The following is a 57,671-nucleotide window of genomic DNA, read 5'->3' as shown; positions in this document are numbered from 1 at the left end:
ACGCCCGGGCTTCTGCAAAGTTCGTGAGGCTTGCCGAGAGCTATGACGCGACCGTCACCGTTTCTCGGGACGGCCAGACCGTAGGCGGTACGTCGATCATGGGGCTCATGATGCTGGCGGCTGGCCCCGGATCCACCCTCTATATTACATCGGAAGGCTCCGAAGGCCCGGAGGCCCTGGAGGCGCTGGTCAACCTGGTCGAGACCGGCTTTGGAGAGGAGCTGGCCGAGGAAGACTGAGCTCCTTCTCAGCCCGAAGCCCATCCTCCGCCAAGACATAAGGACTTGTTTATATCTTATTGCGGTCCGCCCCGGGCGCGGCTATACGAGGGCGGACTCCGCCCCGATGAGCCGCGAGTTTCTCGGGAAACGCTCGAAAAAGGGATCTGCATGACCGCCGCAAACGACTACATCGTCAAAGACATTTCGCTCGCTGCGTTCGGCCGCAAAGAGATTGACCTCGCCGAAACGGAAATGCCGGGCCTCATGGCCATCCGGGCCGAATACGGTCCCAAGCAGCCGCTCAAGGGCGCCCGGATCGCCGGTTCGCTCCACATGACGATCCAGACCGCCGTGCTGATCGAGACGCTGAAGGCGCTCGGCGCCGATGTACGCTGGGTCTCCTGCAACATCTTTTCGACCCAGGACCACGCCGCGGCCGCCATCGCCGCCGCCGGCACGCCGGTCTTCGCCTACAAGGGCGAGACGCTGGTCGAGTACTGGGACTACACCGCGCGCCTGTTCGACTGGCACGGCGGCGGATTCCCGAACATGATCCTCGACGATGGTGGCGACGCCACCATGCTGATCCACCATGGCCTGCGTGCCGAGCAGGGCGACACGGCTTTCCTGGACAAGCCGGGCTCCGAGGAAGAAGAAATCTTCTTCGCGCTCATTAAGCGCCTCTTGAAGGAAAAGCCGAAGGGCTGGTTCGCCGAGGCCGCCAAGTCGATCCGCGGCGTCTCGGAGGAGACCACGACGGGTGTGCACCGCCTCTACAAGCTGGCGGAGCAGGGCAAGCTGCTGTTCCCGGCCATCAACGTCAACGACAGCGTCACCAAGTCGAAGTTCGACAACCTCTACGGCTGCCGTGAATCGCTCGTCGACGCCATCCGTCGCGGCACCGACGTGATGCTAGCCGGCAAGGTCGCGTTCGTTGCCGGCTTCGGAGACGTGGGCAAGGGCTCGGCCGCTTCGCTCCGTCAGGCCGGCGCCCGCGTCATCGTTTCGGAAATCGATCCGATCTGCGCCCTCCAGGCTTCGATGGAAGGCTACGAGGTGGCGACGATCGAAGATGCCTTCAGCCGCGCCGATATCTACGTCACGGCGACGGGCAACAAGGACATCATCACGGTCGACCATATGCGCCAGATGAAGGATCGCGCCATCGTCTGCAACATCGGCCACTTCGACAACGAGATCCAGGTCGCCGGTCTCAAGAACTTCAAGTGGAACAACATCAAGCCGCAGGTCGACGAGATCGAGTTCCCGTCCGGCAACCGCATCATCCTGCTGTCGGAAGGCCGCCTGGTGAACCTCGGCAACGCCATGGGTCATCCGTCGTTCGTCATGTCGTCGTCGTTCTCGAACCAGACGCTGGCGCAGATCGATCTGTGGGCGAACCCGGGCAAGTACGAGAAGAAGGTCTATACGCTGCCGAAGGTGCTCGACGAAAAGGTTGCCGCGCTGCACCTCGAAAAGCTCGGCGTCAAGCTCACCAAGCTCCGCCCCGACCAGGCCGACTACATCGGCGTGACGGTCGAAGGCCCCTACAAGCCGGACCACTACCGCTACTGAGCCTGTTTCAGTAGGCTGTCGAATAACCCGCGCGTGGCAATCCTGCCGCGCGCGGGTTTTCTTTTTCAGGCGCAGGAAGAATACCGCGCTGCCAGGGGTGTGCGTGTGCTCCGCTTGGACTGGCATAGCTCTCCGAAGCTGCCCATAATTCGATACGATTCGCCGTGTCTGCACGGGGTGCAGCTGCGCCCCGGACTGCCCCTGAAATCCCGAGATCGATGCCAACGAAAAGCCCCACACCTGAGCGGCAGAACACCCGGGTCGAGCTGATCATGCTCGTGTTGGCGAGCCTTGCCTGCGTCACGGTTCTGACCGCGACGCTCGCGTCTGGCCGCAGATACTTGGAAGAGGGTGGGCTTCCGGGCGGTACTTGGATATTGGCCGCACTCGTCGCAGTCGGCGGCATTGGGACCATTTATCTGCTGTACGAGACCATCACGACCATGCGCCGGCAGGCGCGCCGCGCACAGGACGAGGCGCGCGAGCTGCGCCGGGCTCTGGCGGCCGCGGAAGCGCTGATGAAGGCCGAGCCGCAGGTGCTGATGCATTGGGAGCAGGGGCGAGGGACCTCGCTCGTCACCAACACTCTGACCGGCGTGCCGGGACTTCCGACGAACAATGCCGAAATCATGCGTTTCAACTTCTGGCTCGACCAGAAGAGCACGGCGGCATTGAAGTCTGCGCTTGATAGCCTCCTCTCCGAAGGCCGCGCGTTCAATCTCATACTGAAGACGGCCGCCGGCGGCCATGTCGAAGCTGACGGCCGGGCCGCAGGCGCCCGCGCCGTGCTGCGCTTCAAGGATGTGGCAGGTTATAAGCGCGACCTGTCCGTCATCCTTGATCAGCATATGCGTCTTGCCCGCGATGTCCGCTCCGGGCGAGCCCTTTTGAGCGCGCTGCCGCATCCGGCATGGTTGCACGACGCGTCCGGACGCCTGACTTGGGTCAACAGCGCCTACGTCAAGGCTGTCGATGCCGAGACCGAAACCGAGGTCGTCGAGGGGCAGATCGAGCTGCTCGAATCGCGCCAGCGTAAAGCGGTCGCGCGCGTTTTGAAAACCGGCCAGACGTTCAAGGAGCGCATTCCGCTCGTCATCGGCTCAGAGCGCAAGACCCACGAGGTGACGGTGCTGCCGCTCGGCGATGCAACGGCTGGCGCCGCCATCGACGTAGGCGCGATAGAAACCGCCAAAGGCGAGCTGGACCGCCAAGTCGCCGCCTACGACCGTACGCTCGACAAGGTCGCGACTGCCGTCGCGATCTTCAATGCCGAACAGAAGCTGACCTTCTTCAACGCCGCCTATCTGAAACTCTGGCGGCTGGACGCTGACTGGCTGAACACATCGCCCGGCGACGGCGCTCTACTTGACCGACTCCGCGAGCTTGGCCGTCTGCCGGAGGTCGTGAACTATCGCGAATGGAAGTCGAAAGTCCTCAAGGTCTACAAGGAAGAGGCCGAGCACGAGGACTGGTGGCATCTGCCGGATGGTCGTGTCGTCCACATCATGGCCGCACAGCGCCCCGACGGCGGCGTGACCTATCTCTACAAAGACGAGACGGAACGTCTCGCGCTTGAAAGCAACTATAACGCCCTCATCAACGTCCAGACCGAGACGCTCAACAGCCTCAAGGAAGGCGTGGCGGTGTTCGGGACCGACGGACGGCTGCGCCTTCACAATTCCGCGTTCGCTTCGATTTGGAAGCTCTCCCCGCAGCAGCTCAATGAAAGTCCGCATATCGACGAGCTGATCAAGTTTACGCACGTGCTCTACGGCGAGACGTCCACCTGGACCGAGATCAGCCGCGCCGTCACGTCTTTCGAAGAGCGCGAGCCGCTCGAGGGGCAGATGGTGCGACCCGACAGCAGCGTGATCGACTATGCCGTCACGCCCCTGCCGGACGGCGGTACGCTTCTCACCTTTGTCGACGTCACGGACTCGAAACGGTATGAGCGCGCCCTCATCGAACGCAACGAAGCGCTCGTCACGGCCGACAAGCTCAAGAACCAGTTCATCGGCCACATTTCCTATGAGCTGCGCACACCGCTGACCAACATCATCGGCTTCAGCGAGTTGCTCGCCAACCCGATCTTTGGCGCCTTGACGCCACGCCAGCGCGAATACTTGGATGACATTGCGTTCTCGTCGAAAACGTTGCTGGCCATCATCGACGACATCCTCGATCTTGCCACGATCGATGCCGGCGGCCTCGAGCTCAAACTCGAAGCGGTCGATGTCCGCGCCGTGATCGATCAAGCCATCAATGGCGTTCGCGAACGCGCCGCCCGGGCCCGCCTTACGCTTGACATCGCCATCGGTGACGATGCGTTGACTTTCACAGCCGACGAGTATCGCGTGCGCCAGGTCCTGTACAACCTCCTGTCCAACGCCGTGGGCTTCTCGAAGCCCGAGGGTGTGATCCACCTGTCCTGCTGGCGGGAGGACAACGGCATGGTGTTCGCGGTCGAGGACCAGGGGGTTGGTATTCCCAAGGAACAGCAACGCCGGATTTTCGAGCGTTTTGAAAGCCGTAGCCAGGGTTCCAAGCACCGCGGCGCGGGCCTGGGGCTGTCCATCGTCAAGAGCCTTGTGGACTTGCACGGGGGCGACATGATGCTCGACAGTGAGCCTGGAAGAGGGACCAAGGTCACGGTACGGTTCCCCGACCGCGGCGCCCAGCAGGACCAGAATGCCCCCCCAAGCACCGATGCAGTACGAGTGGCGCGTAACTGACGCCGACGAGCCCAGCCTCGTGCGGCTCGCGCAGCGTCTGGCCCTGAAGATCGCCGTGGGCGATGTGGTTGCCCTGTACGGCGACCTCGGAGCGGGCAAGACCACGTTTGCCCGCGCCTTGATCCGGGCCGTCCTCGGCGATCCGCAAGCGGAAATACCGAGCCCAACGTTTTCGCTGGTGCAGACGTATGTCGCGGAGCGCCTCGAGCTGGCCCACCTCGATCTCTATCGCCTCTCCGGAGAGGACGAGCTGATCGAGCTGGGACTCGACGAGCAGCTCTCGATCGGCGCCGCCATCATCGAATGGCCGGAGCGCGCGCCGGGTCTCCGCGTCCCCAATCGTCTCGATATCCATCTGTCCCAGGGGGCTGAGCCGGACCAACGCACTCTGATCCTGAGCGGCACGGGAACCTGGACTGCCCGCCTCGCGCGCCTTGCGGCGATGTCGGACTTTCTCGCTCAGAGCCCGCCATGGAACTGTGCCGAGACCTCGTATCTTCAGGGCGACGCGTCGGCGCGCGCTTATGCGCGCCTGGCGCGCGATGGAAAAACCGCGATTTTGATGGATCAGCCGCGCCAGCCCGATGGCGCACCGATCCGCGGTGGGCTTCCCTACAGCCGCATTGCCCAATTGGCCGAAGACGTGCGCGCGTTCGTGGCCGTCGCATCTGCTCTCAAGGAAACGGGGCTCAGCGCGCCGGAGATCTACAGCATCGATCTCGGGCGCGGCTTCCTCGCGCTGGAAGATTTCGGTGATCGCGTTTTCGGCCGCGAAGTCGCGAGTGGAACGTCGCAAGAAGAGCTATGGCGCGCCGCAACGGACGCGCTGCTCGTCCTCAGCACGCTCCCCGTGCCCGAGGCCATCGCCTTACCAGACGGCACAGTGCACCGCATACCGGCGCAGGACGGCACGGTGCTCGGCATCGAGGTCGAACTGCTGCCGGATTGGTACTGGCGCGCCATTCATGGCGCCCCCATTCCTGCCGAGCCACGTCAGGAGTTCATGGCCGTTTGGGAGGGCGTTTTTGCGCGTCTTGCTTCCGAACCCAAAGGCTGGGTGCTTCGCGACTTCCACTCTCCCAATCTCGTGTGGCTCCCGCACCGGGACAGCTACCGCCGCGCGGGACTGCTCGACTTCCAGGATGCGCTCGTGGGCTCGTCGGCCTACGATCTCGTCTCTTTGTTGCAAGATGCCCGGGTCGATGTGCCCGCCGCACTCGAGGACAAGCTGTTGACCTATTATATCCGCATGCGGAAGGCGGCTGATTCTACCTTCGATAGGGAAGCCTTCCGCTTCGCCTACGCGGCGCTGGGCGTTCAGCGCAACACCAAGATTCTCGGCATCTTCGCTCGCCTCGCCATGCGCGACGGCAAGCATACGTATTTGCGTCACATCCCGCGCATATGGAGCTACGTGGCGCGCGGATTGGCTCACCCTGAGTTGGCCGGTCTCGCGCGCTGGTTCGATCGATATCTTCCCGCCGAGGTTCGGCTCACCCCGCCTGACCTGTCCCGCCTTGAGGCCACACCTTCATGACACAACCGGTGACGACCGCGATGGTGCTGGCTGCGGGCCTTGGCACGAGGATGCGTCCGCTGACGGACGCAGTGCCGAAGCCGCTCGTAGAGCTCAAGGGCAAGCCGCTGATCGATCACGTGCTCGACAGGCTGGCCGCGGGCGGCATCACGCGCGCTGTCGTAAATGTCCATCACAGGGCCGATCAGATCGAGGCCCATCTGGCCGGTCGCAACCACCCCGCCATCACGATTTCCGACGAACGCGATGCCTTGCTCGATACCGGCGGCGGTGTCGTCCGCGCGCTGCCACTCCTGGGCGACAAGCCGTTTCTGATCCACAACTCGGATTCCGTCTGGATCGAAGGCGTCGGCTCCAACATTGCGCGCCTGGCAGCGGCTTTCGATCCGGAGCGCATGGATAGCCTGATGCTGCTCGCCCTTGGCGCCACCAGCCTCGGATACGACGGTCACGGCGATTTCGTCATGGCGCCCGACGGGCAGCTCGCGCGCCGAGGCGAACGGAAAGAGGCGCCGTTCGTGTTCGCCGGCGCGTCGATTGCGCATCCGCGCATGTTCGAGGGCGTGCCGGAAGGCCGCTTTTCCCTCAACATGTTGTGGGATCGCGCCATTGCGAACAGCCGTTTTTACGGCCTTCGCCTCGACGGCACCTGGATGCACGTCGGCACGCCGCAGGCGGTCGACGAAGCGGAACAGTGGATAGCGCGCGCGGAAAGCGCCTGACCACCCTCCTGAGCGGCTATACCCAAGAGGAACTTCGGCTCGGACTGTCTCCGATTCGGAGCGCTGTTGCTTGCCCGTTAGACCATGATCGCTTCGGACCCATCAGTCCGAAGCGTGAATCATCGGTCTCATCAAAGACTTGGAGCGTGATTTCAATTCAATCAAAAACAATCACGCTCTAGGGAACCCTTGGAGCCAAACCCTCGAAGATGACGCAACGCGGTCGCGCCAACATCTACACGGTCGAAGCAGGCCGCTCGTTTCTTGATTGCCTCGCCGCCGCCATCCTCGATGGTAGCCTGCCGGGCAACGGCTCGCGCGCGCCTGGGCTCATGGACCTCCCGCGCGTCACGCTCTACCTGCCAACCCGCCGCGCTACGCGCGCGTTGCAGGAGGCGTTCCTGCGGGCATCGGGCGGCCGTGCACTTCTGCTGCCGAAAATCGTCCCGATCTCGGAAGGCGAGGAGGATCTCTCGCTGATCTCAGCCGCCGCTGAGGCGGATGCCGCCGAAGACCTCGGCGCAATTCCGCCTGCGATTGGAGAACTGGAACGTCGCCTCGTGCTTACCAACCTTATCCAGAGGTGGACCGAGGTCATGCATAGCGCGCGAAGTGGCGTCGAACCTCTGGCTGTGGCCGGTGCGAGCACACCCGCTCAAACCGCGGTTCTCGCCAAGGAGCTCGCGACGCTCATGGACATGGTCGAGACCGAGGATGTGAATCTCGACGGTCTCGCGACGCTCGTGCCCGAGAATTTCTCCGAGCATTGGAAGAAGACGCTCGAATTCCTCGAGATCGTCACCAAGTTCTGGCCCGCCTACCTCGTCGAGAGTGGAATGCTCTCGCCCGCAAGCCGGCGCAACGCCGTGATCCGCGCCGAAGCGCAGCGCCTCTCCAAGACACCGCCTGCGGCTCCGGTCATCGTGGCGGGCGTCACCGGCTCGATCCCCGCGACCGTCGAGCTGATGCGCGCCGTCGCGGGGATGCCCAACGGCGCGATCGTGCTGCCGGCGCTCGACACGCATCTGGACAACGCAAGCTGGCAGACCATCGGCTCCGACGATCCCAAGCACCAGCATCCGGAGCATCCGCAGTTCGGGCTGAAGAAGCTGCTCGATGCGCTGGGATGTACGCGAGACGCGGTTGCCGTTCTCGGCGAACGCCCCTCGTCCGCTGCACAGGCGCGGAGCCGCCTCATTGCGGAAGCCATGCGCCCCGCCGGCACGACGCAGCGCTGGGAAAGCTTCGCCGCTGCCGCCCGCAAGGATCCGGCCGCCGCCGCGCCTCAAGGCTTGAGCCTCATCGAGGCGCCGACCGCTCAGGACGAAGCGGAAGCCGTGGCGCTGATCTTGCGCGAAGCCGCTGAAACGCCCGGCAAGACGGCGGCGCTCGTTTCGCCTGATCGTTTCCTCGCGCGCCGCGTGGCGATCCGCCTCGAAGCCTGGGGCATCAAGGTCGACGACTCCGCGGGCCGCCCTCTTGGCAAAACGCCGCCAGGTGCCTTCCTCGATCTCGTCATCAACGCTGCGGCCACGCGCTTCGCTCCAGCCGAGACCGTCGCCCTCTTGAAGCATCCGCTTGCGCGGCTGGGGCTCGATCCTTTTGCCGCCCGCCGTGCTGCGCGTGCCATCGAGATCGCAACCTTTCGCGCGCCCTACCTCGGTGATGGGCTCGCAGGCGTCGAAGCCGCGTTCGAGAAGGCCGCCGACGACCGCGCGCAAGGCGTCCGCGCGCATCCGGCCGTCAAACGCCTCTGGACCGAAGACTGGCAAGGCGCACGCGATCTTCTTGCGCGCCTGCGGGCCGCATTCGCACCTTTGCTCGAACTCTATGAGCGCGATGCTCCCGTTTCGCTCCGCGATCTCGTCAGCGCGCACTGCAAGGCCGCCGAGGCGGTCGCCGCGCTTCCGGACGAGGAGGGTGCCCAAGGCACGGATGAAAGCTCGCTCTGGCGCGACGAGGCGGGCGACACCGCCGCGCGCTTCTTTGCCAGTCTGCTCGACGAACGCCTGCCGGATCTCTCGCTGCCCGCGTCGGACTATGCCGATCTCTATCGCAGTTTGGCATCCGCAGAGACGGTGCGTCCGCGTGGCCCAGTGCACCCGCGTCTCTTCATCTGGGGCCCGTTCGAGGCGCGCCTGCAGCAGACCGATGTCGTCATTCTGGGCTCCCTCAATGATGGCACATGGCCGAAATCTTCCGATCCCGGTGCGTGGCTGAACCGCCCGATGCGCGAAGCGCTCGGCCTGCCGTCGCCAGAGGAGAAGATCGGCCAGTCCGCGCACGACTTCGCCACACTGCTCGCCGCGCCCGAGGTCATCTTGACCCGCGCCGAGAAGAAGGATGGCGTGCCGACTGTACCCTCCCGCTGGCTCCTGCGCCTCAAGGCGCTGCTCGACGGCATGGGTGTCGCGTCCGCGCTCGAGCCGAAACAGCCCTGGCTCGCCTGGGCTCGCCAGCGCGACAACGTCCGTCCTGTACCGCGCCTCGGCGTGCCGGAGCCGCGCCCTGCAGTCCACCAGCGCCCGCGCAAACTCTCGGTGTCCGCGGTCGAGACCTGGATCGGCAACCCATACGCGATCTTCGCGCGCAACATTCTGAAGGTCGAACCGCTCGCGCCGCTCGGCCAGCCGCCGGGACCATCCCTGCGCGGCAGCATCATTCACGACGCGTTGTCGGAATTCGCGAAGGCCTATCCCGACAGGCTGCCCGACAACATCGAAATCGAGCTAGTGCGCTTTGCGCGGGCTGCCCTCGACACATACGCAGCGCATCCCCGTATCGCGGCGTTCTGGGTCCCCCGCTTTGAGCGCTTTGCTGCTTGGTTCGCGGCGACGGAGCCAGCGCGGCGCGCGGGCATGTCGGAGATCAAGACGGAAGTTTCGGGTGCGCTCGTGTTCGCTGCGCCGGCGGGTCCCTTCACCCTCACGGCGCGCGCCGACCGTATCGACGTCGCTGAGGATGGGCTCGTCATCTCGGACTACAAGACCGGCAAGCCGCCCTCGGCGAAAGCGGTGCTCGCCTGCGTGCGGCCTCAGTTGCCGCTCGAAGCCGCCATCGCGCTCGATACCGCCTTGGGTTTCGAGACGGTCGCGAAAGCGCGCGTTGTGGGCCTGCGCTACATCCAGGCCTCCGGTGGCGAGCCGCCAGGCGCAGAGGAAAACGTCAAGGCGCCTGACATCGCGGCGCTCGCCGACCAGGCGCTCGACGGCTTGATGCGTCACGTCGCACGCTTCGATGATGAGACAACGCCCTATCGGCCGCTGCGCCGTGCGCGCTTCAGCTACGACTACGACGACTACGCCCATCTCGCGCGCGTTGCCGAATGGTCGTCCGGCGCGATGGCCGAGGAGGACGCATGAGCGTGAACGACGTCGCGGCAATCAAGAAAGAGCTGGAGAGAACGACGCGTCTTCAGGCAGACGCGGCCGATCCGGCCGCCTCGGTTTGGGTCAGCGCCAACGCCGGTACCGGTAAGACGCACGTCTTGACGATGCGCGTGCTGCGCCTGCTGCTGGCCGATACGCCGCCCGAGCGCATCCTGTGCCTCACCTATACGAAGGCCGCCGCAGCCGAGATGTCGAAGCGCGTCTTCGAAAGCCTCTCCAAGTGGGTGATGCTGGAGGAGGCCGATCTCGAACATGCGCTCCTCGAATTCCTCGGTCGCGAGCCGGACGCGACGGAAATCGCGCGCGCCCGTACGCTCTTCACCCGCGCGACGGAAACGCCAGGTGGTCTCAGCGTTCAGACCATCCATGCCTTTGCCGAGCGATTGTTGCAGCGCTTCCCTCTCGAAGCTGGCGTCACGCCGGGGTTCTCGATCCTCGACGACGAAACCTCGCGCAAGCTGATGCGGGAGGCCATAGACCGCGTGATCGGCGCTGCAGCCGGCAATCGCGCGAGCCCGCTCGGCCGCGCGCTTGAGACGGCTATTGCATACGCAGCGGACGATCGCTTCGACGAAATCCTAGCCGACGCCCTCCGCGAACGCGAATGGCTCGAAGCCGCCGTGCGCTGGCCCGCCGCGCAAGACGGCGCGCCCGAAGGGCTTGATGCGGTCGAGGATCTGTTGCGCGAGCATTTCGCCGTCCGCCAAGGAATTTCGCGCGCCGCGATCGAAGCCGAAGGCGCCGTGCTCCTCGCGCCGCGCGAGCTGATGCATGTGCGCGATGTGCTGCGCGGCGGCGGCAGCACAGACAACAGGATGGCTGACAAGGTGTCCGACGCGCTGGCGACGGGAACGGACCGCGCGCGTATGGACGCGTTGAGCGACGTGTTCCTCAAGAGCGACGGGACCCCGCGTGACAAGTTCCTCACCAACGGGCTCAAGGCAAAGAATCCGGAGATCGAGCCGCTGCTCTCGCGCGCCCAAAGCCGCTTTCTCTCCCTTTGGGCCGAGCAGCAGGGCGCCGCCGTCGTCGAGGCGACAATGGCGTTGGTGCGCCTCGCGGATGCGGTCCAGCAGCGATACACGGACGCCAAGGTCCGCCGCGCCGCGCTCGACTTCGAGGATCTGATCGCGCGTACGAAGAACTTGCTGTCCACGCGCGAGTCCGCCGAATGGGTGCTCTACAAGCTCGACAACGGGCTGGATCACATTCTTGTCGACGAAAGCCAGGATACGAGCCCCTCGCAGTGGCGCGTGGTCGAAGCCATGGCCAACGAGTTCTTCTCCGGTGACAACGCGCGGGCCGAAACCGTTCGCACGCTGTTTGCCGTGGGTGACGAGAAGCAGTCGATCTACTCCTTCCAGGGCGCCGCACCCGAGATGTTCTCGGCGATGGGCGATCGCTTCGCCGACATCGGCAAGAACGCCAACGTCACGTGGCGACAGATCCCGCTCACGCTGTCGTTCCGCACCGTTGCGCCGGTGCTCCAGGCTGTGGATCGCGTCTTCGCCGACACACAGCGCACGCCGGGCGTCACGCCTGCGCCCCATGCTGCGAAACGCGCCGGGCAAGGCGGGGTGGTCGAGATCTGGCCAACCGAGAAGCACGAGGACATAGTTCCCGCCGACGCGTGGTCTCCACTTGAGGAGCAATCGGCCGAGCCGCCGGTCGTGCGTCTCGCCAATCGCATCGCGGACACCATCAAGGGCTGGCTCGAGAGTGGCGAGAAGCTGGCCTCGACCGGCCGCGCCATCGAGCCGGGCGACGTGCTGATCCTTGTGCGCAAGCGTCAGCCCTTCGCAGGCCCGATGGTCCAGGCGTTGAAAGCGCGCGGCATTCCTGTGGCTGGCGCCGATCGCATGCGCCTGACCGAGCAGATCGCCGTGCAGGACATGCTCTCGCTCGGTGACTTCCTCACATTGCCCGAAGACGATCTCGCGCTGGCAGAGGTCTTGAAAAGCCCCATCTTCGCGCTCGACGACGCCGATCTCACGGATCTCGCCTACGAGCGCAAAGGCACGCTCTGGAAAGCGCTCCTGGACAAGAGCGAGGAAAATCCGCGTTACGTCGAGGCGGCGGCCACGCTGAAGCGCTGGCGCAAGGCCGCCGACTTCCGGCCGCCGTTCGAGTTCTTCGCCGATCTTCTGGACCGCGATCGCGTGCGCGCCAAACTCATCGCGCGGCTGGGGCCCGACGCCGCCGATCCCTTGGACGAGTTCTTGAATCTCGCACTGACCTACGACGACTCCGCGCCGCCCTCGCTCGCAGGCTTTCTCGCCTTCATGCGTGACGGCTCGCGCGACATCAAACGGGATATGGAGCACGGCCGCAATGAAGTGCGCGTCATGACCGTGCACGGTGCCAAGGGTCTCGAAGCGCCGATCGTGTTCCTGCCGGACACATGCAGCGCCGGTTCCGCAGCGAGCCAGGCAGGCCGTCCGATGAAAATCGAAGCGATGAACCGCCCGGTGGGCGTGCCGGCGCCGTTCGTTTGGCCGGTCAAAGGAACGAGCGGTCTCGATCAGATCCGCGAGGCACGCGAGGCCTTGAAGCAGCGGGATCGCGAGGAGCGCAATCGCCTCCTCTATGTCGCCATGACGCGCGCCCGCGACCGCCTCTATATCGCGGGTTTCGAGAACAAGAGCGGGCTCGATGCAGGCTGCTGGTACGAGCTGATCCGCGACGGCCTCGAAGGCGCGCTGGAGCGGACGCGCGATGCGGACGGCCGCGACGTCCTGCGTCTCGCCGCTCCGCAGATCGCGCCGCAAGAAAAACCGAAGGTCGAGTTGGCGGCCCATCGCCGCGCGGCTGCGCTTCCGGCGTGGAGCGCGCTCTCCGTTCCGCGCGAGCCACAACTGACGATCCCGCTCGCGCCGTCACGGCTCGCCCCGTACGACACGGATGATGAGGGCGAACCGCTCGCGACGCCGCCGCCGAAGGATCGGCAGGCGGAACCCGCCGCCGCGAGCCCGGCGGCAATGTCGAATCAGAGCCGCTTCCTGCGCGGCACACTCACGCACGCGCTGCTTCAGCATCTTCCGTCGCTCGAACCGAAAGCCCGTGCGAAGGCGGCGAAAGCCTTCCTCGCCGAGCGCGGTCGGCCGCTTCCGGCGCGGACGCTTGCATCCATCGCCAACGAAGCCATCGCGGTTTTGTCGGATGCCACCTTTGCCCCTGTGTTCGGCGCTGGCAGCCAGGCGGAGGTGCCGATCGTGGCCATCATTCCACGTCCGGACGGAGACGGCCCACCGCTCAAGATCGCGGGTCAGATCGACCGTCTCGCCATCCGCGACGAGGGCGCCCTGATTGTCGACTTCAAGACGAACCGCGTTGCGCCGGAAACCTTGGAGGCGGTCGCACCGGTCTACCTTTATCAGCTGGCCGCCTACCGCTTGGCGGTGCGCGAAATCGTCTCCGGCAAACCGGTCCGGGCTGCCCTGCTTTGGACGCATGGTCCCTATCTTATGGAAATTCCTCAGGAAATTTTGGAATCTTACGCACAGGACCTATGGCGCCTCGATACCGCCCGGCTTGACGCCTGAGAGGCTCATTCCTACGTTCACGGTCCGGTTTGGCCCCGGGTACGTATACGCCCGGAGATGCCGCAAAAGGAGAAACACCAAGATGACCGCACTCGTATCCGATAAGACGTTTGACGAAGAAGTCCTGAAGTCGAGTGAGCCCGTACTCGTCGATTTCTTCGCCGAGTGGTGCGGTCCCTGTAAAGCCATGGCACCCGCCCTGGAGCAGGTGGCCGCCGAACAGAAGGGCAAGGTCAAGATCGTGAAGATCGACGTCGACCAGAGCCCGGCGATCACGACGAAGTACGGCATCCGCGCGATGCCGACCCTGATCGTGTTCAAGAACGGGCAGGTCGCCGGCCAGCACGTCGGCGCGCTCGTTCAGAAGCGCAAGCTCGAGGAATGGCTGGGCGCCCAGATCGGCGAGACTCTTGTCGCCAAGGCGTAAGCCGTCGCATATTGCGGAACGAAAAAGGGCTCCGGATCGGAGCCCTTTTTTATTAGTTCGCCTGCGGCTCGACGCCTTCCTGCAGGGCGAGAACGTGGCCGGCGAGATAGAGCGAGCCGGTGATCAGCACGCGCTTGGGTCCGGGTTCGAGGATGTCGATGCGCTTCAACGCGGCTTCGACCGATTGGCCGGCTTCGGCGCTGAGCGAGACGGCACGCGCGGCTTCGGCGAGCGCTTCCGGCGTGAACGGCGCTTCATGCGAGCCGGGGATCGGCACGCAGACCACATGACGCGCGAGGCCGCGGAACGACGACAGGAATCCGGCTGCGTCCTTGAGGCCGAGCATGCCGACGATAAGATAGAGCGGCTTCGGCGCGCGTTCTTCGAGGTCCGCGAGCGACTGCGCGAGGAATTGGCCGGCCGCAGGATTGTGCCCGCCATCGAGCCACAACTCTGACCCGGAACGCAGCAGTGACGGCAGCGGCCCGCTGTCGATGCGCTGCATACGGGCGGGCCAGCGCGCGGTCAGGAGCCCGCGCTCGATCGCCGCTTCGTCGATCGGAACCGCCTTGAATTCCATCGCTGCAGCAACTGCCGTGCCTGCATTGATGATCTGGTGGCGGCCGACGAGCGACGGCAGCGGCAGGTCCAGAAGCTGGTCCGCCTTCTGCACGATGAGCCGTCCGCGCTGCTCATAGGCGTCGAAATCCTGTCCCCACACGAACGGCCGCGCGCGCGCGCGTGCAGCTTCGCGCGTGATGACGTCGAGCACCGCGTCCTCTTGCTGCGAGATGATGCACTTCACGCCGCGCTTCAGGATGCCGGCCTTCTCCGCCGCGATCAGCTCGATGGTATTTCCGAGCTTTTCGGCATGATCGAGCGAGATCGGCGTCAGGATGGTGAGGGCCGGCGCATCGATGACGTTGGTTGCGTCCAGGCGCCCGCCGAGACCGACTTCCAGGAGAACGACATCGGCCGGATGCTCGGCGAAAGCGAGAAAGGCCGCCGCAGTGGTAATCTCGAATTGGGTGATGTCGTCGCCGCTGTTCACCGCCTGCGTCCGCGACAGCACGTCGACGAGGTCCGCTTCTCCGATCGGTCGCGTGATGCCGTCGGCATGTGCGAGCTCGATGCGTTCATGAAAGCGGACAAGGTGCGGCGACGTATAGGCATGCACGCGCTTGCCCGCGGCCGTTAGCATCGCCTTGAGATAGGCGGTGACCGAGCCTTTGCCGTTCGTGCCTGCGATATGGATGACAGGCGGCAGCGACTTTTGCGGACTGCCGAGCTTGGTCAGCAGCCGTTCTACCCGGCCCAGCGAAAGATCGATGAGCTTGGGATGCAAAAGCTTAAGGTCCGCGAGGAGCTGGTCGCTGGTCGGAATGTTACGCCCCTCCTTCTGCGAGCGCCGGGCAAAAACCTAGAAAGCCCTGAAGCCGTACAAGGGTCAACTCAACTTAGAGACTGTCGGGAAAAACTCGCTGGTCGTGTGCCCCAAAGCCCGATCACAATGTCCAATGAGACACGCTCGACGCGTTGTCAGTTTCTCGGCTGATCGCGCCGCTCTTTGCCGCTCGCCTCATCGTCATCCGGAGCAGTGAAGCGGTCGGCATCTTCCACTGGCTCAAGCTCGATGGCCGTGGTTTCGATCAGCTTGCCGTCGAGCGAGCCGTTGGGCTGAGCCTTGCCATTGCCGCGGCGTGCCTTGCTCTTTTCCACGGACGCTCCGTGCATGAGGAGGCTGCACAAGCGGCTCAGCGTCTCGCGCATCTTGTGGCGATGCACAACCATATCGATCATGCCGTGGCTGAGCAGATATTCGGCACGCTGGAAACCATCCGGGAGCTGCTCACGGATCGTCTGCTGAATGACGCGCGGACCGGCGAAGCAGATGAGGGCGCCGGGTTCGGCGATGTGGATGTCACCAAGCATGGCGTACGAAGCGGTGACGCCACCCGTCGTCGGGTCGGTCAACACAACGATGTAGGGAAGCTTTGCTTCGCGCAAGCGCTGCACGGCGATGGTCGTGCGCGGCATCTGCATCAGCGACAGGATACCTTCCTGCATGCGCGCACCGCCGGAAGCCGCGAAGAGAATGAAAGGCGCCTTGAGTGCGACCGCGCGCAGCATGCCGGTGACGACCGCTTCGCCGGCGGCCATGCCGAGCGAGCCGCCCATGAATTCGAAGTCTTGCGCTGCGGCCACCACAGTACGGCCGTCGAGCGTTCCCTCGCCGACGAGCACCGCATCGTCGAGCGACGTCTTAGTCCGCGCATCCTTCAAGCGGTCCGTGTAGCGGCGTCCGTCGCGGAACCGCAGCGGGTCCTGAGCGACGGCCGGAACCGTCACCTGCTCGAACGCGCCTCCGTCGAAGAGATTGGTCAGGCGGGCGCGCGAGCCCATTTTCATGTGGTAGTTGGAACCGGGAACCACGAACTGGTTGGCTTCGAGGTCCTTGTAGAAGACCATCTGTCCGGTCTCCGGGCACTTCACCCAGAGATTTTCCGGAACCTCGCGCTTCGTCGTGAGGAAGCTGCGGATCTTGGGACGGACGACGTTGTTGATCCAGTTCACGCTTGACCGCTCCTAAAGTGCTTGCAGCAAGACAACACGAAGGTTCTGTTCATTGCAACTCAGGCTGCCTCCCGGCAGCGCTGATTGCCTAGTTCCGCTTTGAAGTTTGCCTCGCGTCGGCAGCTGTCGCCCGTCGATCACGATGTCTTAAGGGCCGTGCTCAGGCCTTTGACCAAACTTAGGACGGAGCCAACCGTATTTCCAGTCGCACGCCCGTCCTCGGTTAAGCTCTCCTCGATGGCACGAACCAGGGCGGAGCCGACCACGACGCCGTCCGATCCATCGGCCATGGCGCGCGCCTGTTCGGGCGTTCTTACGCCAAATCCTACCGCCACGGGAAGGGTTGTTGCGCGTTTAATCCGCGCCACCTGCAGTTGAACGTCGTCAGGATTGGCCGCTCCCGCACCCGTGATCCCGGTGATGGAGACATAGTAAAGAAAACCTGACGTGTTTTTCAGTACCGTCTTCAGGCGCTTATCATCCGTCGTCGGCGTCGCGAGCCGGATGAAGTTGAGACCCCGTGCGACCGCGGGCAGGCAGAGCTCGTCGTCGGCCTCCGGAGGAACATCCACAACGATGAGTCCATCGACGCCAGCCTCCACGGCCGCGTCGAGGAAGGCATCGGCCGGAAACACGAAGATCGGATTGTAATAGCCCATGAGAACGATGGGCGTGTCTGGATCCGTTTTCCGGAACTCACGCACCATTTCGAGCGTGTCGCGCATCTTCTGCCCGGCCTTGAGCGCTCGAAGTGACGACGCCTGAATAGCAGGGCCGTCGGCCATCGGATCGGAAAACGGCATGCCGAGCTCGATGATATCCGCGCCGGCCTTTGGCAGGCCTGCGAGGATGGCTTTCGAGGTCACGAGATCAGGATCACCTGCCGTGACGAAGGTGACGAGTGCCGCACGGCCTTCCGCCTTCAGCGCCGCGAAGCGCCGATCGATGCGCGTTTCTTTTTTGTTGGTCAAAGCTTGATCCCCAGATAACCAGCAACCGCGAACACGTCCTTGTCACCGCGTCCGCACATGTTCATGACCAAGAGGTTGTCCTGGGGCAGCGTCGGCGCGAGCTTCGTCACCCAGCCGAGCGCGTGAGACGGCTCGAGCGCCGGGATGATGCCTTCGAGCTTCGCCGAGAGCTGGAACGCCTCCAGCGCTTCCTTGTCGGTGATCGACACGTATTCGACGCGGCCGGAGTCCTTGAGCCAGGAGTGCTCGGGGCCGACACCCGGATAGTCGAGACCGGCCGAGATCGAATGGCCTTCGAGAATCTGTCCTTCCGAGTCCTGCAGTAGATAGGTGCGGTTGCCGTGCAGCACGCCCGGTGCGCCACCGTTCATCGACGCCGCATGTCCGTTCTCCACGTCGAGACCGTGGCCGCCCGCTTCAACGCCGTAAATTTTCACGCCCGCGTCGTCGAGGAAGGGATGGAAGAGTCCGATGGCGTTGGACCCGCCGCCGATGCAGGCGACGAGCGTATCCGGCAACCGGCCCTCGCGTTCCAGCATCTGCTCGCGCGTCTCGTTGCCGATTACGGCCTGGAAGTCGCGCACCATGGCTGGATACGGATGCGGACCTGCCGCGGTGCCGATGAGATAGTAGGTGTCGCGCACGTTGGTGACCCAATCGCGCAGCGCTTCGTTCATGGCATCCTTGAGTGTTCCAGCACCCGCAGTAACCGGGTTCACCTTGGCGCCGAGCATATGCATGCGCGCGACGTTCGGAGACTGGCGCGCAACGTCGGTGGCACCCATGTAGATTTCGCAGGGGAGCCCGAAGCGGGCGCATACGGTGGCAACGGCTACACCATGCTGGCCTGCGCCCGTCTCCGCGATGATGCGCGTCTTGCCCATGCGCCGCGCGAGCTGGATCTGACCAAGGCAGTTGTTGATCTTATGGCTGCCCGTGTGGTTGAGCTCGTCGCGCTTGAAATAGATCTTCGCGCCGCCCGGTTTTCCAGCGGCCTTCGCGATGCCGCGGAAGTGCTCCGTGAGGCGCTCGGCGTAGTAGAGCGGGCTCGGTCTGCCGCCGTAGTGAAGCAGGAGGTTCGTCAGCTCTGCCTGGAAGGAGGGATCGTTCTTTGCGGCGTCGTAAGCCGTTTCGAGATCCAGGATGAGCGGCATCAGCGTCTCGGCGACGAAGCGTCCGCCGTAGGTGCCGAAGTGGCCCCGCTCGTCGGGACCAGTCCGCAATGTATTGACCTTCGGGTCCGTAGTTTTCTGCTCTTTCGAGGCCATCGGCCTGTCCTTTGCCCGTTAAGTCTCGGCCGCGTCGGGCCGGAGGGATTTATGTCTGATTAGCGGCCTTTGCGGCGCGAAGGAAGCGGCGGATGAGATCGGGATCTTTCTCGCCGAACCGGCTCTCGACACCGGATGAGACATCGACGATGGCAGCGCCTGTCAACCGGATCGCCGCTGCAACGTTGCCGGGCGTGAGGCCGCCAGCAAGTGCGAACGGTGCACGGCCCTTCACACGGTCCAGAATGTGCCAGTCGAAGGAGAGGCCATTGCCGCCGGGAAGCGCGTTCGGATCTGCAGGCGGCTTCGCATCGAAGAGCAGCATGTCGGCCCCGCCGCCGGGTTGAAGATAGGCGAGGGCTGCATCCGCCTCGTCAGCGCTGTCGACAGTTACGGCTTTCATGATCCGAAGACCGCTGCGCTGACGGATTGCTTCAGCGCGTTCATGGGTCTCGGCGCCGTGAAGCTGAATGATGTCCGGTGCGACCTCGGACACGACGCTATCGACCTGCGCGTCGTTGGGATCGACGAGCAGCGTCACGACCGCCGCCTTGCCGCGTTCCCGCGCTCTCTTCGTGAGAGCGGCTGCGTTGGCGACGGAGACGTTGCGAAGGCTTCTCGGATACATGACGAAGCCGACATAGTCGGCACCGGCGTCGAGGGCGGCGTCGAGCGCCTCTTCCGTTCGAATGCCGCAAATCTTTACGCGCGTAGACATCTGTCAGGCCGAATTGAATTCTGAGGGTTCAGCCGGAGCCTCAGCTCCGCACTTCGCAATATTAGCGAGTCTTGTCGAAGACTACGCCGCGTCCCTTTTACCCGGCGCCGAAAGCGCCTTGGGGCGGGCTCCGACCTCTGCATCGCGCTCGCGCGTGAGGCGGTCGGCCTCGGCGTGCCAGCGCCTGGCCTCGCCCGTGCGCTGACGCGCGGTGCGGCGCCATCGCGCCTGCGAAAGCCAAGTGGCGCCGCCGCCGAGCAGTACGCCGACGAGAAGAGCTCCGAACAGATAACCGTAGAACGGCAGCACGACAGAGAGAACCGGCGATTCCGGCCGGAATGGATCGAGCACAAGGCGAACGGGGTGACGGTTCGCCACCGCCAATGTGATGAGGAGCGCGGCAATTGGAAAGGCCGTCAACAGCCAAAGAATTCTCTTGAGCACGCTAGCTCCTTATGACCAGCCGTCCGGCGCCCTGCACCTTGAGGCTTACTCGTTGGTGTTGAGCCGGTCTCTCAGTTCCTTACCCGTCTTGAAGAACGGGACAAACTTCTCAGACACCGGCACAGGTGTTCCCGTACGGGGATTGCGGCCCTGGCGCGCCGCGCGATGCTTCACGGTGAAGGCTCCGAAGCCGCGAAGTTCGACGCGATCGCCCTGGGCAAGCGCATCGACGATTTCGTCGAACACGACGTTGACGATCCGCTCGACGTCACGATGATAAAGATGCGGGTTCGATGCAGCAATTTTTTGAATGAGCTCGGATTTGATCAAAGCACGGCCTCCCGGAAAGTAATTGTATTTCTTTAATTTTCCGGAGGTTGCCAAACGGAGACGAGGCCGTCAAGACCAAGTCGGCCCACAGAGGGAGAAAGCGCGGCAAGGTTGAGGACGCTCCCCACCACGGCGACCAGGGCCTGCCCGGCGGCGTGCGAGAGGCTGCCGGTCACGGCGCCCCAGCTGCCTTCCGGGGCGGGCTTCCAGTCGACGACCTTGAGGTCCTTCGCGACGTTCCGATTGGTTTCGAGCCAGCGCACGGCCTCCGCTTCCCCGCCGATTTCGTCGACGAGCTTGTTTTCGAGTGCCTGCCGGCCGGAGAAAATGCGGCCCTGGACCAGTCCATCGACGTTTTGGGCGACAATCCCGCGGCGTGTCTCGACCAGCGAGAGGAACCACCGGAACCCGTCGTCGATGGTGTCCTGCATCACGCGGCGAGCGCCTTCCGAGGCCGGCTCGAACGGATTCGGCGCGGCCTTCAGCTCGCCGCTCTTAACCTCGTTGAACTTGACGCCAAGCTTGGCGAGCATTTCGCTGACCTCCGGCCATTGGGCCAGCACGCCGACGGAGCCCGTAATCGTATTTCCGCGCGCCACGATGTGGTCCGTACCAAGGCCGACGATATAGCCGGCTGAAGCGGCGACCGTGCCGAACTGGGCAACGACCGGCTTCTTCTCGGCAACATCGCGCAGGGCCAGATAGAGGCTTTCGCCACCCGTAGTCGTGCCGCCTGGGCTGTTCACAAAAACCAGGAGCGCCTCGACGTGGTTCGCGTCCTTGATTTTCTTGAGCATCGCGATCTGGTCGCGATCGTCGGTGATGGTGCCCTCGATGGCGACGCGCGCGATCTGGCGTGTCCCGGCCAGGTTCGACAGGCTTTCGCTTCCGAACGCGAGAGCGCCGAGCAGAAGGCCGACGAAGAGCACCGCCGCGCTGCGCCAGAAGGTGAGGCGCCTGCGCATACGTCGCCGGTCGAGGATGGCTTCTGTTTCAAGGGACATCTGGGGCTCCTGGGGAAACGGCCGTGTCTCGAAATTAGGAAACCTGGAGACCCTGCGCAATGGCGCACTGCCGTTGCGGGGGATCTAAGCACTCAAGAGTAAAAGAAAAATGCGCGAGGCTTTCGCCCCGCGCATTCCGTTTTCGGTCTCGGCGAACCTGTGGCTTACGACTCGTCGTCTTCCGCAGCGTCGCGCTTCTTGATGGCGGCCTTGAAGATGTCGCCGAGCGAAGCGCCCGAGTCCGACGATCCGTACTGCGCCACGGCCTGCTTCTCTTCCGCGATCTCGAGTGCCTTGATCGAGACGCTGATGCGGCGAGCCGCCTTGTCGACCGAGATCACGGCCGCATCGACCTTCTGGCCGACCGTGAAGCGCTCCGAGCGCTGCTCCGAGCGGTCACGCGACAGATCCGAGCGCTTGACGAACGTCGTGAGATCGCTGTCGGCGATCCGCACCTCGATGCCGTTCTCCTGCACCTGGATCACCTCGCAAGTGACCTGGTCGCCCTTCTTGTACTTGCCGAGGGCGTCGGCCGGGTCGCCGCCGAGCTGCTTGATGCCAAGCGAGATGCGCTCCTTCGAGCTGTCGACGTCGAGCACGATCGCTTTGACGGTATCGCCCTTCTTGTAGTCCTTGATGACCTCGTCGCCGGCCTTCTGCCAGTCGAGGTCGGACAGGTGGACCATGCCGTCCACGCCGCCATCGAGACCGATGAACAGGCCGAATTCCGTGATGTTGCGGATCGGACCTTCGACGACGGTGCCCTTCGGATGCTGAGCCAGGAAGGCATCCCAGGGGTTGTCCTGGGTCTGCTTGAGGCCGAGCGAGATACGGCGCTTGGCGGGATCGACTTCGAGGATCTGAACCTCGACCTGCTGGCTGGTCGAGACGATCTTGCCGGGATGAACGTTCTTCTTCGTCCAGCTCATCTCGGAGACGTGGATCAGACCTTCGACGCCCGGCTCGAGCTCGACGAACGCGCCGTAGTCGGCAATGTTCGTCACGGTGCCGCTGAAGCGTGCGCCGATCGGATACTTGGCCTCGATCGCCGACCACGGGTCGGACTGCAGCTGCTTCATGCCGAGGCTGATGCGCTGCGTCTCGGGGTTGATGCGGATGATCTGCACCTTCACCGTGTCGCCGACGTTCAGGATCTCGGACGGATGGTTCACGCGGCGCCACGCCATGTCGGTGACGTGCAGCAAGCCGTCGATGCCGCCGAGGTCGATGAACGCACCGTAGTCGGTGATGTTCTTGACCAGGCCGTCGATGATCTGGCCTTCGGCGAGACGGGCGACGATGTCGGCGCGCTGCTCAGCACGCGTCTCTTCGAGCACCGAGCGGCGCGAGACGACGATGTTGCCGCGGCGGCGGTCCATCTTGAGGATCTGGAACTGCATCGGCTGATGCATGAGCGGGCCGATATCGCGCACCGGGCGGATGTCGACCTGCGAGCCGGGAAGGAACGCCACGGCGCCGTCGAGATCGACCGTGAAGCCGCCCTTGACCTTGTTGAAGATCACGCCGGTGACCTTCTCGCCCTTCTCGGACAGCTTCTCGAGGCGCGTCCAGCTCTCTTCGCGGCGTGCTTTGTCGCGCGAGAGAACGGCTTCGCCGAGCGCGTTCTCGATGCGCTCGAGGTAGACTTCAACGGTGTCGCCAACCTTGATGTTGCCGGGCTGGCCGCCGAGGCCGAACTCCTTCAGCGCCACGCGGCCTTCCATCTTGAGGCCGACGTCGATGACGGCGAGGTCCTTCTCGATGCCGACAACCTTGCCCTTGACGACGTTGCCTTCGAAGACGTCGTCCTTGGCGAGGCTCTCGGAGAGCATCGCGGCGAATTCATCGCGCGACGGGGTGTAGTCTTTGCTGATTTCGGTAGCCATTCGGACTCCTGGACGTGTGTTTGAATTGGAGGATGTGCCAGCCGGCAGCTCGCGGAGTGCGGCCACGGCGGCGCGAATAGTGATGAACCGCGAGCCCTCCCGAATGCGCGCGCACGCACGTTCGGACGGTCCTCTCACGGCACGTTCTCTTGAATTTTGGTCTCGGTGCCGCCGTGATGGGCCTTAGCCCTGCCATTCAAAATTGAACCGCATGTTTCATGCGGCCCTAATGGCCCGTCTTCCTCGTGATCAATCCGACGGCGGCGTCGAATGCCGCTTCTATACTCAAGTTGCTGGTGTCAAGCAACATCGCATCCGCGGCAACAGCCATAGGGGCGTTCGGGCGCCCCGCGTCGCGGGTGTCGCGGGCGATGATGTCGGTCAGCACCGTTTCATAGGCAACCCCGGCCCCTCGCGCCTCGAACTCGCAATGGCGCCGCTTGGCCCGGATTTCAGCCGTTGCGGTCACGAAAATCTTAACGTCCGCGTCTGGGCAAACCACGGTCCCGATATCCCGCCCGTCCAGCACGGCGCCGGGCGGCCGGCGGGCGAAATCGCGCTGATACGCCAGCAAGGCGGCGCGGACCTCTGGAATTCGCGCCACGATCGACGCCGCATCGCCGGCGGCCGTGCCGCGCAGGTCCGGATCCTCCAGCTCCAGCGGATCGAGCCCTCGGGCCGTCGCGACGGCGGCCCACGTGTCCTCGAGCCGGAAGCCGCGAGCTGCGACATCGCGCGCCACGGCCCGGTAGAGCAGTCCCGTGTCCAGGCACGCGAAGCCCAGGTGATCGGCGAGCCGCTTGGCCAGCGTTCCCTTGCCCGAAGCCGCCGGCCCGTCGATGGCGATGATCAAATGTGGTCTCCTTGCCGCCCGATCCGGGCCGCCCATCCGGCTATGCGGAAGGCGGCCATCCCGAACAGGATCATTAGCCCGATTCCAGAGGCATTGATCGCAACGATCCAGAGACCTTCCGAAACCGGACTCCTCGACGCCGAGCAACTAAGCTCGGAAGTTGCTTCCGATCCGTTCCATGAGACTTCGGAACTCCGGAAAGCTCGTCGCGATCATGCCCACGTCGTCGACCGTCACAGAGTTCTCGCTGGCAAGCCCCATCACGAGGAATGACATCGCCATTCTGTGATCGAGGTGCGTCGCAACAAGGCCGCCACCCAGCACCTGGTCGGTGCCATACACAGTCAATGTATCGCCCTCGGCCTCGGCGCGAATGCCGTTGGCAATGAGACCGTCCGCAGTCGCGGCCAACCGGTCGCTCTCCTTCACTTTAAGCTCGGCCAGCCCCTCCATGCGCGTCACGCCGTCAGCGAAGGCCGCGACGACAGCCAGCATCGGGTACTCGTCAATCATCGACGGCGCCCGTTCGGCGGGTACCGTGACGCCGGAAAGCTTGGAAAACCGCGCGCGAATGTCGGCGACCGGCTCGCCACCTTCCTCGCGTTCGTTGAGGAAGACCACGTCGCCGCCCATCTCCTGCAGCGTGGTGTAGAAGCCCGTGCGCGTCGGGTTCACGAGCACGCCTTCGATGGTGATCTCCGAGCCCGGCACGAGGAGCGCCGCCGCGATCAGGAAAGCAGCCGAGGACGGATCGCCCGGCACGGTCACCTCGCGCCCCTCGAGCTCGGCCTGCCCCTTGATCGTGATGTGTGTTTCTCCGTCCTTGATCGCGGTTGTCACTTCCGCGCCGAAGTGCCTGAGCATGCGCTCCGTGTGATCGCGCGTGGCTTCCTTTTCGATGACGGTGGTCGAGCCGGCGGTGCCAAGTCCCGCAAGCAGGATTGCGCTCTTCACCTGCGCAGAAGGCACCGGCAGCTTGTAGACAAACGGGGTCAACTGCGACGTCCCGCGGATCGTCAGCGGCAGGCGGTCCCGATTTTCTTCGACTGCGAGCCCCATCTCCTTGAGCGGGCTGAGCACACGGGCCATGGGGCGCTTCGAAAGCGAGGCATCGCCCACCATTGTCACGTTCACGTCGTGCGGGGCGATCACGCCCATCATGAGCCGTGTTCCGGTGCCCGAATTCCCGAAATCGATAGGACCTTCGGGTTGCGAGAGCCCGCCCGTACCGCGACCCAGGACCTCCCAGGTCTCTCCGGTCTTTCTGGCAGGAGCTCCGAGCGCGGTCACCGCACGAGCCGTATTGATCACGTCCTCCGATTCCAGCAGGCCGCGGATCCGGGTTGTCCCGGTCGCAAGCGCGCCAAGCATAAGGGCGCGATGAGAAATCGACTTGTCGCCAGGAACGCGGAGCACCCCCCGAAGCGGGCCAGAGCGAAGGGCGGTAAGAGGGGAGGGTGCGGGATGGGTCACGAGATGGCGGCCTGGATGTCGCAGGCGGGGCCGGGCGACCGGCCAACCGCATGATTTATAGGAAAGTCCGCGCATAGAGCCGCTCGGCAGGGGGACTGTCAACGCCGGGCACAACCTTTCTGCGCCGAAATGCGGATTTCGTTTTGACAGCCGCCGGACGCTGTGGCAGACCCCGCTATCCCAAATTATCTGGCCTAATTGACTGGTGAGCAAAAGCCATGGCGACGAAACAAGCGCGCGGGACCAAGCGCACCTGCCAGAGCAGTGAGTGCGGCGCGCGGTTCTACGACCTGAACCACAATCCGATCACCTGCCCAATCTGCGGCTCGATCTACGAGTTGGCGTCTTCGCCGCTCGCACTCGCAGCCGCCACCGGCGAAGAAAAGTCTGCCCGCCGCGGACGCAAGTCCGACTATGCGGAAAAGACCCCCGTCGATGCTGGCGCTGAGCTGGAAGGTGCTGAGGCACTGCCCGATATCGAGGAGGATGCGGACACCGCAGCCGCCTCGGACGACGACGAGACCTTCCTCGAAGAAGAAGAGGAAGAAGGTGGCGATGTGTCGAACATTATCGGCGGCCCCGTCACCGAGGGCGACGAGGAGCGTTGAGGGCGGAAAGGCGCGGGTGAGCATTTTTGGTTCGCACGCGCCAACTTCTCTCTTGAAGTTTCGAGACGATCGGCCTAATGAGCCGGTCTTCTTGATGGTGATCGCGGTCGAACCCATATCGGTCGCGAGCGTCGGAAGGGGCTAAGAGAGCCCCGGCGGCGGCATCACATCCCACGGTTCGGGGCCATAGCTCAGCTGGGAGAGCGCTTGCATGGCATGCAAGAGGTCAGCGGTTCGATCCCGCTTGGCTCCACCAATTCTCTGAAAATTATGCGAGTACGACATCGGGCTGACGCGCTAGCAGGCGGGCGGCGCGCAAACGCAATGCGCCGCGCGCGCGGTTGGGCCGATCCGATTAGGGCGAAAGTCTACGAGCGCAATGCTGACTTTGCGCGGAGCCGAGGAACGACGGCAACGCGCTTGCGGTGCAAGGCCTGCAGAGGTGCCGTGTTGCTCCACAAAAGCTTGTCGGTGAACTGCAGGATGTCGACAGCCAGGGTCAGCGGCGGGGCAACCAGCAAATAGAGAACTTTGGTGTCCAATCGGCACCCTGGCAATTCGCGCCGGGCGATCCAGATTGAGCGGCCCATATAGAAGGCGGCCAGAGCAGCGAGCAGGGTGGTACCGGAGAGGAGCAGGGAAAAGTTGGTCGCGTCGTCTGTCACTAGATCACCGGGGACGGATTAATATTGTCGTTCAACTGTAACATCGAACACGGACCGCTGTTCCCTCAAATTCGCCCTTAGGGATTTTAGTATAGGGCTCGTAATGCAAGCGCCAATTGACGGAAATCAACCGCGGCCGGCCGCAAGCTCTTCGCCGGAGTTGGAATAAGGCAGGTGCCAAACGTCTACTGGATAACGCTGCAGTATGCTGAGGGTTCGGTTGCGCGTTTACCCTGAATGACGCAGGGCAAGGTCCTGCCGTGCGCCTTTGAGGCCAGTTGGCATCGAAGCTGCACCCTCTGGGGCATGAACCGAAAAGCCATTGCACAAGCTGTCTTCCGGCGTCTCGGATTGGGACTGGTGGCCCTTTTAGGCCCGGGCTCGGTCAGTGCTGCGCCAGATCCTGGGACGGCGACCAACGTTGTCTCGTCCACCGGCGTCGAGTTGATTGCCTTCGAAGCGCCGGGCTGTATCTATTGTCCTGTTTTTCGCAGGGACGTTGCGCCGACCTACGCGACCTCGCGCGCTGGAAAGACGGCGCCGCTCCGGTTTATCGATATCAACGACACGGCGGCAGACAGTTTCAAACTCACGAGTCCGGTGACCATCGTGCCAACGCTGATCCTGGTGCGCGATGGCGTGGAGATCGGGCGCATCGCCGGATACGTCGGCCGCGAGAACATGCACCGCATATTGAACGCGCTGCTGCCGGCAGAATAGCCGGTGCGTTCTATTCTTGCGCCTTCTGGCCGTAGGTTTTGAACTTCTCGAGGACGATCTCCATCTCGCTCTCGAGCAGCTGCTGCTGCGGTCCGATGGTCAGCACCTTGTAGTATTGCTCCGCCAGCACCTCGACCTCGTGCGCGAGTTCGAGCGCATGCGGTAGCGTGTTCCCGATCGCAATCGCCCCATGATGCGCCATCAGGCAGGCATTTCGGTGGGCAAGGCCCCTTGCCACGTAGCTGGCAAGCTCGGGGCTGCCGAATGTCGCGTAGGGGACGAGTGGGATATCGGATCCGCCTGCCACCGCCACCATGTAGTGAAACGGGGGAATAGGCCGCCCTGCGCAGGCCAGCACCACCGCATGCAGGGAGTGCGTGTGCACGACCGCATTCATGTCGGGACGGGCTTGGTAGGCGGCGAGATGGAAATGCCACTCGGATGAGGGCTTCTTCTGCTTGCCGGGCACCGAGCCGTCGGCCGCCACGAACACGATGTCTTTCGGGCCGATATCCTCGTAGGCCATGCCCGTTGGCGTGATCAGCATGCCATCGGCAAAGCGTGCTGAAACGTTGCCGGAGCGGTTAGGTGACAGACCGCTGCGGCTCATGTCCAGCGCCGTCGCGATGACTTGCTCGCGCAAACGGCCTTCGCCGCGCTCGCGGGATTTCGCCGCCTTGGCTTTGTCGCCGTTGGACTTGGCCTTCGTCATGCCGCCGTCTCGCGCTGTTCGGGATAGAGGGATAGCAGTCCGGTGCGATCGGCGGGCGAGATACCGCGTTCTGTGATGAATCCCGTGACAAGCCGCGCGGGCGTGACGTCAAAAGCGGGATTTGCGGCGGGTGTGCCAGCAGCGGCGATGTCGACGGTGGCAACCGTTCCATCCGGCAGCCGCCCGTGCATCTTGAGGACCTCGTCCGCGCTCCGCTCCTCGATGGGAATCTCGGTTCCCGATGCAAGCGACCAGTCGATCGTAGAATAGGGAAGCGCGACATAGAAGGGCACGCCGGTGTCATGCGCGGCCAGCGCTTTGAGATAGGTCCCAATCTTGTTCGCCACGTCACCGTTTGCCGTCACGCGGTCTGTGCCGACGATGCAAAGATCGACCTTGCCATGCTGCATATAGTGCCCGCCGGCGTTGTCGACGATCAGCGTATGCGGCACGCCGTGGCTCATGAGTTCGAAAGCCGTCAGCGATGCACCCTGATAGCGCGGGCGTGTCTCATCTACCCACACATGCACGGGAATCCCAGCATCATGCGCCTGATAGATGGGCGAGGTCGCGGTGCCCCAGTCGACGCAGGCCAGCCAGCCCGCGTTGCAGTGCGTGAGGATGTTGACCGGCTGACCCTTCTTCTTTTCGGAGAGCGTGCGGATGAGCGAGAGTCCGTGCGCGCCGATGCGCCGGCACGTTTCGACGTCATCCTCTGCGATCGCGCGCGCCTTGGCGAAAGCAGCGTCCGCTCGCGCCCCCGGTGCAAGGGAAGCAACCGTCCGTCGTGTCTCTTCGAGCGCCCAGCGGAGATTGACGGCCGTGGGACGTTGCTTGGCGAGGAACGCGATAGCGTTTGCCAGTCCTTGGTCGGAGGCGTCCGCGCGAAGCGCAAGTGCAAGCCCATAAGCCGCAGTCGCGCCGATGAGCGGCGCGCCGCGAACCTGCATCGTGAGGATGGCATGCGCGGCATCCTCGACCGAGCGTAGCGTGACCGTCTCGAAGCGATGCGGCAGCTGGGTCTGGTCGATGATCACGACGGACTGGCCATCGTTGCCGGGCCAAATGGTGCGATACGGAGTGCCATTGATCTTCATCGCTTGCCTTGTCCTGCGAAGTGCGCCCGAAAAAGTGTGCAACGGTTTTTCGACAAGGCGCACGACCAACCTAACAAGTGCGCCCGAAAACGTGTGTAGCGGCTATTCGATGAGGCGGACGATCAATCCAGATCGCTCAATCGAGCCCGCCCATCACGGGTGGACCCAGAGGAATATGGATCGTCTCGTCGAGCCCACAGGCTGCACAACTGAGATGGTACCACTCCGCGTAGGGCCGCGCGGAACGATCGACGATCGTCAGTCCGGGCGTTCTGCAGTGCGGGCAGGGTGCCGGCGCCTCCGCATTGTCCCTCCATGCGGCGATGATCGTCAAAGCCGTGCGAACTTCGTCGGCCGAAAGCCCCATTCAATGCCCTTCGAAGGCGATCAGCGCGTGACAGGGAATGCCATGACTGTTCAAAAGCTTGAGACCGCCGAGGTCGGGAAGGTCGATGATGAAGGTCGCCCCCACGATCTCGCCGCCGCTGCGCCGAAGGAGCTTGGCGGCCGCCTCGGCCGTACCGCCCGTTGCGATAAGATCGTCGACGATCAGGATCCTCTGCCCGGGCGCCAGTGCATCCTCGTGGATCTCGATGACATCGACACCGTATTCGAGCGTGTACTCCTGGCCGATCGTCTTCCAGGGCAGCTTGCCCTTTTTCCGGATCGGGATGAAACCGCAGCCGAGGCGGTCGGCGATCGCGCCTCCCAGGATGAAGCCGCGCGCCTCGATGCCGGCCACTGCGTCAATCCGTTGCGACTGGAACGGCTCGGCCATCTGCGAAATCGCCACTTTTAGTCCCTCGGAGTGCCCCAAGAGTGTGGTCACGTCGCGGAAGATGATGCCCGGCTTTGGATAATCCGGAATGCTGCGTATCAGATCCTTTAGTGCGATCACGAACACCTCCCCGCCAAAATCGCGGCGCAACTTAGCAATAACATTGCCCTCAGCATAGCAGGGCACTGTGTCGGGCGGATCGGGCTGGAGTTGGCGGCAGGACGCCTGTGGCGAGTATTGGGTGCTGAGATGACGGATGCGAACTTTCCGCTTACTGCGGACAGCGATTTCGACGATTTACCGCGGACGTTGAGACGCGAGAAGGAAGCGCGCGCACGGGAAGCCCGGGAACGGGAAAAGCGCGAGCGCGAGGGACGCGGAATGGACGCGATCCTCGGTGATCCCCCGTCCTATCTTGCGCGCGGCCGGTCCGCTCCTCCGATCTATGGAGATGATCCCATCCCGGCGTCGGTGCAGCGCTTCGATGTCCCGTTTCTGCGCTTGGTGACCTTCTTTCTGAAGTCGGTTCTCGCTGCCATTCCCGCACTCGTCCTGCTGGGAGCCATTCTTTATTTCGCGGGCAAAGGCCTCGAGGCGTACTTCCCGGAGCTGGTCCGCATGAAGATCATGATCACGTTCCCAGGCGGCTGATCCTGCATACTGGTCTCGAAACTGAAATCCGCCGATGAGCTCAGCTCACCGGCGGAAAAGTTTTGAGGGATGCCCGGTGTCCGGGTCTTTCTTTTTTGGTATTTGCGGTCGCCTATAGCGACTTCGACCAGTCTTCGAGTTCCTTTTTCACCTGGTCCCGACCGTAGCCATAGCGCTCCTGGATCTTGCCCTCGAGCTGCTCGCGGCGGCCATTGATGGCAGCCAGGTCATCGTCGGTGAGCTTGCCCCACTTCTCTTTGACCTTGCCCGAGAACTGCTTCCAGTTGCCTTCGATGCGATCCCAGTTCATGTGAGCACTCCTATGTTGTTGGACAGTAGTGAGGGAGAGGACCACGTGCAGCGTACTTGTCGGCCATCCGCCACGAGTTCATCGCATCATGGTCAAATTGCTTTGGATTGAGAGAGAGCAAAGCTGAAAGCGATGCTCTCTTGCGGGAACGCATTAAGCTCGACGTATGAATCCGAGCACGAGCGAAATAACTAGGAAGACAATGGCGACCCAGAAGAGAAGGCGTGCGCCTTCCATCGCCGTACCGGCAACGCCGCCGAAGCCAAGAAACGCCGCGATAAGCGCAACCACGAGAAAGACAACGGCCCAGTGCAGCAGATTGCCCATCGAACCAACTCCCGAGCTTTCTAAAGTTTTCTTAGACGCTCGAAAAACGCCGTGCTTTGGAATTGGTTCCGTGGCGCAATAAAAGGGCAAGAAGCGCGCGCGTTATCAATGCGCCGCGCAACAAATGCATGGCACTGTACGAGCACGACTTTACAGATATCTAGCCCGCCGGGCCGATCGGGAAACTGCGTGTCCAGCCCGCTCCGCTCGTGTCATGCGCGGAAAGGGTGATTTCCGCCGCTCCGTTCGTGACGTAGTCGAATTCCACCACCGGATTCTGTGCGAGCGTAATGGAGCCGGTCATTTCAAAAACGAGTTCGTCGCCTTGGCGCGCTTCGATACGGTCCACCATGAGAAGCGGAATGTAGAGCAGCGAGATCGGATCGAGCACCATGCCGGTGTGGTTCGGGTGGTTGAGCGCATAGCGCGCCTGCGCGGTCTGATGCGATCCGTTGGGTCTCGGACCGACGCCGGCGAAATCCATCTTGCCCATGTTGGCGGCGATCTCGGCCGGGTCGCCGACCGGCGGGGCCGAGCAGGAGGCTTGCCCGCCCGCGAACTTCACGAGCTGCTCGGCCATGTAGAGCGAGCCGTCGTTCGCTTCGACGATAATGCGGACGTCCGACTGTTGATCGAGACGGATGTTCGTCGAGAGCCGCGCACGCGAGCGGCCTTCGCCGAGGCGGAACACGGCAGCCACCGGCGAGGGGTTCATATCGACGACGAACGAGACGGATTTGATCGTGCGTCCGTCGCTGAGCTTGATGTCGGCGGCCAGTGGCACGCTGCGAACGTCGTCGGGTCGATACGGTGCCGTCAGCGTCACGATTCCGCGCCCATCCTTGATCGCGCGGCCAGCGAATGCTTCGGCATGAATGCCCGGCCAGGTATCACTGGCCACTGCGGCACGAGGAATGAAGGCCGAGACTGCGATGGCAAGAGCTGCCCAAAGCGGACGGCGGACCATGGGGACGTTTCCCTTCTAAGACCCGGCGCACCGTGGAGACGAATCGATCAGGTCCGCTCCGTGCGCGTACGGACGGGAATGTCTCCCCTCTGTTATGGGAAGTCAATCGGGCGGCCATGTAATCCGGCCCGCTGCCTTTTATGGCCCCATGATCGGCCGGAAGCCGGCCTTCCCGGCTTCGGCCTCGGTGCAGAACCAGCGCTCACCCTTCTCGGGCTCGACCTTGACCTTCGCGTACCAAGGGCTCCAGGGCATGTGATAGATGTGCCCATTCTCCGTGATATTGCCCTTGATCGCGCAGCCTTGGGGCGCGCCGGCTTCAGCAACCTCCCAACGCCGCTCGCGAAAGACCCAAGGGGGTTCCGCATTTCCCTTCCAGATGCCGATTTTCGCGCGGCGCGCTTCCGCTTCGGTGTCCTGGTACCGCGTCGAGTATTTCACGAAGGCCCACGCATGGCCTGAGCGCACCATCTCAGCGTTGACATCGCGGCCATCCACGGAGCACCAGCCGAGCACGCGGTCGTACTTGTCGCGCCCGGTCGAGGAGCAATCGACGCGTCGTCCGCCGACCAGCCACCGAAGCTGTTCGGTTGCGGCCCGTCCGCACTTCCACGTTCCGAACCACCCGCCTTCGCAGGTCTGTTCGGTCTCGGGGGCATCGATGCCTTCAAGCCGCACGCGCTCGCCCGCGATTTCGAGCGTATCGCCGTCGATGACGGTCGCGCGCCCGCTGAGGAGCGGAGAGGTCTCCCCGGCAGGCCGGGCACCGACGATGTTCGGGATGGAGAGAAGAAGGGTTGCGGCCAGCGCAAGCGCCACAGGCCGAACCAGGCGGGTGGTGCAGATACGTTCACTCATAGGTTGCAGCATGCCCGACACGCGTGTCGAAACGAGGCTCCAAATGTGACCGCTCTGCGATTCGTGAGGCGAGCAAAGTTACTGAAATGTAATGATTAAATACAACTTTTCAGGCGCTTCTGGTGGGTGCGCGCACGGGTTGCGCGAGGGTGCGAATACGCGCATCGTTGCTACGGATGTCCGCAGGGCGCTATGGGTCGTGGATAAGTGGTGTCAGGCCCGCGCCGTTTTGGCCGCGCCCTGACACAATTAGCGCCTATGAGCTTAAGCTTGCTGCCGTAAACGCGGGGATGCGCCCGCGCCACCGCGGCCTTTCGTGAGGTCAGGAGCTCGATGACGAGCAGAAATCCGCCGCCGGGACAGCCGCCCCGCTTCGAGGCGTACCGTCCTTCGGAGGAAGGCCGCGCACCGCAACGCCGGCCTGGGCCGCCGCCTGGACACGGCTACCCGCAGCAGATGGCGCCGATGCAGCGCGATCCGTACGATCGACGCGGGCAAGGTCGTCCGCATGCAGCGCGCGAGCGGTCGGGTCTGGGCTCCCTCGTTTTCTACGGTGTGCTCGGTTTGATCGCGATGGCGGCCGGAGCAGCCGCATTCGCCGTGGTCGCACTTCCCGCCAACTTCGTACGCGACCGCGTTGTCACCGCCGTGAAGGAGAAGACCGGCCGCGATCTCGTGATTGGAGGACCAGCGTCTTTCACGTTCTATCCGGCGCTGGGCGTTTCACTCGGAGACGTGACCTTGTCCGGTGCGCCTGGCGCTTCGGCATCGAACCCGCTCGTCGCGATGAAGTCGCTCGATGTACGGGTCGCGTTCTGGCCGCTGATCCAGCGCGAGGTCCGCATCTCGACGCTGATCCTTCGTGATCCGGTTTTCAATCTGGAGATCGACGAAAACGGGCGCCGGTCTTGGGACTTTGCGTCGGCCGACGACCGCAAGAGCTGGACGCGCGTTGCGCAAGCCGGCGGCGGAACGGCGTCCGACGCGCAGGACGCGCCACAGAGTGGCGGAAGCGGCAACCTCCTTCGCGTCGGCGATGTGAAGCTTGAAGACGTGCGCATCGACAACGGCACGCTGAACTACCGCGATGCGCGCACCGGCAAGCTGACGGAGATCTCCGCCATCAACACGAAGATGGAACTGGCGGCCTTGTCCGAGCCGCTGCTCGCCGAGGGCAGCCTCGCCTGGAAAGGCAAGACGATCAGTTTCAACTCCGCCCTTTCATCGCCGGCCGACGTCGCCGGGAACCGTCCTGCGAAGCTCAAAGTCTCGCTCGGCACCGATGCTCTGGATGCCTCGTTCGAAGGCTCCGCTCGTCTGCACGACGATCTTTCGGCCGAAGGCATCCTCAGCGCCAAGTCGCCCTCGGCGCGCGCACTAGCCCACTGGGTGGGGATCGATCTCCCGCCCTCCGATGGCTTCGGCCCGATGACGGCCAAGGGCCTCCTGCGCACGTCACCCAATCAGCTGGCACTGTCGACGGCCGAGATCGTGTTGGATCAAACAACGGCGCGCGGCGACATCGCCCTCGATACCCGGGGCGCCCGCCCGCAGGTCAACGCCAGCCTGAAGCTCACCGAGCTCGACCTCAACACCTACCGCTCGACTGGCGAGACGAGACGCGCGGCCCCTCCGCCGGCATCGCCGGGCGACGGAAGCAAGGCGCAGTCCATCGAGGATCTGCTGCAGGAGGCCGCTCCGCCCGGACCGCGCGTCAAGGGCTACACCAAGCGTCACGGCTGGGACGAGGAACCATTTGATCTCGACGCGCTCGGCACCATCGACGCCAATGCCAAGCTCTCGATCGGCAAGCTCACCGTTCGCACGATCCATCTCGATCAATCCGACGTGACGGTCGCGCTCAAGAACCGCGTCATGAAGACAACGCTCGACCAGGTTCGCCTCTACCAGGGGACTGGGCGCGGAACGATCACGCTCGACGGTACCGCTGGAACGTCAGCCAGCCTCACCGCCAATCTCGCCCTCGACGGCATCGAGGCGCAGCCCCTGCTGACGGACGCCGCCGAAATTGATCGCCTGACCGGCAAGGGACGTCTCTCGCTCGCGCTGGCCGGGCAAGGCACCAGCGAACGCCAGATCGTCGAAACGCTGAACGGCAAGATGGAGTTCGCCTTTGCTGACGGCGCCATCACCGGCGTGAACGTGGCCGAGATGATGCGCAACTTGAGTAAGGGCAACCTCGGCGGCCTCGACACCCGCCCAACCGACAAAACCGACTTCAGCGAGATGACATCCACCTGGGTTGTGAAATCTGGCATCGCGGAGAACCAGGACCTGAAGCTCGTCGGCCCACTCTTGCGTGTTTCAGGATCCGGTCGCGTCGCACTGCCGACGCGTGAGGTCGACTACATGCTGCGCCCGAAAGTGGTGGCAGACCTGACCGGCCAGGGCGCGACGCAGGAGGTCTCCGGTATTGAGGTGCCCGTTCGCATGCACGGCAGTTGGGATGATCCGAAGTTCACACCTGACCTTGCTGGCGCGCTTAAGAACCCGAAGGCCGCCGAGACGATCAAGGAGATTGGGAAGCAGTTCAAAGGCAAGAAGGCCGACGAGATCGTCAACGATCTGCTCGGCGGCGGCGAGAAGGCCGAGAGCACGAAAGCGAAGGGCAAGAAGCTGCTCGAACAGTTTCTCAATCCGCAATGATGCGCGCGTGGCGCTCAAAACGCCGCGCGAAACGCCCCTGCATCGACGTCCTAAGAGAGTGTGACAACGCTGCGCAATTTTTTACGCGCCGAGGGTCACTTTTCTCTTGCGATGGGGGGACGCTTGCATCATATCAGCGTTCTCCGTTCGTCCACCTGCCCTTAAGGTCAAGGACTTCCATCCCCACACCCCCAAGGTAAGGAGCGTTCGGGTTAAATCTGTCTGCTGGTTGGGGAGGGTCATATGGCCTTTAATGACACCCTCTTCCAATTGGGGATGGACTTGACTCGTTCAAGCCCCGCCCAAAAGGAAGATCTGCACGCGTCGCAGGGTGCGCGCGTTGCTCTTGAGGACACGACTGAGGACCGCGCGGGCCGCTATGCCGGCCGGCACCTGCTGATCGATCTGTATGGTGCCAAGCGGCTCGATGACGTCGAGCACGTGGAGCGGACTCTCAAACGATGTGTCGAGGCCTCGGGCGCGACGCTCCTGCACATGCATCTTCAACCCCTGAAGCCCGCGGGCGGAGTCACGGGCGTTGCGGTGCTGGAGGAGAGTCACATCTCCATCCATAGCTGGCCGGAAACCGGTTATGCCGCGCTCGATGTCTTCATGAGCGGGAGCACTGATCCCGCGCGAGCCATCCCGGTTCTCCAGGAGGCGTTCGAGGCCGGCAAGGTCGTCGTCAAGACGCACCTTCGCGGTTCGGCGCCAGGGGAGAACGGCGAGCGGAAGAGCAAGGCCGAGAAGCCCGCTCCCGCTCGGCTCCGCACCAACAGGAAGACGAAGGTAGCGGCCTAGGACCAGGACCGTGCGAGGCCCTATCAGCCTCGCGCGCGAAGCGTCGGTCTTTTTGACAGCCGCTACGACAGGTGTTGTTCCACTGGCAGACAGACAAGGGCGCGTGTCCGACCCAACCGGACACGCGCCCATTTTCATTCGTGGTTGAAGCCGCTCAGGCGATCCGCGCCGTGCAGGCTGCGCAGCGTCCACGCAGCTCGAGCGTCATAGCCCGAACGGTGTATTTCGACCGCTTGGCCCAACTGGAAAGCGCTTCCACCGCTCGCGGTTCGGCGAACTCAGAAACCGTCCCGCAGTCGTCGCAGATCGCGAACACCGCCGCGCCTTCGTGCTGGTGCCCGGACTGGCCGCACGCGACGAAGGCATTGAGCGACTCGAGCCGATGTGCCGAACCCGCCGCGATGAGCCGGTCCAGCGCCCGGTAGACGGTCTGCGGGGCGAGCGTCGCTTGGTCGCGAAGCTGGTCGATGATCTCATACGCGGACACCGGGCGGCCGGACTCGCGCAGGGCCGAGAAGATGAGCTTGTCCTGCTCCTGTGCCGGACGGCGTTTGCTGATTTTGCGGGTCATCCAAGTCTCGGGTTGATTGGCAACATTTGGAGCCGAGTGTAGCATGCGAGCGGGGGCAACGCAGAGAAAGGCGCCTTTAGAGTGCTTCCGGAAAAGTGGGAACCGGTTTTCCGATAAGAAGCACGACAAAACAAACAACTAGGGTCGGTCCACGATTCAACTAAAACCGGAACGACCCTAGGGGGCGGTTAACCCAGCCCATATGGGCCCCAGACAAGGGTTTTCTAGCCCGAACGCCAATTGCCAATCGGGCCTCCCGCGGCTATAACCCGCCCATCTCAAGCCAAAGCGAGAGACCTGCCCGGCACCCTTGGAGGCCGGTTGCAGCCAGTGGGCCTGGTTAAGGCCCTTTTTTCATTGGAGAAAAAGCCATGAGCGAGATCATTGAGATCAAAGCCACGGCGCGCCCGCGTGCAGGCAAGGGGGCCGCACGTCAAGCTCGCCGCGAAGGGAACGTCCCGGCCGTTATTTACGGTGACGGACAGCCCGCAGAAATCATTGCCATCAACGGCAACGACCTCTGGAAACAGTTCATCAAGGGTCAGTTCACGTCGACCGTGTTCGACATCAACGTCGGCAACGACAAGACCATCCGTGTCATTCCGCGCGACATCCAGCTCGACCCGGTCAAGGATCACCCGATCCACGTCGACTTCCTTCGCATCGCGAAGGATGGCGTCATCCGCGTCGCGGTTCCTGTCCGCTTCGTCAACCATGCCGCCTCTCCGGGCCTGAAGCGTGGCGGCGTTCTCAACATCGTTCGCCACGACGTCGAGATCTACTGCCCCTACGATCGCATCCCGTCGGCATTCGAGATCAACCTCGAAGGCCTCGAGATCGGCCGTTCGATCCACATCTCGGCCGTGACCATGCCGGACGGCGTGCGTCCTGTGATCGCGAACCGTGACTTCACGGTCGCGACCATCGCCGGCGCCAAGAAGGACGACGAGGCCGCGACGGCCGCTGCCGGCGCCGAAGGTGCCGCTGCACCGGCTGGCGATGCCAAGGCCGCCGCTCCTGCCGCCAAGGGCGGCGCGGCTCCGGCCAAGGGCGCAGCTCCGGCCGCAGGCGCCAAGGCCGCTCCGGCTGCCAAGCCCGCAGCCAAGAAGTAAGAACGGCGCATTTGCGCAAAAGGCCGGCACCCCGCTATACGGGTTGCCGGCTTTTTCTTTTTGGACTTCGCGATGAAACTGTTCGTCGGCCTTGGAAATCCCGGCAGTCAGTATGCCGGAAACCGTCACAACGTCGGGTTCATGGCCGTCGACGAGATAGCGCGCGCGCATGGCTTCGGCCCGTGGAAGCGCAAGTTTCAAGGCATCGCGGCTGATGGCGAGCTGGCTGGCGAAAAAGTATTGCTGCTCAAGCCCGAGACGTACATGAATGAAAGCGGCCGCTCCGTGGGCGAGGCCGCGCGTTTCCTGAAAATCGCCGAAGAGGACATCGTCGTCTTCTACGACGAGATCGATCTCGCGCCGGGCAAGCTCAAGGTCAAAACGGGAGGCGGCAACGCAGGTCACAACGGGCTGCGCTCGATTTCGGCGCATCTCGGCAACGACTACGTTCGCGTGCGCATCGGCGTCGGTCACCCGGGCGTCAAGGAACTCGTAGCCCGATGGGTGCTGAACGACTTCGCCAAGGCGGATCAGACCTGGCTCGTGCCGCTGCTTGACGGAATCGCGAAAGCCGCGCCTCGCCTCGCGAAAGGCGATCAGTCCCGCTTTCTGACCGACGTCGCGAAAGAACTCGGCGACTCCGGCGACCCGAGAAAGGGCAAGGCGCAGGACGCTCCTGCTGAGGAAAAGGCCGCTGAGCGTTCCGCACCCAAACCGCGCGCGCATCCTGCCGGCGAGCGCGCCGGCAAGAGCGCCAACGCGATCGCCGAAAATCTCAAGAAGTGGCTCGCCGCCCGCAAGCCCTGAGAAAGCTGGCGCTTGTTTCCGTAGATAACGGGCATCCTATTCCGCGATGCGTGTTTCGCGTCACCATCCCCCTTGCGAACTGCGCTAGGCTTGGCCCCGGAGCAGGTGGGGACTAGTCAGGGAAACTGGTCTAGGGGAGCGGGACATGTCTCTCGATACGGAGAAGCTCAAGGAGCAATTCCAGAAATCGAAAAAGGCGCGGCGTGCGTGGAGCACCTACAAATGGTTCGACCGCATTCGCAATTGGCAGGATTGGTACAACTGGATTGCGTCGTTCCTGCAGACGAAGGCGGGTGCCGCCGTTGCTCTGACCTCTACGGCCGCGCTCACCACCACCGCGATCGTCGTCCATAACGCCGTGGTCGATCCCTATGCCGAACCCTATGTGCCGACGGAGATCGCGCCCCTCGCGTCGGCGGAACCCATGCGCCAGACGCGCGGAACGTTGATCTTTGCGATTGAGGGTCGCGATAAGGCGGGTCGCCTCGGCACCTTCGATGTCGTCGTTGCCCGCAAGCAGTTCCTCTGGGTCCGCGGCAGCTCGGACGATCTCGAGAAAGACGGCCGCGTGCTCACGCGCGACGAGCTTGCGAAGGACGTTCTCGACCAGGAGGTCCGCGACGGCCTCTCGAACGCGCACGAGGTGATCGCCGTCGGCGCCGCATCTCAGGAAGGAAATTCCGCCGAGGAGAAGGCGCGCGCCGGACGCCGCGCCACACGAACGGCGGAAATCGTGTCCGCCGCCATCGGAGCGGACGTGCCGGTCTCAACGCTGAACCTCGGCCAGTATCGCGAGCGCTGCCCCGCCTGCGAGAAGGGCGGCACCAACTGGCAGCGTCCGTTTATGGTCATTGCCGTCAAGGATTTGCAGCCCGAAACGGTGCTTGCGGAAGCACTTGCCGATGCAATGACGGGCAAAGAGACGTTGCCGAGCCCGGCCAGCTATTCCGCTTTCGACCTCGCCAAGGTTCGTTGAAACCGCGCTTTCAATCTCCGGCGGTGGTCAGGCTGGCTAAAGCCATCCGCACTAGGTGCGAATAGGGAGCATGGATTCGGCGCGCTTTCGCGCTGTCATGCGAATTTGATCCAGGGGACCAAAAATGCAGCGCCTGTTTGCCTCGATGGCTTTTGCTCTGTTGACCGTCACAGGCTTCGCCTCGACGGCTTCCGCCGAGAAGATCGACCTCTCGACGGTCAGTTGCAGCCAGTTGATTCAGTCGGTCGAGTCGGGCTCCGAAAAGGACAAGTCCGGTATGGGCGGCATCCTGTATTGGATTGCCGGCTTCACCGTCACTGATGAGCAAGGCGCCGTGATCGACTTTGGTGGCCTTAGCAAGGATTTCGACAAGATCCTTGCCGCGTGCAAGGAGCAGCCCAAGGTTGGAGTGCTGACAGTCGCATCGAAATTTCTGGGCGCCAACGCGACACCACACGGGAAGGACGCTGTGGACCTTGCCACGCTGACCTGCGAGGCGGCCGTGAAGTCCAGCCAAGAAGAGGAAGAGGGGCTCGGCTACATCCTGATGTGGATCGCCGGCTATCAGGCCTCGGACTCTGGAAACAAGATCTTTGACACCGACACGTTCGAGGCCGACATGCACAAGATCGGCGAATACTGCGGCACCAACCCTGCCGTCGGCCTGATTACCGCCTCCGACGAGATCATGGGCGAGGACGACGAAAGCAGCGAGTGAGCCGGCGGGGTCGGTTGGCCCACGGCAAAGGCTTGAGAAAACGGGCTTACGGCTTGAGGTGCCGCGACACCTCTGCCCGTGAGCCCGTTTTGCATTGATCCCCGGCCAATGGCGGTGTAGCCAGCCCCAGCGAACCTTGAGTGCTTCCGGAAAAGTGGGAACCGGTTTTCCGACAAGAAGCACGACAAACCAAAGAACTAGAGACGTTCCGCGATTCAACTAAAACCGGAACGGCTCTAGGCGGTTCAAACGAGATTTCGAGGCTTTTTCCCATGGGTTTCAAGTGTGGCATCGTGGGCCTGCCGAACGTCGGCAAGTCTACCCTGTTCAACGCGCTGACGCAGACGGCTGCGGCCGAGGCGGCCAACTATCCATTCTGCACCATCGAGCCGAATGTCGGTGAAGTGGGTGTGCCGGACGAGCGGCTGCAGAAGTTGGCTGGGATCGCCAAGTCCGCCGAGATCATTCCGACGCGGCTGACGTTCGTCGACATTGCCGGCCTCGTTCGAGGCGCTTCCAAGGGCGAAGGTCTCGGCAACAAGTTCCTCTCGCACATTCGCGAGGTGGATGCGGTCGCCTACGTGCTGCGCTGCTTCGAGGATGATGACATCACGCACGTCGAGAACCGCATCGATCCGCTTGCCGACGCTGACGTCGTCGAGACGGAATTGATGCTGGCCGATCTCGAGAGCCTGGAGAAGCGCGTCGCCGCAAATGAGAAAAAGGCCAAGAGCGGCGACAAGGAGTCCAAAGCTCAACTTGCTGTCATGGAAAAGGTGCTAATCCCGCTGCGTGAGGGCAAGCCGGCACGCACGGCCGATATCACGCCGGAAGAGCGTCCCATCTTCCAGGGGCTTCAGCTCCTGACATCGAAGCCCGTCGTCTACGTGTGCAACGTCGAGGAAGCTTCCGCCGCCAACGGCAACGCGTATTCGGCGAAGGTTCAGGAGCGTGCCAAGGCGGAAGGCGCCGCATCGGTCATCATCTCGGCCAAGATCGAATCCGAATTTGCAGGCTTGCCGCCGGAAGACCGCGCTGAGTTCCTGAACGAGATGGGCTTGTCCGAGCCGGGTCTCAATCGCCTGATCCGCGCCGGCTACCAGCTGCTCGATCTCGTGACTTACTTCACGGTTGGCCCGAAGGAAGCACGCGCCTGGACGATCACGCGCGGCACCAAGGCCCCCCAGGCGGCAGGCGTCATTCATACTGACTTCGAGAAGGGCTTTATCCGCGCCGAAACCATCGCCTACGAAGACTATGCCACGCTTGGCGGCGAAGTCGGCGCGAAGGATGCCGGCAAGATGCGGCTTGAAGGCAAGGAGTACGTCGTCAAGGATGGCGACGTCCTGCACTTCCGCTTCGCAAACTGATCCCCGAGTGGTCTCGGAGACAGTTCGCGAAGCTTGATGGCTGGGACCTAGAGCCAGCCGCGCCTTTTGAAATAGAGGTAGGGCAGGATGGCTGAAAGCAGCATCATTCCGAGAGCCCAGGGATAGCCGCCCAGCCATTTCAGTTCCGGCATGTAGTCGAAGTTCATGCCGTAGATCGAAGCAACCAGTGTCGGCGGCAGGAACACGACAGCCGCGACCGAGAAGATCTTGATGATCTGGTTCTGCTGCAGGTTGATCAGCCCAAGCGTGGCATCGAGCAGGAAGTTGATCTTGTTCGATAGGAACGTCGCCTGATCCGCCAACGCGACAACGTCGCGGTAAAGCACCTTCGTTCGCGCCTTGGCTTCCTTGGTGAGCCTCTTATCCTGCTGGTCCACGCTGGTGTGATAGGTGAGGGCACGATTGAAGCTGACTAGGCTCTCTCGGATCATCGTCAGCAGATCGCCATGGCGCCCGATGTTCTCGATCGTGGCCTGCAGGTCCTGTGTCGTGTTGGAAACCTTCGCTGAAGATTTCTTGCGGAACACGGAGCGGGAAATCCCATCGATGTCGAGGCCGGCGCGTTCCAACGCGTCCGCCAGACGGTCGAAGAGTGCCTCGATCAGCCCCATCATCACCTGCTCGCCGTTGGCGCAGGGAATGGCATTTGCCTTTTGCGCGCGGGCGGCATAGTTGGCAAAGGCCTTCGTCTCGGCATAGCGCACGGTCGCGAGCGTGCTGCCTTTGAGAACAAAGGTAATGGGTGTTGTAAGCGGCTCTTCGGTATCGAGCTGGGTGAGCGCGGTGATGGTCATGAACTCCGCGCCTTGCTCCTGATAGAGCCGTGCGGAAACCTCGATGTCCTGCATCTCCTCGCGTGTCGGCAGGTCGATACCGAGAAGCTTCTCGACCAGAAGTTCTTCCTCGGATGTCGGGTTGAACAGGTCGATCCAGACAGGCAGCTCCGCCGGGTTCGCCGAGACTTGCCCTTCGGTTCCCGCGATGAGGTGCGTTCCGTTTTTTAGATAGGTCCGAAGCATATTCGCTCCTTGCAGGCTGCCGCGATTGGCCGCCTGGGAGCGAGGCGCTCAGGCGGTTGCCACGGAAGCTGTGTGTGGTGACGACGGATGTCGTCGACTGTCGCTGTCCATTGGTGTGATCCTCAAAAATCCTGCCGCCAAATGGGATCTGACGGTCGGATTCGCGGCGGACACTACTCCGGCGCAGACCGGCGCGCCAGCTTCAAACGCAGGCGGGGCGAAAGATCGCGAAACTGTAAACCGGCTTGGGAAACGACCGCGTGTGTCGGCCTAGCGGTACTTGCGCGAAGGCGGCTTGGGGGCGCCTTCGAAGCGCAAACCGAACATCTGACCCTTGCACCATCGCAGCGAGCACTGAACCTCGTGCTTCTCGGTATCGAAGTAGAGTTTGACCCCGTCCGAAAGCAGGGCCGGCTTGATCGGATCGCCAATGACTTCCACGCGCGCGCCTTTGACGGAAAGGTCCTTGATCATGCACGGCCGCGGCGTGATCAGCCGGTCGGCCCACAGGTAGCCGCTGCGCATGCGCTGCGGGACACGCACGAAAGTCCGGAGGTCCTCGCCGCGCTTGCCAGACTTGCCGCCACGCGAGTTCGTGCTCCTACCGGGAAACAAAACGTTCGTGAGGGTATCGAGGAGTGCCATGTCGAGCCCAGCCGCTTGAGGTACGGCGGCGCGACGGCCCTGCGGCGTCGCCCGCATAACGTCAGTGGGCTCACATTAGAGTCCGAAGGTTGACAGATGGTGAACCTGCCGTCCGCGGACAAAAACCGCGAAAGATTTCACGCTTCAAATGCGTTGAGCGAGCCAATCGCTGAGCGGCGCCGGCAGCACGCGCTTGCCCACGGCAGCCAGGTAGGTGGGCACCGTGACCATATAGCGGCGCTTCGGACGCGGGCTTTCCACGGCGTGCACCAGCTTCCAGGCCACCGCCTCGGGTTCGAGCTTGAAGGTGGACTTTCCGCCTTGCTCCATCGCAGCCAGCCGCGCGAGGTACGTTTCGCGGTGAGCGGACCCCTCGATGTCGACGGTGACACGGAAGTTGGCGAGTGCGCGCTCGACGAAGCGCGTTCGGATCGGCCCCGGCTCGATGATGGAGACGAAGATCCCCGTCCCCTTGAGCTCGTACCGGAGGGCATCGCTCAAAGCTTCGAGCGCATACTTCGACGCGCAATAGGCCCCGCGGTAGGGCACCGAGACGAAGCCGAGCACAGAGGAACATTGCACGATGCGTCCTTCGCCGGCCGCCCGCATGAAGGGGATGAGACGCCGCGTCAGATCGTGCGTGCCAATGACGTTCACCTCGAATTGCCGGCGTAGAACATCCGTCGTGAGGTCCTCGACGGCGCCCACTTGCCCATACGCGCCGTTGTTGAACAGCGCCGTGAGCTGCCCGCCGGTTAGTCTCAGCGTTTCATCGGCACAGCGCGCGATCGAGCGCGGATCTGCGAGATCGAGATGCAACGTTTCGACGCCCACGTCGCGTGTCAGCGTCTCATAGTCCTGCTGCGTGCGGACGGTGGCGATCACGCGCCAGCCGCGTCCGCGCATGATGCGGGCGCACGCGAAACCGATGCCCGAGGAGCAGCCAGTGATCAGAATGGATTTTTGCGTCATGCCCGAGCATGTAGCCTCGGGCGCAAATGGAGGAAAGCCGTTTCCTCCTACTGCGGCGGATCGCCGGCAATAAAGTAAATCGTGTCGAGCAGCGTTATGACGCCGGGCTTGAAGGCGAGGCCGGACTTCTTTCCGGCGCACCGAATGTCCTTTGCGGCCTTGGAGTCGAACGAGAGGAAGATGCCGTTTACGCGGAAGCTCTCCGGTGACGCCTCGAAGGCACAGCCCTTTTCGATGAAAACGTCGCTGACATAGGTTTGCAGCGCCGATCCCGGTGTTTGGTCACCGGGATTTTCGATCGCTTCGAGCACGCCGGGCGCCGCCATCTTGCACGTTACGTAGCGGTCCGCTTCGAATTCACATCCGGCGAACCAGAGCCGTCCCGATCCAGGTTCGAACGCGGCGGCGCCTGGAAGGTCAGCGGGTGCATCTTGGCCATGTGCGGACACGGCAGCGAGCGAAAGCGTCGCCATGGCAAGGGATTGAAAGTAGCGCATCGAAATTGTCCTGTCGGGCGGGAAAATTGAAGACCTGTCAGGACACTAAGCGTCTCGACGGCAAATGGAAATCACGCGTCCGCGAGGTCTATTCAGGAGAGCCAAGCGGGAACCTGCAGCCCTCAAAAAACAAGGGGCCAGGCGAGCGGCCTGACCCCTGCGTTTGACGTTTGCGAGATCGGATCAGGCTTTGTCTTCGAGTAGACGGCGCGCAATGACCTGCGCCTGAATTTCGGCGGCACCCTCGAAAATGTTGAGAATGCGCGCGTCGCAAAGAACGCGGCTCACCGGGTACTCGAGTGCGAAACCGTTACCGCCGTGGATCTGCAGCGCGTTATCGGCGTTAGCCCACGCGACGCGGGCGCCGAGCAGTTTCGCCATACCCGCTTCCAGGTCGCAGCGATGCCCCTCGTCCTTCTCGCGCGCGGCGAAGTAGGAGAGCTGACGCGCGATCATGGTCTCGACCGCCATCATCACAACCTTGTTGTAAACGCGCGGAAACGAGTAGATCGGCTTGCCGAACTGGATGCGCTCGAGCGCGTATTTGAGGCCGAGGTCCATCGCGCATTGGGCGACGCCGACGGCGCGCGCCGCGGTCTGGATGCGCGCACCCTCGAACGTGTTCATGAGCTGCTTGAAGCCCTGGCCCTCGACGCCGCCGAGCAGGTTCGCAGCCGGCACCTCGAAGCCGTCGAAGGAGATGTCGTACTCCTTCATGCCGCGATAGCCGAGTACTTCGATCTCACCGCCCGTCATGCCTTGCGCCGGGAACGGGGTCTCGTCCGAGCCGCGCGGCTTCTCGGCGATGAACATCGAAAGGCCCTTGTAGCCCTTCTCGTCCGGGTTCGTGCGCGTCAGCACCGTCATGATATCGGCGCGCACCGGATGCGTGATCCAGGTTTTCTGACCCGTGATCTTGTAGGTATCGCCATCGCGCACCGCGCGCGTCTTGAGCGAAGCGAGGTCCGAGCCCGTATTCGGCTCGGTAAAGACGGCCGTCGGCAGCCACTCGCCGGTGGCGATCTTGGGCAGATACTTCTCTTTCTGCTCCACCGTGCCGTTGTGCAGGATCAACTCGCCCGCGATTTCGGCGCGCGTGCCGAGCGAGCCGACGCCGATGTAGCCGCGCGAGAGCTCCTCCGAGACGACGCACATGGCGAGCTTGCCAAGGCCAAGTCCGCCGTACTCCTCCGGCAGCGTGAGGCCGAACACGCCGAGCTCGGCAACCTTCTGGATGATCTCGAGCGGGATATAGGTGTTGGCGAGATGCCACTCGTGCGCATGCGGCACGACTTCCGCTTCCGAGAAGTCACGCATCTGCTCGTGGATCGCGGCCATTGTCTCGTCGAGGCCGGAGTTGCCGAATGTGGTGGCGCCCTGCTGATGCTGGATGAACTCCGCGAGTTTTGCCTTCACGCCTTCCGTGCTGCCGGCGGCAATGACGTCGGCGACGGCATCCTCATACTTGCGAATGTCGGCCCTGGAGACGCCGAGTGCTTCGGGACGGATGATTTCGAGCTGGCTCATCGGAATGCCGCCCGCAATCTGCGCGCCGTACTCGGCGAAAGCGGCCAGGAGTAGCAGCTGCTCGAACTCGCCGAAGTTGCCTTCGTCCTTGAGACGGGCAGCCCAGAGGTTCATCTGACGGAGAGCTTCGACGGTCGTCGCGAGCCAAGCGAGGCCATGGGCCGCGTGCTGAGCCTCGTCGACACCGCCCGCGTCCTTGATCTTGGCCTTGACGCCGGTCTTGGCGAGGGCCAGCACCTGGTCAGCGGCCTTCACCACCTCGGCTGTTCGGGCAATCAGGCCATCGGGGCCGGACTCCAGAAGCTTGCTCTCCGCTTTGACAGCCGACATCGCTCCGTCTCCTCCGCTCGTGCACATGTGGGAATTTTCATTTTCGGCAGGGCAGGCCCGCCAATTCAGGCAGCCATGTGCAAATTTCCGAGCCCTGACGTCAAGACAATCTCGCGCCTCAGCGACAGGAACGCGCGGGGAAAATCCGCCTGAGCGGGAACGTTAACGCCGCAGGCCATTTCCGGCAAAGCGTTGCTGCGAGGACATGGACCTCGGCGGGCGCAATGAACTAGGGTCCCGGCTCGACAACAGCCGAAACACCCGCCAGATTGCTTGACGATGAAGCGTTATAAAACTGTGCTGGCCGCCATCTACCGCCTCTATGAGCACTCGGGCTTCGCCATGGCGGGTGCAGTGGCGTTCTCTTTCGTGGTTTCCCTGTTCCCGTTCTGCATATTCCTGGGTGGACTTGCGGGTCTGTTCGGCGGCCGGGAGCTGGCGGCGGAAGCCGTCACGAAACTCTTCCAGAATTTGCCACCGGCGGTCGCAGAGGCGCTGGCACCGCAGGTCGACGCCATCATGGGCCAGACCCGCATCGACCTTCTGACTTTCGGTGGCTTCCTAGCCCTCTTCTTCGCGACGAGCGCGGTCGAGACGCTCCGCGCCGCCCTCAACGGCGCTTACCGCGTGCCGGAGACGCGGCCCTATCCGATCTGCCTCGGGCTCAGCATGCTGTTGGTGTTGATCAGCGGCGCCTCGATGCTGGTGCTGACGTGGGCGGTTGTCGTCGGCCCCGCGCTCGCCGCGCAATTCGAGCCCTCATGGGTTGAGCCGTCGCTGATCAGGTCGCTTCTCGATTCCACCTGGCTGGCTCCCATAGTGCGCTACACACTTGGCGCGGCCGTCATCGGCGCGCAGCTGCTCGCGTTCCATCTCTGGCTCGCTGCCGGCGAGCGTCGTCTTGCCGACGTCTGGCCGGGCGTCGCCTTGTCCGTCGTGCTCTGGCTCGCGATTGCCGGCTTCTATTCGTACTATCTTTCGATCAGCAACTACGCGCGGTTCTACGCAGGGCTGTCGCAGCTGATGATTGCAATGATTTTCTTCCAGGTCACGGCGGTCATCATCCTGCTCGGCGCCGAACTCAACCGTGGCATCATGGAGATCAAAAAGCTTACCAACGGCATCCACTAGCTATATAAGAACCGCTCACTGATAATTTTCTGCGCAAAGAGATTTATATGCACGGAGATTTCGGATGCGGGAGAACTTGCCGACCCCACAAGAAATTTCAAAGCGATTTGGAGCAAAGAGCACGAGCCTCGGATTGCTGAACGTCGCCGGTACGTGGGTGGGGATTCTGGCGACCGTTTTGATCGCCGCTTACGTGAATGACTGGCCGATGATCCCGGTGGGGATGGCCTTGCTTGTCGGCCTCCAGCATCGCCTGTTCACACTTTACCACGAGGGCTTTCATGGCTGCCTCGTTCAGGACGGAAAACTTGGCAATCGGCTGGCGCGCTTTTTCGCAGCCTATCCGTCACTCTCGCGCTACGATGGCGCGCGGCAGCGCCATCTCGATCATCACTCAAGAGCAACGTCGACTGATGATCCGGAACGTGTCAGCCATTGCGAGAATTGGCGCGAACTTGCGCCACTGATGTTTCCCATCCCCTGGGCCTTGTCCCGCAGCATTCTGGGTTGGGCGCCGTTCGAGGCCGAGTTTCAGCGCGTTCTGGCCGACCGCGACAATAGCCCGTATCCATTCGCCCCGGGCGAGCGCGTTGCAATTACCACGACAATGCTCGCGATCATCGTTGGTCTGGCGGGTCTGTGCTGGGCAGTAGGCGGAAGCCCTCTCTGGGCTCTGCTTTATCCCGTGACGCTTATTCTGTTCACCAATCCGATCATGGTGCTGCGGCAATGGGTTGAGCACTACAACGAAGACGATCATAGCGTTGACCCCCGCTACTTTTACGTTCGTTCGAATGTAGTCGAGCGCTTTTTCTTCTCACCCATGAACTTCAATTTCCACGGCGCCCACCATCACTATCCCTGGATACCGTATTACAACTTGCCGACGCTTCACGCCGAGTTGGTCGAACGCGGCGCAGGTATCAATGAACGGTCGAGCTACCTCTCGATGCTCACGCAGTTGTCGTTGCAATCAGAACGGAAGCCGGCATGACGGAGCTTGCGCTGCACGAAGACACGGCTTGCATGGCGTGTGGCTCGGAGGCCGCGCCGTCGCGCATTGGTTCGGTATTCGACCACGAATACCGCAGCACAGAAATGAACTTCCCCGTCGTGCGCTGCGAGGCATGTGACCTCGTGTACCTGAAGCCGCGGCCAGCCGCGACCGAGCTCGGAAAAATCTACCCACCCAGTTATTATTCCTATCACCTGAGCGGCAACGCGCCGCAAACCGGCGGCGCCGTATCTCGCGTCCAGCAGATGTTTCACGCGCGCAATCGGGCCGCACTCGATACGAAGCTGCGGCGCAGCGGGTTTGATGCAAGTTCCTATTCGCGGCCTATTCGGGTGCTTGACGTAGGTTGCGGCGTCGGTGCGCAGCTCGACCTTTTTCGGGATCTGTTGCCGAACCCGGAACTGCACGGCGTAGAGATCGGAGAGCTCGCCGTTCAGAAAACGCGGGAGCGCGGCCACAAGGCGTATCTCGGCAGGTTCGAAGATGTAACGCTGCCTTCAGACTACTTCGACATTCTCTATTCCTCGCACGTCATCGAGCACGTTGAGAATCCTTACGGGTTTCTGGAAAAGTGCCGCGAGGTTTGCGCTCCGAATGCCACGATCATTATCGAGACACCGAATACCGACTGCGTAGAATTCGGGATGCTCAAGGAACGTCATTGGGGCGGCTACCACGCTCCGCGCCATTTCTATCTGTTTGACCCGAAAAACATGTCGACGATGGCGTCCCGTATGGGACTAAAGACGATCGTAGCGCAGCCATATCCGTCGCCCGTGTTCTGGAACTGGACCTTTCACTCGCTTCTGATGTCGGTAGCGGGCACGCGGGTCGCCGACGCGATATTTCCTCCTGTGAAAATTTTCTACGGCGGTTTGCGCTCCTTCTTTCTGCTTGGCACGTTCTCCGTCATCGAAAGCGCAATTCTCAAACTAGGCGGCCGCGCCTCCGCGTTCTGGATTGCGTTTTCCAAGACCTAGGTCTTGCGATTGCTTTGGGCCACGATCGACGTCGTCCAACCAGCATCGCTGGCTGCTATGGCGAGGCGGATCGACGAGGTCATGGACGCGTTCGTGCAGCCTATCCAATAGCTCGACAGTGGCATATGCTAGCTGTGCTTGGGGGGACGGTGGTCGCGCCGTCAAACCCTCGTGGCCTCCGTCCGCCATCGGCAATCTATTTGGCACAGGAGGACGAGCTATGGTGAAGCCACTCTCTGAACAACTCTCCGACTTGTCCGTTCGCGCTAAGAACGCTGTGGACGCCATAGCGGCGGCACAGAAAGAAGAGCACGACAAGATCGTAGCGCGTCGAGAACAGACGCGGGCTGCTGTTTCGGCAGCCATCGCAAAGGTCGACGAAGACATAAAGGCTGTCGGCGACGCGACCTCTGGGCAATGGGATGCGCTCAAAGGGAAGATCAGATCCGACATGGAGAACCTGAAGCACAAGATCGACGAGAAGCGGCAAGAGCGTGGCACCCAGCGAGCAGAGAGCCGTGCAGATGTGCTCGAGTGGGAAGCCGCCTGCTCAGTCGACTATGCAATCGCCTCGATCGAGCAGGCGAAGCTGGCTGTCCTCGACGCCATGGTTGGCCGGACTGAGGCTGAGAAGGCCAAGAGAGCCTAGCGCTTCAGTCGAAAGCGCCCGCGTCCGTTGTGCGGCTGCTAGATCATTTGCGGTTTCGCCTCCGATCCCAAACCGCCGACTGACTTGCGTGCGGCAAATAAAAAAGCGCGGCATTGCTGCCGCGCTTTTCGCATCTCTATGCTTTCGAATTTCAGCCCGTGCCGAAGCGCTGCTGGCTGGCCTCGAGAACGTCCTCGACCGTCCGGAGACCAGTCGTCGGAGCCGAGACCAGAACGGCCATGTTGCCCGGCTTGTGCTCGTTCCGCATCATGCGCATGTGCGCCTTCGGGATCTGCGCCCACGAGAAAACCTCGGACATGCACGGATCGATGCGGCGCTCGACGACGAGCTTGTTTGCCTGCGAAGCCTGCTGGAGGTTCGCGAAGTGCGAGCCCTGCACGCGCTTCTGGTGCATCCAGAGATACCGTGCGTCCATCGTGAGGTTGTAGCCCGTGGTGCCGGCGCAGATGACGACCATGCCGCCACGCTTCACGACCTGCACCGAGACCGGGATCGTTGATTCGCCCGGATGTTCGAACACGCAGTCGACGTTGACGCCCTTGCCGGTAATGTCCCAGATCGCCTTGCCGAAGGCGCGCATCTCCTTGAGCCACTCGTTGTATTCTGGCGAGTTGACCTTGGGCAGCTGGCCCCAGCACTTGAAGTTCTTGCGGTTGATGACGCCCTTGGCGCCGAGCTGCATGACGAAATCGCGCTTGTCGTCTTCCGATACGACGCCGATCGCGTTGGCACCCGACGTCGCGCAGAGCTGCACCGCGAACGAGCCGAGGCCGCCTGAGGCGCCCCACACCAGCACGTTATGGCCCGGGCGCAAAACGTGCGGACGATGGCCGAACAGCATGCGGTAGGCGGTGGCGAGCGTCAGCGTATAGCAGGCCGCCTCTTCCCACGTGAGGTGCTTCGGGCGCTCGAGCAGCTGGCGGTCCTGCACGCGGCAGAACTGTGAGAACGAGCCGTCCGGCGTCTCGTAGCCCCAGATGCGCTGGCTCGGCGAGAACATCGGATCGCCGCCGTTGCACTCCTCGTCGTCGCCATCGTCCTGGTTGCAGTGGACCACGACCTCGTCGCCCACCTTCCAGCGCTTCACCTTGGAGCCGACCGCCCAGACGATGCCCGCCGCGTCGGAACCGGCGACATGGAACGGCGCCTTGTGCACGTCAAACGGCGAGATCGGCACGCCCAGGCCGGCCCAGACGCCGTTGTAGTTCACGCCGGCAGCCATCACGAGCACCAGCACCTCGTCGTCGCCGATGGCGTGCGTGGGCACGACCTCGAGCTGCATCGCCTGCTCGGGCGGTCCGTGACGGTCGCGCCGGATCGCCCAGGCGTACATCGACTTCGGCACGTGGCCCAGAGGCGGGATCTCGCCGACCTCGTAGAGATCCTTCTTCGGCTGTCCCGCCGTCGGGTGCGATGGAACGACGGCCAACGCTGCGGTCATATCTGGCCCCTGCGCTTCGATTGAATAACGTCTGTGGATTTGAACGGTTTCCCGTTAGCAGGCGCAGCGTAATGGTGCGACGCACAAAGTCAATTTCTATTAGATCAACAGGCCCATTTGGTTAGAAAATTGCCACAACGGCGAAAATAAATATTCGCACGACTGCACCATAGCTGGCGCACCATGCCCCGCCTACCTACTGAAAGCTGAGGTAAAACAAGCGCCTAGCGACAAATTGCCCGCAGCGCCTGCCATTCCTGCGCACTCAGCGCCGGCGCGCCGGTCGGGGGCCGCTTGGTCGCCTCCAGACGCTCCCGGGTCGGCGGGTGCGTGGACAAGATGCCGGCCTCCTCGGCGGCGTCGCGCGGCTTGGTCGAGCCGCTGCCGGGTGCCTTGCCCTTGTCGCCTGAAGCCTGCTTGTTCTGCATTTCCAGCAGCTTGCCGAAGAAGGTTGACAGCCCGTCAGCGCGCATCCCGACCTTGTCCATCAGCTCCAACGCCGTCTGGTCGGCCTCCCGCTCCGCGTCCCGGCTATGACGCAGCGCCAGCAGCACGCCGCCGGCGCCACCCAGGGTCGCCACGTCAGACGAGTAGCCGCCGGTCACCAGCTTCAGCACCATGTCGAAGCCATAGGCGCGCAGCAGACCCTTCATGGAGTGGTGGTGCACCACATGGCCGACCTCATGGGCGATCACGCCGGCCACCTCCTCCGGTCCCGAGGCCTTGTCGATCAGACCGGAGAACACGATCAGCCGGCCGCCAGGCACGGCGAACGCGTTGACGATCGGGTTCTGCACGACGCTGACATCGATGCGCCGCCGGTAGGAAGATGCATCCTGCAGGCGGTCGATCAGCGTCTGCAGCGCTTGCTGCCCTTCGGGGCGCGTGCATTTGCGCATGTCGCTGGTCATGGCCGTCACGACCGAATCGCCCAGCGAGCGCTGCCAGACATAGGGCACGAACGGCGCCACGACGTTCGGCAGCTTCTCGGCAGCAAACGCCATGACACCGACCGTGATCGCCAGCGCCGCCGCGACACCGCCCAGGGCCGGCGCGATGCGCGGCCGCCGGCCGGTGGCGCGCGCCAGGCTGCCTCCCAGGTCGGCCAGCGCCTGACGCAGCGCATCGTCCTCGATCGACAGCCGGGTGCCAGGTTGCCGGGCGCAGACCAGCAGCGCGTGCGGCTCGTGCTCGGCGTCCGAGACCACCTCGATCTCGGCCGTGGGCCAGCGCACGACCACGCGCCCGTCCGGCATCGTGGCCACGAGCTCGGCCGGCGTCGCCTTCACGGAGACGATGTGAGCGACGGGGTGCAGGCCGTCGTAGAAGCGGGCCGTCATGGGTGAGGTCATGGCACGCTCACACGATTCCGGTGTCGAACAGGTCGAGCAGGCCTTCGCCGATCGCTGGCCCTTGCCCAAGCGCCTGGGCGACAGCCAGCGCGTCGACCTCGCCGTAGATCCAGAGCTGGTCGGCGATCAGCCGTGCCGTGCGATGCAGCACCCAGGGCCAGCCGATGCCAAAGGTGAATACCAGGATGATCCAGTTCAGCACGATGAAGCCCCACATCTGGCCCGTCGTCACGCCGCTCACGAACTGCATACGGCCGAACCATGTCCGCGAGATGAGGTAGCGCAGCAGGTAAGCCTGGTACCAGCAGCGCAGCGGCAAGATCACGAGGCCGATCAGCGAATAGACCGCCAGGGCCACCAGGATCATGATCACGATCACCAAGGGTGTCGGATGGGCAATCTTGTCGCCGATCGCCTCCCAGCCGCCGAAGCGATCGATGACGGCGGACAGCCCGCCGATGATCATCACGATGATGACGACCAGCACGATCCAGGCCATGATGTTGAGGAAATAGAAGCCGATGAAGCGGCCGTAGATGTCGCCGGCCTGCCCCGCGAAGCCGAAGCGCACGGTGCCGAATGTCAGGTTCTTCAGCCGGTACTTGGCCAGCGCCACATCCAGGATCGGCGTCACCAGCTGGGCGCTCATGGCATTGAGCAGGCCCAACCCGACCGATATGCCGCCGAACTTCCAGGCCGACCCATCGAGGCCAGACCGGATGCCGCGCCAGCGCGTGCGCGTCAGCTTGTAGCGCAAGCCGGCATAGCGCCCGACCGCCAGCAGCGGGTAGCCCGCCAACAGCAGCAGCCAGGTCGCGGCATCACCGGCATCGACCTCCTGCAGCACGGTCTCGCGCGCGAACAGCCATAGCGCCCCCAGCACGATCCCGCCCACGACCATCAGGAAGCCGACGCCGGCGAGAAAGCCGAGAAACAGCTCGATACCGCGGCCGCGATACTCGAAGCGATCGCCGAACGCCTGGAAGTGCGACCATAGATATCGGCGCACGCGCGTGCGGCCCCAGAAACGATAGACGCCCAGCGTCACCAGCGTGAGCAGCAGGCTGCGCAGATAGACCAGGTACAGCTCGCCCAGTTTGCCGTCATAGGTCAGCCGTACCGGCGGATTGACGTGGATCGGCGGCGGCGCGTAAGCGACGGGTGCGCCGTACGGCGGATAGCCGGGCGGCGCCGCGGCGTAGCCGCCAGGTGCCGCATAGCCAAGCTGCGCATAAGGCTGCGTCGCCCCGGCCGGCGGGGGATATCCCGGTGGCGGCGCATGACCGGCCGGCGGCACGTAGTTCCGGGAGAAGCCCTGGCTATGCGCATAGCCGCCGTGATCTCGCGGCACGGGCGGCACTGCCGGCCCCTGACCCGGCTCTGCTGGCGCAGGAGTCAGCCATTGCGGTGCCGCGGCGGGCGCGGAACTGCCGGTAACCGAATCGGGGCGCTTGTCGGCGCCGGAAGCAGAATCGTCGTTCACGGATCTAGGCTCGCCCGGTCGTCCCCAACGATGGTCGCGCCCCGGACCGACACGGATAGTGGTCTACTCACCCCGGCAAAGCCAACCCGATGGGCGGTGCGATAATGCCGGAATGCCCGAATTCAGGCAATTATCCATCGATCATGTTGCAACGCAACACGAATTCCCTTAGGCACGAAGGTTGCCCGGTCGATGCTTCGCCGGCCGCTTCAGGGATCGCCCCAATGCCTGCCGATAACCAACCCACATCCAGTATCAAGCGCGACCGGCCCTGGCTGATCCGCACCTACTCCGGGCACTCGACGGCCAAGGTCTCGAACGCGCTCTACCGCACCAACCTGGCGCGCGGCCAGACCGGGCTCTCGATCGCCTTCGACCTGCCGACCCAGACCGGCTACGACAGCGACCATCCGCTGGCCAAGGGCGAGGTCGGCAAGGTCGGCGTGCCGGTCTCGCATCTCGGCGACATGCTGACCCTTCTGGACGGCATCCCGCTGGATCGCATGAACACGTCGATGACGATCAATGCGCCGGCGGCCTGGCTGCTGGCCTTGTACATCGCCGTTGCGGAGAAGCAGGGCGTGGCCCGCGCCAAGCTGCAGGGCACGACGCAGAACGACATCATCAAGGAGTACCTGTCGCGCGGCACCTACGTCTTTCCGCCCGAGCCGTCGCTGCGCCTCACCTCGGACACCATCGCCTTCACGGTGCGCGAGGTGCCCAAGTGGAACCCGATGAACGTCTGCAGCTACCACCTGCAGGAGGCCGGCGCGACGCCGATGCAGGAGCTGGCCTATGCTCTGGCCGATGCGATCGCCGTGCTCGACACGGTGAAAGCCCGCGGCCAGGTCGCGCCGGAAGAGTTCCCGCAGGTGGTGGGCCGCATCAGCTTCTTCTGCAATGCAGGCGTGCGCTTCGTCACCGAGCTTTGCAAGATGCGCGCCTTCGCCGAGCTGTGGGATGAGCTGACGCGCGAGCGCTATGGCGTCACCGACCCCAAGATGCGGCTGTTCCGCTACGGCGTGCAGGTCAACTCGCTGGGGCTGACCGAGCAGCAGCCGGAGAACAACGTCTACCGCATCCTGCTCGAGATGCTGGCGGTGGTGCTGTCCAAGAACGCGCGTGCCCGCTCGGTGCAGCTGCCGGCATGGAACGAGGCGCTGGGCCTGCCGCGGCCGTGGGACCAGCAATGGTCGCTGCGCCTGCAGCAGATCGTGGCGCACGAGACCGACCTGCTGGAGTTCGGCGACATCTTCGACGGCAGCACCGAGATCGAGCGCAAGGTCAACGAGCTGAAGGCCGAGACCCGGGCGGAGCTGGCGCGCATCGACGACATGGGCGGCGCCATCGCCGCCGTCGAGGCCGGCTACATGAAGCAGCGCCTGGTCGAGTCGAACCTCAAGCGCATCGCGGCGATCGAATCGGGAGCGCAGACCGTGATCGGCGTCAACGCCTTCACCGAGGGCGAGCCCAGCCCATTGTCGGCCGGCGAAGCTGCGATCCAGACCGTCGACGCCGCCGTCGAGCGCGAGCAGATCGAGCAGCTCAATGCGTGGCGCGCGCAACGCGACGCCAGGCAGGCTGACGCGGCATTGGCGGCGCTGCGGGACGCGGCCAAGGAAGGCCGCAACATCATGGAGCCCTCGATCGCCTGCGCCCATGCCGGCGTCACCACCGGCGAGTGGGGCCAGGCCCTGCGCGAGATCTTCGGCGAATACCGCGCACCCACCGGGGTGGGCCGTGCCGCCGGCGCCGGCAGCGACCGGCTGGAACCCGTACGCCGCGAGGTCGAGCGCGTATCGCGCAAGCTCGGCCGGCGGCTGAAGATGCTGGTCGGCAAGCCGGGCCTCGACGGCCACAGCAACGGTGCCGAGCAGATCGCGGTGCGGGCCCGCGATTGCGGCATGGAAGTGGTCTACGAGGGCATCCGCCTGACCCCGGCGCGCATCGTCAACGCCGCGCTCGAGGAGGGCGTGCACGTGGTCGGCCTGTCGATCCTGTCGGGCAGCCACGTGCCGCTGGTGGGCGAGGTGATGGAAGGCATGCGCAGCTCGGGTATCGCCGACGTGCCGGTGGTGGTCGGCGGGATCATCCCGCCCGAGGATGCCGAAGCGCTGCTCAAGTCGGGCGTGGCGCGCGTCTACACGCCCAAGGACTTCGATATCACCGCCATCATGCGCGACATCGTGACAGTGGTCGACGGCGCG

Annotated in this window: 52 protein-coding genes and 1 tRNA gene (1 of these 53 running past the window's edge); 24 read left to right on the top strand and 29 right to left on the bottom strand. The window is 63.4% G+C overall.

Annotated elements, in window-relative coordinates; genetic code table 11:
• The 8 genes from VHO05_RS19245 to trxA all read left to right on the top strand — a co-directional run.
• A protein-coding gene (locus VHO05_RS19245) for an HPr family phosphocarrier protein (RefSeq protein ID WP_329648253.1) crosses the window boundary here: on the top strand, nt 1–239 show its 3' portion. 67 nt of this gene lie to the left of the window's left edge; the window shows 239 of its 306 coding nt (coding positions 68–306); the start codon falls outside the window, past its left edge; its stop codon occupies nt 237–239.
• Nucleotides 240–389: 150 nt separating this feature from the next.
• Entirely contained in the window at nt 390–1,796 is a 1,407-nt protein-coding gene (ahcY, locus tag VHO05_RS19240; RefSeq protein WP_329648252.1) for an adenosylhomocysteinase, read from the top strand.
• 218 nt (nt 1,797–2,014) lie between these two features.
• Entirely contained in the window at nt 2,015–4,528 is a 2,514-nt protein-coding gene (locus VHO05_RS19235; protein ID WP_329648251.1) for an ATP-binding protein, read from the top strand.
• Nucleotides 4,485–6,065 carry a tRNA (adenosine(37)-N6)-threonylcarbamoyltransferase complex ATPase subunit type 1 TsaE gene (gene tsaE, locus VHO05_RS19230; protein ID WP_329648250.1) on the top strand — a complete coding sequence of 527 codons (1,581 nt, stop codon included), beginning with the start codon at nt 4,485–4,487 and terminating at the stop codon, nt 6,063–6,065. Before VHO05_RS19235 ends, tsaE begins: the two co-directional genes overlap by 44 nt.
• Nucleotides 6,062–6,787: a nucleotidyltransferase family protein gene (locus VHO05_RS19225; RefSeq protein WP_329648249.1), complete on the top strand. Its 726-nt coding sequence runs from the start codon at nt 6,062–6,064 to the stop codon at nt 6,785–6,787. Before tsaE ends, VHO05_RS19225 begins: the two co-directional genes overlap by 4 nt.
• 209 nt (nt 6,788–6,996) lie before the next feature.
• A complete protein-coding gene (gene addB / locus VHO05_RS19220) occupies nt 6,997–10,149 on the top strand; it encodes a double-strand break repair protein AddB (RefSeq protein WP_329648248.1) in 3,153 nt (1,050 codons plus the stop codon).
• A complete protein-coding gene (gene addA, locus VHO05_RS19215; RefSeq protein WP_329648247.1) occupies nt 10,146–13,718 on the top strand; it encodes a double-strand break repair helicase AddA in 3,573 nt (1,190 codons plus the stop codon). Before addB ends, addA begins: the two co-directional genes overlap by 4 nt.
• Before the next feature lie 82 nt (nt 13,719–13,800).
• A complete protein-coding gene (gene trxA / locus VHO05_RS19210; protein WP_329648246.1) occupies nt 13,801–14,145 on the top strand; it encodes a thioredoxin in 345 nt (114 codons plus the stop codon).
• A gap of 52 nt (nt 14,146–14,197) precedes the next feature.
• On the opposite strand, the gene VHO05_RS19205 is transcribed toward trxA, so the two are convergent.
• From VHO05_RS19205 to aroA, 11 genes are all read right to left on the bottom strand, one after another.
• Nucleotides 14,198–15,490, bottom strand: a complete 1,293-nt coding sequence (locus VHO05_RS19205) for a folylpolyglutamate synthase/dihydrofolate synthase family protein (protein WP_329648245.1) — start codon at nt 15,488–15,490, stop codon at nt 14,198–14,200.
• Between the two features lie 194 nt (nt 15,491–15,684).
• Complete coding sequence (gene accD / locus VHO05_RS19200; protein WP_414653817.1) at nt 15,685–16,719, bottom strand: acetyl-CoA carboxylase, carboxyltransferase subunit beta; 1,035 nt, start codon at nt 16,717–16,719, stop codon at nt 15,685–15,687.
• A 137-nt stretch (nt 16,720–16,856) separates the two neighbouring features.
• Nucleotides 16,857–17,690 (bottom strand): tryptophan synthase subunit alpha, encoded by an 834-nt coding sequence (trpA, locus tag VHO05_RS19195; protein ID WP_329648244.1) that lies wholly within the window; start codon nt 17,688–17,690, stop codon nt 16,857–16,859.
• The gene (trpB, locus tag VHO05_RS19190; RefSeq protein WP_329648243.1) at nt 17,687–18,958 is read right to left on the bottom strand and encodes a tryptophan synthase subunit beta; all 1,272 of its coding nucleotides are present in this window, start codon (nt 18,956–18,958) and stop codon (nt 17,687–17,689) included. Before trpB ends, trpA begins: the two co-directional genes overlap by 4 nt.
• 49 nt (nt 18,959–19,007) lie before the next feature.
• The gene (locus VHO05_RS19185; RefSeq protein ID WP_329648242.1) at nt 19,008–19,676 is read right to left on the bottom strand and encodes a phosphoribosylanthranilate isomerase; all 669 of its coding nucleotides are present in this window, start codon (nt 19,674–19,676) and stop codon (nt 19,008–19,010) included.
• A gap of 81 nt (nt 19,677–19,757) precedes the next feature.
• A complete protein-coding gene (locus VHO05_RS19180) occupies nt 19,758–20,120 on the bottom strand; it encodes a hypothetical protein (protein ID WP_329648241.1) in 363 nt (120 codons plus the stop codon).
• A gap of 45 nt (nt 20,121–20,165) precedes the next feature.
• Nucleotides 20,166–20,450 carry an integration host factor subunit beta gene (ihfB, locus tag VHO05_RS19175; protein ID WP_329648240.1) on the bottom strand — a complete coding sequence of 95 codons (285 nt, stop codon included), beginning with the start codon at nt 20,448–20,450 and terminating at the stop codon, nt 20,166–20,168.
• A gap of 32 nt (nt 20,451–20,482) precedes the next feature.
• The gene (gene sppA, locus VHO05_RS19170) at nt 20,483–21,454 is read right to left on the bottom strand and encodes a signal peptide peptidase SppA (protein WP_329648239.1); all 972 of its coding nucleotides are present in this window, start codon (nt 21,452–21,454) and stop codon (nt 20,483–20,485) included.
• A 164-nt stretch (nt 21,455–21,618) separates the two neighbouring features.
• On the bottom strand, nt 21,619–23,340 hold the full coding sequence (rpsA, locus tag VHO05_RS19165; protein WP_329648238.1) for a 30S ribosomal protein S1: 1,722 nt from the start codon (nt 23,338–23,340) through the stop codon (nt 21,619–21,621).
• 226 nt (nt 23,341–23,566) lie between these two features.
• Nucleotides 23,567–24,193, bottom strand: coding sequence for a (d)CMP kinase (cmk, locus tag VHO05_RS19160; RefSeq protein WP_329648237.1), 627 nt, complete (start codon nt 24,191–24,193; stop codon nt 23,567–23,569).
• Between the two features lie 147 nt (nt 24,194–24,340).
• Nucleotides 24,341–25,666, bottom strand: coding sequence for a 3-phosphoshikimate 1-carboxyvinyltransferase (gene aroA, locus VHO05_RS19155; RefSeq protein ID WP_329648236.1), 1,326 nt, complete (start codon nt 25,664–25,666; stop codon nt 24,341–24,343).
• A 218-nt stretch (nt 25,667–25,884) separates the two neighbouring features.
• Here aroA and VHO05_RS19150 point away from each other — a divergent pair, with 218 nt between their 5' ends.
• Both VHO05_RS19150 and VHO05_RS19145 read left to right on the top strand, forming a co-directional pair.
• Nucleotides 25,885–26,274, top strand: coding sequence for a TIGR02300 family protein (locus tag VHO05_RS19150; RefSeq protein WP_329648235.1), 390 nt, complete (start codon nt 25,885–25,887; stop codon nt 26,272–26,274).
• A 180-nt stretch (nt 26,275–26,454) separates the two neighbouring features.
• Nucleotides 26,455–26,530, top strand: a tRNA-Ala gene (locus VHO05_RS19145).
• Nucleotides 26,531–26,642: 112 nt separating this feature from the next.
• Here the strand turns inward: VHO05_RS19145 and VHO05_RS19140 are convergent.
• Nucleotides 26,643–26,939 (bottom strand): hypothetical protein, encoded by a 297-nt coding sequence (locus tag VHO05_RS19140; RefSeq protein ID WP_329648234.1) that lies wholly within the window; start codon nt 26,937–26,939, stop codon nt 26,643–26,645.
• Between the two features lie 306 nt (nt 26,940–27,245).
• On the opposite strand from VHO05_RS19140, the gene VHO05_RS19135 reads away from it, so the two are divergent.
• Entirely contained in the window at nt 27,246–27,659 is a 414-nt protein-coding gene (locus VHO05_RS19135; protein ID WP_329648233.1) for a thioredoxin family protein, read from the top strand.
• Between the two features lie 10 nt (nt 27,660–27,669).
• Here VHO05_RS19135 and VHO05_RS19130 read toward each other — a convergent pair whose 3' ends face one another.
• The 4 genes from VHO05_RS19130 to VHO05_RS19115 all read right to left on the bottom strand — a co-directional run bounded on the left by VHO05_RS19130 (nt 27,670) and on the right by VHO05_RS19115 (nt 30,372).
• Nucleotides 27,670–28,371 carry an L-fuculose-phosphate aldolase gene (locus tag VHO05_RS19130; protein ID WP_329648232.1) on the bottom strand — a complete coding sequence of 234 codons (702 nt, stop codon included), beginning with the start codon at nt 28,369–28,371 and terminating at the stop codon, nt 27,670–27,672.
• Nucleotides 28,368–29,468, bottom strand: a complete 1,101-nt coding sequence (gene mtnA, locus VHO05_RS19125; RefSeq protein ID WP_329648231.1) for an S-methyl-5-thioribose-1-phosphate isomerase — start codon at nt 29,466–29,468, stop codon at nt 28,368–28,370. Before mtnA ends, VHO05_RS19130 begins: the two co-directional genes overlap by 4 nt.
• Nucleotides 29,469–29,604: 136 nt before the next feature.
• Complete coding sequence (locus VHO05_RS19120; protein ID WP_329648230.1) at nt 29,605–29,835, bottom strand: hypothetical protein; 231 nt, start codon at nt 29,833–29,835, stop codon at nt 29,605–29,607.
• Nucleotides 29,836–30,372 carry an adenine phosphoribosyltransferase gene (locus VHO05_RS19115; RefSeq protein ID WP_329648229.1) on the bottom strand — a complete coding sequence of 179 codons (537 nt, stop codon included), beginning with the start codon at nt 30,370–30,372 and terminating at the stop codon, nt 29,836–29,838. It abuts the gene before it with no gap.
• Nucleotides 30,373–30,495: 123 nt separating this feature from the next.
• Here VHO05_RS19115 and VHO05_RS19110 point away from each other — a divergent pair, with 123 nt between their 5' ends.
• Nucleotides 30,496–30,897 (top strand): hypothetical protein, encoded by a 402-nt coding sequence (locus tag VHO05_RS19110; RefSeq protein ID WP_329648228.1) that lies wholly within the window; start codon nt 30,496–30,498, stop codon nt 30,895–30,897.
• 112 nt (nt 30,898–31,009) lie between these two features.
• On the opposite strand, the gene VHO05_RS19105 is transcribed toward VHO05_RS19110, so the two are convergent.
• The 4 genes from VHO05_RS19105 to VHO05_RS19090 form a co-directional block, all read right to left on the bottom strand.
• The gene (locus VHO05_RS19105) at nt 31,010–31,207 is read right to left on the bottom strand and encodes a CsbD family protein (protein ID WP_329648227.1); all 198 of its coding nucleotides are present in this window, start codon (nt 31,205–31,207) and stop codon (nt 31,010–31,012) included.
• A 153-nt stretch (nt 31,208–31,360) separates the two neighbouring features.
• Nucleotides 31,361–31,534, bottom strand: a complete 174-nt coding sequence (locus tag VHO05_RS19100) for a DUF1328 domain-containing protein (RefSeq protein WP_039712930.1) — start codon at nt 31,532–31,534, stop codon at nt 31,361–31,363.
• Nucleotides 31,535–31,694: 160 nt separating this feature from the next.
• Nucleotides 31,695–32,501 carry a quinoprotein dehydrogenase-associated SoxYZ-like carrier gene (locus tag VHO05_RS19095; protein WP_329648226.1) on the bottom strand — a complete coding sequence of 269 codons (807 nt, stop codon included), beginning with the start codon at nt 32,499–32,501 and terminating at the stop codon, nt 31,695–31,697.
• Nucleotides 32,502–32,639: 138 nt separating this feature from the next.
• On the bottom strand, nt 32,640–33,359 hold the full coding sequence (locus VHO05_RS19090; protein ID WP_329648225.1) for a thermonuclease family protein: 720 nt from the start codon (nt 33,357–33,359) through the stop codon (nt 32,640–32,642).
• 333 nt (nt 33,360–33,692) lie between these two features.
• On the opposite strand from VHO05_RS19090, the gene VHO05_RS19085 reads away from it, so the two are divergent.
• Both VHO05_RS19085 and speD read left to right on the top strand, forming a co-directional pair.
• The gene (locus tag VHO05_RS19085) at nt 33,693–36,026 is read left to right on the top strand and encodes an AsmA family protein (RefSeq protein WP_329648224.1); all 2,334 of its coding nucleotides are present in this window, start codon (nt 33,693–33,695) and stop codon (nt 36,024–36,026) included.
• A 276-nt stretch (nt 36,027–36,302) separates the two neighbouring features.
• The gene (gene speD / locus VHO05_RS19080) at nt 36,303–36,827 is read left to right on the top strand and encodes an adenosylmethionine decarboxylase (RefSeq protein ID WP_329648279.1); all 525 of its coding nucleotides are present in this window, start codon (nt 36,303–36,305) and stop codon (nt 36,825–36,827) included.
• A gap of 154 nt (nt 36,828–36,981) precedes the next feature.
• On the opposite strand, the gene VHO05_RS19075 is transcribed toward speD, so the two are convergent.
• On the bottom strand, nt 36,982–37,398 hold the full coding sequence (locus VHO05_RS19075) for a Fur family transcriptional regulator (protein ID WP_329648223.1): 417 nt from the start codon (nt 37,396–37,398) through the stop codon (nt 36,982–36,984).
• 371 nt (nt 37,399–37,769) lie between these two features.
• On the opposite strand from VHO05_RS19075, the gene VHO05_RS19070 reads away from it, so the two are divergent.
• From VHO05_RS19070 to ychF, 5 genes are all read left to right on the top strand, one after another.
• The gene (locus VHO05_RS19070) at nt 37,770–38,510 is read left to right on the top strand and encodes a 50S ribosomal protein L25/general stress protein Ctc (RefSeq protein WP_329648222.1); all 741 of its coding nucleotides are present in this window, start codon (nt 37,770–37,772) and stop codon (nt 38,508–38,510) included.
• Nucleotides 38,511–38,582: 72 nt separating this feature from the next.
• Nucleotides 38,583–39,317 carry an aminoacyl-tRNA hydrolase gene (pth, locus tag VHO05_RS19065; protein ID WP_329648221.1) on the top strand — a complete coding sequence of 245 codons (735 nt, stop codon included), beginning with the start codon at nt 38,583–38,585 and terminating at the stop codon, nt 39,315–39,317.
• Nucleotides 39,318–39,462: 145 nt separating this feature from the next.
• Nucleotides 39,463–40,293 carry a hypothetical protein gene (locus VHO05_RS19060; RefSeq protein WP_329648220.1) on the top strand — a complete coding sequence of 277 codons (831 nt, stop codon included), beginning with the start codon at nt 39,463–39,465 and terminating at the stop codon, nt 40,291–40,293.
• A gap of 124 nt (nt 40,294–40,417) precedes the next feature.
• Entirely contained in the window at nt 40,418–41,011 is a 594-nt protein-coding gene (locus tag VHO05_RS19055) for an HdeA/HdeB family chaperone (RefSeq protein WP_329648219.1), read from the top strand.
• A gap of 272 nt (nt 41,012–41,283) precedes the next feature.
• Nucleotides 41,284–42,381 (top strand): redox-regulated ATPase YchF, encoded by a 1,098-nt coding sequence (gene ychF, locus VHO05_RS19050; RefSeq protein WP_329648218.1) that lies wholly within the window; start codon nt 41,284–41,286, stop codon nt 42,379–42,381.
• Between the two features lie 47 nt (nt 42,382–42,428).
• Here the strand turns inward: ychF and corA are convergent, their stop codons facing one another.
• From corA to VHO05_RS19025, 5 genes are all read right to left on the bottom strand, one after another.
• Entirely contained in the window at nt 42,429–43,421 is a 993-nt protein-coding gene (gene corA, locus VHO05_RS19045) for a magnesium/cobalt transporter CorA (protein WP_329648217.1), read from the bottom strand.
• Nucleotides 43,422–43,691: 270 nt separating this feature from the next.
• Nucleotides 43,692–44,123: a PilZ domain-containing protein gene (locus VHO05_RS19040; RefSeq protein ID WP_329648216.1), complete on the bottom strand. Its 432-nt coding sequence runs from the start codon at nt 44,121–44,123 to the stop codon at nt 43,692–43,694.
• A gap of 87 nt (nt 44,124–44,210) precedes the next feature.
• Nucleotides 44,211–45,038 carry an SDR family NAD(P)-dependent oxidoreductase gene (locus VHO05_RS19035; protein ID WP_329648215.1) on the bottom strand — a complete coding sequence of 276 codons (828 nt, stop codon included), beginning with the start codon at nt 45,036–45,038 and terminating at the stop codon, nt 44,211–44,213.
• A 47-nt stretch (nt 45,039–45,085) separates the two neighbouring features.
• Nucleotides 45,086–45,535, bottom strand: coding sequence for a hypothetical protein (locus VHO05_RS19030; protein ID WP_329648214.1), 450 nt, complete (start codon nt 45,533–45,535; stop codon nt 45,086–45,088).
• A 183-nt stretch (nt 45,536–45,718) separates the two neighbouring features.
• A complete protein-coding gene (locus tag VHO05_RS19025) occupies nt 45,719–47,392 on the bottom strand; it encodes an acyl-CoA dehydrogenase family protein (protein WP_329648213.1) in 1,674 nt (557 codons plus the stop codon).
• Nucleotides 47,393–47,671: 279 nt separating this feature from the next.
• On the opposite strand from VHO05_RS19025, the gene VHO05_RS19020 reads away from it, so the two are divergent.
• From VHO05_RS19020 to VHO05_RS19005, 4 genes are all read left to right on the top strand, one after another.
• The gene (locus VHO05_RS19020; RefSeq protein ID WP_329648212.1) at nt 47,672–48,523 is read left to right on the top strand and encodes a YihY/virulence factor BrkB family protein; all 852 of its coding nucleotides are present in this window, start codon (nt 47,672–47,674) and stop codon (nt 48,521–48,523) included.
• A 133-nt stretch (nt 48,524–48,656) separates the two neighbouring features.
• On the top strand, nt 48,657–49,517 hold the full coding sequence (locus tag VHO05_RS19015) for a fatty acid desaturase family protein (RefSeq protein ID WP_329648211.1): 861 nt from the start codon (nt 48,657–48,659) through the stop codon (nt 49,515–49,517).
• On the top strand, nt 49,514–50,518 hold the full coding sequence (locus VHO05_RS19010; RefSeq protein WP_329648210.1) for a class I SAM-dependent methyltransferase: 1,005 nt from the start codon (nt 49,514–49,516) through the stop codon (nt 50,516–50,518). Before VHO05_RS19015 ends, VHO05_RS19010 begins: the two co-directional genes overlap by 4 nt.
• Before the next feature lie 220 nt (nt 50,519–50,738).
• Nucleotides 50,739–51,167, top strand: a complete 429-nt coding sequence (locus VHO05_RS19005; RefSeq protein ID WP_329648209.1) for a hypothetical protein — start codon at nt 50,739–50,741, stop codon at nt 51,165–51,167.
• 151 nt (nt 51,168–51,318) lie between these two features.
• On the opposite strand, the gene ccrA is transcribed toward VHO05_RS19005, so the two are convergent.
• The 3 genes from ccrA to VHO05_RS18990 form a co-directional block, all read right to left on the bottom strand.
• Nucleotides 51,319–52,629: a crotonyl-CoA carboxylase/reductase gene (gene ccrA / locus VHO05_RS19000; protein ID WP_329648208.1), complete on the bottom strand. Its 1,311-nt coding sequence runs from the start codon at nt 52,627–52,629 to the stop codon at nt 51,319–51,321.
• A gap of 224 nt (nt 52,630–52,853) precedes the next feature.
• Nucleotides 52,854–53,981 carry a M48 family metallopeptidase gene (locus VHO05_RS18995; RefSeq protein WP_329648207.1) on the bottom strand — a complete coding sequence of 376 codons (1,128 nt, stop codon included), beginning with the start codon at nt 53,979–53,981 and terminating at the stop codon, nt 52,854–52,856.
• A 7-nt stretch (nt 53,982–53,988) separates the two neighbouring features.
• On the bottom strand, nt 53,989–55,464 hold the full coding sequence (locus VHO05_RS18990; RefSeq protein ID WP_329648206.1) for a YjgN family protein: 1,476 nt from the start codon (nt 55,462–55,464) through the stop codon (nt 53,989–53,991).
• A gap of 224 nt (nt 55,465–55,688) precedes the next feature.
• Between VHO05_RS18990 and VHO05_RS18985 the strand changes: the two genes are divergently transcribed.
• Nucleotides 55,689–57,671 (top strand): protein meaA (locus VHO05_RS18985; RefSeq protein ID WP_329648205.1); only part of this gene is annotated, 1,983 nt, incomplete at its 3' end.

This window comes from Hyphomicrobium sp. (genome assembly GCF_036262015.1).
GTDB lineage: Bacteria > Pseudomonadota > Alphaproteobacteria > Rhizobiales > Hyphomicrobiaceae > Hyphomicrobium_C.
The sequence above is the reverse complement of the archived record's forward strand: the minus strand, read 5'-3'. Positions and strand labels throughout refer to the sequence as shown.

Coding starts and splice junctions, on each gene's coding strand:
- addB (WP_329648248.1), top strand. CDS start 6,997: ATGACGCAACGCGGTCGCGCCAACATCTACACGGTCGAAGCAGGCCGC.
- VHO05_RS19030 (WP_329648214.1), bottom strand. CDS start 45,535: ATGCGCTACTTTCAATCCCTTGCCATGGCGACGCTTTCGCTCGCTGCC.
- VHO05_RS19135 (WP_329648233.1), top strand. CDS start 27,246: ATGAACCGAAAAGCCATTGCACAAGCTGTCTTCCGGCGTCTCGGATTG.
- VHO05_RS19085 (WP_329648224.1), top strand. CDS start 33,693: ATGACGAGCAGAAATCCGCCGCCGGGACAGCCGCCCCGCTTCGAGGCG.
- VHO05_RS19040 (WP_329648216.1), bottom strand. CDS start 44,123: ATGCGGGCGACGCCGCAGGGCCGTCGCGCCGCCGTACCTCAAGCGGCT.
- VHO05_RS19070 (WP_329648222.1), top strand. CDS start 37,770: ATGAGCGAGATCATTGAGATCAAAGCCACGGCGCGCCCGCGTGCAGGC.
- VHO05_RS19095 (WP_329648226.1), bottom strand. CDS start 32,501: ATGGTCCGCCGTCCGCTTTGGGCAGCTCTTGCCATCGCAGTCTCGGCC.
- VHO05_RS19130 (WP_329648232.1), bottom strand. CDS start 28,371: ATGACGAAGGCCAAGTCCAACGGCGACAAAGCCAAGGCGGCGAAATCC.
- VHO05_RS19150 (WP_329648235.1), top strand. CDS start 25,885: ATGGCGACGAAACAAGCGCGCGGGACCAAGCGCACCTGCCAGAGCAGT.
- sppA (WP_329648239.1), bottom strand. CDS start 21,454: ATGTCCCTTGAAACAGAAGCCATCCTCGACCGGCGACGTATGCGCAGG.
- VHO05_RS19110 (WP_329648228.1), top strand. CDS start 30,496: ATGACGGATGCGAACTTTCCGCTTACTGCGGACAGCGATTTCGACGAT.
- VHO05_RS19120 (WP_329648230.1), bottom strand. CDS start 29,835: ATGGGGCTTTCGGCCGACGAAGTTCGCACGGCTTTGACGATCATCGCC.
- mtnA (WP_329648231.1), bottom strand. CDS start 29,468: ATGAAGATCAATGGCACTCCGTATCGCACCATTTGGCCCGGCAACGAT.
- VHO05_RS19035 (WP_329648215.1), bottom strand. CDS start 45,038: ATGACGCAAAAATCCATTCTGATCACTGGCTGCTCCTCGGGCATCGGT.
- ahcY (WP_329648252.1), top strand. CDS start 390: ATGACCGCCGCAAACGACTACATCGTCAAAGACATTTCGCTCGCTGCG.
- ychF (WP_329648218.1), top strand. CDS start 41,284: ATGGGTTTCAAGTGTGGCATCGTGGGCCTGCCGAACGTCGGCAAGTCT.
- VHO05_RS19010 (WP_329648210.1), top strand. CDS start 49,514: ATGACGGAGCTTGCGCTGCACGAAGACACGGCTTGCATGGCGTGTGGC.
- VHO05_RS19055 (WP_329648219.1), top strand. CDS start 40,418: ATGCAGCGCCTGTTTGCCTCGATGGCTTTTGCTCTGTTGACCGTCACA.
- VHO05_RS19090 (WP_329648225.1), bottom strand. CDS start 33,359: ATGAGTGAACGTATCTGCACCACCCGCCTGGTTCGGCCTGTGGCGCTT.
- VHO05_RS19100 (WP_039712930.1), bottom strand. CDS start 31,534: ATGGGCAATCTGCTGCACTGGGCCGTTGTCTTTCTCGTGGTTGCGCTT.
- VHO05_RS19020 (WP_329648212.1), top strand. CDS start 47,672: ATGAAGCGTTATAAAACTGTGCTGGCCGCCATCTACCGCCTCTATGAG.
- VHO05_RS19005 (WP_329648209.1), top strand. CDS start 50,739: ATGGTGAAGCCACTCTCTGAACAACTCTCCGACTTGTCCGTTCGCGCT.
- ccrA (WP_329648208.1), bottom strand. CDS start 52,629: ATGACCGCAGCGTTGGCCGTCGTTCCATCGCACCCGACGGCGGGACAG.
- trpB (WP_329648243.1), bottom strand. CDS start 18,958: ATGGCCTCGAAAGAGCAGAAAACTACGGACCCGAAGGTCAATACATTG.
- VHO05_RS19075 (WP_329648223.1), bottom strand. CDS start 37,398: ATGACCCGCAAAATCAGCAAACGCCGTCCGGCACAGGAGCAGGACAAG.
- VHO05_RS19185 (WP_329648242.1), bottom strand. CDS start 19,676: ATGTCTACGCGCGTAAAGATTTGCGGCATTCGAACGGAAGAGGCGCTC.
- tsaE (WP_329648250.1), top strand. CDS start 4,485: ATGCCCCCCCAAGCACCGATGCAGTACGAGTGGCGCGTAACTGACGCC.
- addA (WP_329648247.1), top strand. CDS start 10,146: ATGAGCGTGAACGACGTCGCGGCAATCAAGAAAGAGCTGGAGAGAACG.
- VHO05_RS19235 (WP_329648251.1), top strand. CDS start 2,015: ATGCCAACGAAAAGCCCCACACCTGAGCGGCAGAACACCCGGGTCGAG.
- corA (WP_329648217.1), bottom strand. CDS start 43,421: ATGCTTCGGACCTATCTAAAAAACGGAACGCACCTCATCGCGGGAACC.
- rpsA (WP_329648238.1), bottom strand. CDS start 23,340: ATGGCTACCGAAATCAGCAAAGACTACACCCCGTCGCGCGATGAATTC.
- VHO05_RS19060 (WP_329648220.1), top strand. CDS start 39,463: ATGTCTCTCGATACGGAGAAGCTCAAGGAGCAATTCCAGAAATCGAAA.
- VHO05_RS19025 (WP_329648213.1), bottom strand. CDS start 47,392: ATGTCGGCTGTCAAAGCGGAGAGCAAGCTTCTGGAGTCCGGCCCCGAT.
- VHO05_RS19225 (WP_329648249.1), top strand. CDS start 6,062: ATGACACAACCGGTGACGACCGCGATGGTGCTGGCTGCGGGCCTTGGC.
- pth (WP_329648221.1), top strand. CDS start 38,583: ATGAAACTGTTCGTCGGCCTTGGAAATCCCGGCAGTCAGTATGCCGGA.
- trxA (WP_329648246.1), top strand. CDS start 13,801: ATGACCGCACTCGTATCCGATAAGACGTTTGACGAAGAAGTCCTGAAG.
- VHO05_RS18995 (WP_329648207.1), bottom strand. CDS start 53,981: ATGACCTCACCCATGACGGCCCGCTTCTACGACGGCCTGCACCCCGTC.
- speD (WP_329648279.1), top strand. CDS start 36,303: ATGGACTTGACTCGTTCAAGCCCCGCCCAAAAGGAAGATCTGCACGCG.
- VHO05_RS19105 (WP_329648227.1), bottom strand. CDS start 31,207: ATGAACTGGGATCGCATCGAAGGCAACTGGAAGCAGTTCTCGGGCAAG.